The sequence below is a fragment of the Arthrobacter sp. NPDC056886 genome, from assembly GCF_042788715.1.
GTDB lineage: Bacteria > Actinomycetota > Actinomycetes > Actinomycetales > Micrococcaceae > Arthrobacter.
In genome coordinates, this window is the sequence record NZ_JBHUBT010000010.1 from 170590 (window position 1) to 226961 (window position 56372).

Annotated in this window: 49 protein-coding genes, 1 tRNA gene and 2 pseudogenes (2 of these 52 only partly in view); 22 read left to right on the forward strand and 30 right to left on the reverse strand. The window is 68.8% G+C overall.

Annotated features, from left to right (window positions below; translation table 11 throughout):
* The 6 genes and pseudogenes from ACFRJ8_RS17850 to ACFRJ8_RS17875 form a co-directional block, all read right to left on the reverse strand.
* Positions 1-613, reverse strand: partial view of an RNA polymerase sigma factor gene (locus ACFRJ8_RS17850; protein ID WP_377987526.1) — the 5' portion only. It extends 683 nt beyond the left edge of the window; the window shows 613 of its 1296 coding nt (coding positions 1-613); its start codon is at positions 611-613; its stop codon lies beyond the left edge, outside the window.
* A gap of 20 nt (positions 614-633) precedes the next feature.
* Positions 634-975, reverse strand: a complete 342-nt coding sequence (locus ACFRJ8_RS17855; protein WP_277527263.1) for a YciI family protein — start codon at positions 973-975, stop codon at positions 634-636.
* A gap of 124 nt (positions 976-1099) precedes the next feature.
* Positions 1100-2104, reverse strand: coding sequence for a Ppx/GppA phosphatase family protein (locus tag ACFRJ8_RS17860; protein WP_377987529.1), 1005 nt, complete (start codon positions 2102-2104; stop codon positions 1100-1102).
* Positions 2105-2302: 198 nt separating this feature from the next.
* Positions 2303-2716 (reverse strand): annotated as a pseudogene (locus ACFRJ8_RS17865) (SseB family protein); the annotation flags it as partial.
* Positions 2717-2832: 116 nt separating this feature from the next.
* Positions 2833-5571, reverse strand: a complete 2739-nt coding sequence (topA, locus tag ACFRJ8_RS17870) for a type I DNA topoisomerase (protein ID WP_377987530.1) — start codon at positions 5569-5571, stop codon at positions 2833-2835.
* Positions 5572-5765: 194 nt separating this feature from the next.
* Positions 5766-6470, reverse strand: a complete 705-nt coding sequence (locus ACFRJ8_RS17875) for an ArsR/SmtB family transcription factor (protein WP_377987531.1) — start codon at positions 6468-6470, stop codon at positions 5766-5768.
* A gap of 190 nt (positions 6471-6660) precedes the next feature.
* On the opposite strand from ACFRJ8_RS17875, the pseudogene ACFRJ8_RS17880 reads away from it, so the two are divergent.
* A pseudogene (locus ACFRJ8_RS17880) lies at positions 6661-7803 on the forward strand (MFS transporter); the annotation flags it as partial.
* 99 nt (positions 7804-7902) lie between these two features.
* Here ACFRJ8_RS17880 and ACFRJ8_RS17885 read toward each other — a convergent pair.
* Positions 7903-9591 carry a methyltransferase gene (locus ACFRJ8_RS17885; RefSeq protein WP_377987533.1) on the reverse strand — a complete coding sequence of 563 codons (1689 nt, stop codon included), beginning with the start codon at positions 9589-9591 and terminating at the stop codon, positions 7903-7905.
* A 44-nt stretch (positions 9592-9635) separates the two neighbouring features.
* Positions 9636-10442 carry a MerR family transcriptional regulator gene (locus tag ACFRJ8_RS17890; protein ID WP_377987534.1) on the reverse strand — a complete coding sequence of 269 codons (807 nt, stop codon included), beginning with the start codon at positions 10440-10442 and terminating at the stop codon, positions 9636-9638.
* Positions 10443-10667: 225 nt separating this feature from the next.
* Here ACFRJ8_RS17890 and ACFRJ8_RS17895 point away from each other — a divergent pair, with 225 nt between their 5' ends.
* Positions 10668-11126 (forward strand): hypothetical protein, encoded by a 459-nt coding sequence (locus tag ACFRJ8_RS17895; protein ID WP_377987535.1) that lies wholly within the window; start codon positions 10668-10670, stop codon positions 11124-11126.
* A 111-nt stretch (positions 11127-11237) separates the two neighbouring features.
* Positions 11238-11783 (forward strand): DUF6023 family protein, encoded by a 546-nt coding sequence (locus tag ACFRJ8_RS17900; RefSeq protein WP_377987537.1) that lies wholly within the window; start codon positions 11238-11240, stop codon positions 11781-11783.
* A 35-nt stretch (positions 11784-11818) separates the two neighbouring features.
* On the opposite strand, the gene ACFRJ8_RS17905 is transcribed toward ACFRJ8_RS17900, so the two are convergent.
* Positions 11819-12712: a rhodanese-related sulfurtransferase gene (locus ACFRJ8_RS17905; RefSeq protein WP_377987538.1), complete on the reverse strand. Its 894-nt coding sequence runs from the start codon at positions 12710-12712 to the stop codon at positions 11819-11821.
* Between the two features lie 118 nt (positions 12713-12830).
* Between ACFRJ8_RS17905 and ACFRJ8_RS17910 the strand changes: the two genes are divergently transcribed.
* Positions 12831-13523, forward strand: coding sequence for a GNAT family N-acetyltransferase (locus tag ACFRJ8_RS17910; RefSeq protein ID WP_377987540.1), 693 nt, complete (start codon positions 12831-12833; stop codon positions 13521-13523).
* 151 nt (positions 13524-13674) lie between these two features.
* Entirely contained in the window at positions 13675-16101 is a 2427-nt protein-coding gene (locus tag ACFRJ8_RS17915) for a DEAD/DEAH box helicase (RefSeq protein WP_377987542.1), read from the forward strand.
* 137 nt (positions 16102-16238) lie between these two features.
* Here ACFRJ8_RS17915 and ACFRJ8_RS17920 read toward each other — a convergent pair whose 3' ends face one another.
* From ACFRJ8_RS17920 to ssd, 7 genes are all read right to left on the reverse strand, one after another.
* Positions 16239-16679 (reverse strand): Rv3654c family TadE-like protein, encoded by a 441-nt coding sequence (locus tag ACFRJ8_RS17920; protein WP_377987544.1) that lies wholly within the window; start codon positions 16677-16679, stop codon positions 16239-16241.
* Positions 16679-17131 carry a TadE family type IV pilus minor pilin gene (locus ACFRJ8_RS17925; protein ID WP_377987545.1) on the reverse strand — a complete coding sequence of 151 codons (453 nt, stop codon included), beginning with the start codon at positions 17129-17131 and terminating at the stop codon, positions 16679-16681. The genes ACFRJ8_RS17920 and ACFRJ8_RS17925 overlap by 1 nt, the downstream gene beginning before the upstream one ends.
* A complete protein-coding gene (locus ACFRJ8_RS17930; protein WP_377987546.1) occupies positions 17128-17412 on the reverse strand; it encodes a DUF4244 domain-containing protein in 285 nt (94 codons plus the stop codon). Before ACFRJ8_RS17930 ends, ACFRJ8_RS17925 begins: the two co-directional genes overlap by 4 nt.
* Before the next feature lie 141 nt (positions 17413-17553).
* Positions 17554-18183 (reverse strand): type II secretion system F family protein, encoded by a 630-nt coding sequence (locus ACFRJ8_RS17935; RefSeq protein ID WP_377987548.1) that lies wholly within the window; start codon positions 18181-18183, stop codon positions 17554-17556.
* 13 nt (positions 18184-18196) lie between these two features.
* Entirely contained in the window at positions 18197-18880 is a 684-nt protein-coding gene (locus ACFRJ8_RS17940) for a hypothetical protein (protein ID WP_377987644.1), read from the reverse strand.
* Between the two features lie 209 nt (positions 18881-19089).
* A complete protein-coding gene (locus ACFRJ8_RS17945; RefSeq protein ID WP_377987550.1) occupies positions 19090-20427 on the reverse strand; it encodes a TadA family conjugal transfer-associated ATPase in 1338 nt (445 codons plus the stop codon).
* The gene (gene ssd / locus ACFRJ8_RS17950; protein WP_377987552.1) at positions 20424-21533 is read right to left on the reverse strand and encodes a septum site-determining protein Ssd; all 1110 of its coding nucleotides are present in this window, start codon (positions 21531-21533) and stop codon (positions 20424-20426) included. Before ssd ends, ACFRJ8_RS17945 begins: the two co-directional genes overlap by 4 nt.
* A 135-nt stretch (positions 21534-21668) precedes the next feature.
* On the opposite strand from ssd, the gene ACFRJ8_RS17955 reads away from it, so the two are divergent.
* Together ACFRJ8_RS17955 and ACFRJ8_RS17960 are read left to right on the forward strand one after the other, a co-directional pair.
* Positions 21669-23429, forward strand: a complete 1761-nt coding sequence (locus tag ACFRJ8_RS17955) for a bifunctional 3'-5' exonuclease/DNA polymerase (protein ID WP_377987553.1) — start codon at positions 21669-21671, stop codon at positions 23427-23429.
* Positions 23430-23571: 142 nt separating this feature from the next.
* Positions 23572-23832: a YegP family protein gene (locus tag ACFRJ8_RS17960; protein WP_377987555.1), complete on the forward strand. Its 261-nt coding sequence runs from the start codon at positions 23572-23574 to the stop codon at positions 23830-23832.
* Positions 23833-23866: 34 nt separating this feature from the next.
* Here ACFRJ8_RS17960 and ACFRJ8_RS17965 read toward each other — a convergent pair whose 3' ends face one another.
* The 3 genes from ACFRJ8_RS17965 to ACFRJ8_RS17975 form a co-directional block, all read right to left on the reverse strand.
* Entirely contained in the window at positions 23867-24547 is a 681-nt protein-coding gene (locus ACFRJ8_RS17965) for an NUDIX hydrolase (protein WP_377987556.1), read from the reverse strand.
* Positions 24544-25311, reverse strand: a complete 768-nt coding sequence (gene nth, locus ACFRJ8_RS17970; RefSeq protein WP_377987646.1) for an endonuclease III — start codon at positions 25309-25311, stop codon at positions 24544-24546. The genes ACFRJ8_RS17965 and nth overlap by 4 nt, the downstream gene beginning before the upstream one ends.
* Positions 25312-25410: 99 nt before the next feature.
* A complete protein-coding gene (locus tag ACFRJ8_RS17975) occupies positions 25411-26919 on the reverse strand; it encodes a hypothetical protein (RefSeq protein ID WP_377987558.1) in 1509 nt (502 codons plus the stop codon).
* Between the two features lie 433 nt (positions 26920-27352).
* Between ACFRJ8_RS17975 and acs the strand changes: the two genes are divergently transcribed.
* The 3 genes from acs to ACFRJ8_RS17990 all read left to right on the forward strand — a co-directional run bounded on the left by acs (position 27353) and on the right by ACFRJ8_RS17990 (position 31201).
* Positions 27353-29383, forward strand: a complete 2031-nt coding sequence (gene acs, locus ACFRJ8_RS17980) for an acetate--CoA ligase (RefSeq protein ID WP_377987559.1) — start codon at positions 27353-27355, stop codon at positions 29381-29383.
* Between the two features lie 205 nt (positions 29384-29588).
* Positions 29589-30065, forward strand: a complete 477-nt coding sequence (gene aroQ / locus ACFRJ8_RS17985) for a type II 3-dehydroquinate dehydratase (RefSeq protein WP_377987560.1) — start codon at positions 29589-29591, stop codon at positions 30063-30065.
* A 2-nt stretch (positions 30066-30067) separates the two neighbouring features.
* The gene (locus ACFRJ8_RS17990) at positions 30068-31201 is read left to right on the forward strand and encodes a DUF2332 domain-containing protein (RefSeq protein ID WP_377987562.1); all 1134 of its coding nucleotides are present in this window, start codon (positions 30068-30070) and stop codon (positions 31199-31201) included.
* 48 nt (positions 31202-31249) lie between these two features.
* Here ACFRJ8_RS17990 and ACFRJ8_RS17995 read toward each other — a convergent pair whose 3' ends face one another.
* Positions 31250-32434, reverse strand: a complete 1185-nt coding sequence (locus ACFRJ8_RS17995; RefSeq protein WP_377987563.1) for a MarP family serine protease — start codon at positions 32432-32434, stop codon at positions 31250-31252.
* 215 nt (positions 32435-32649) lie between these two features.
* On the opposite strand from ACFRJ8_RS17995, the gene ACFRJ8_RS18000 reads away from it, so the two are divergent.
* The gene (locus ACFRJ8_RS18000; RefSeq protein ID WP_011693220.1) at positions 32650-33327 is read left to right on the forward strand and encodes a Crp/Fnr family transcriptional regulator; all 678 of its coding nucleotides are present in this window, start codon (positions 32650-32652) and stop codon (positions 33325-33327) included.
* A 380-nt stretch (positions 33328-33707) separates the two neighbouring features.
* On the opposite strand, the gene ACFRJ8_RS18005 is transcribed toward ACFRJ8_RS18000, so the two are convergent.
* From ACFRJ8_RS18005 to ACFRJ8_RS18015, 3 genes are read right to left on the reverse strand one after another with little or no spacing between them, the layout of a single operon-like run.
* Positions 33708-34619 (reverse strand): NUDIX hydrolase, encoded by a 912-nt coding sequence (locus ACFRJ8_RS18005; RefSeq protein ID WP_377987565.1) that lies wholly within the window; start codon positions 34617-34619, stop codon positions 33708-33710.
* 16 nt (positions 34620-34635) lie between these two features.
* Positions 34636-35193, reverse strand: coding sequence for a RidA family protein (locus tag ACFRJ8_RS18010; RefSeq protein WP_377987647.1), 558 nt, complete (start codon positions 35191-35193; stop codon positions 34636-34638).
* A 23-nt stretch (positions 35194-35216) separates the two neighbouring features.
* Positions 35217-35372, reverse strand: coding sequence for a DUF4177 domain-containing protein (locus ACFRJ8_RS18015; protein WP_009359196.1), 156 nt, complete (start codon positions 35370-35372; stop codon positions 35217-35219).
* Positions 35373-35409: 37 nt separating this feature from the next.
* On the opposite strand from ACFRJ8_RS18015, the gene ACFRJ8_RS18020 reads away from it, so the two are divergent.
* The 5 genes from ACFRJ8_RS18020 to ACFRJ8_RS18040 all read left to right on the forward strand — a co-directional run bounded on the left by ACFRJ8_RS18020 (position 35410) and on the right by ACFRJ8_RS18040 (position 43055).
* Positions 35410-37686: a transglycosylase domain-containing protein gene (locus tag ACFRJ8_RS18020; RefSeq protein ID WP_377987567.1), complete on the forward strand. Its 2277-nt coding sequence runs from the start codon at positions 35410-35412 to the stop codon at positions 37684-37686.
* A gap of 3 nt (positions 37687-37689) precedes the next feature.
* A complete protein-coding gene (locus tag ACFRJ8_RS18025; protein ID WP_377987569.1) occupies positions 37690-38637 on the forward strand; it encodes a metallophosphoesterase in 948 nt (315 codons plus the stop codon).
* A gap of 448 nt (positions 38638-39085) precedes the next feature.
* Positions 39086-40909, forward strand: a complete 1824-nt coding sequence (locus tag ACFRJ8_RS18030; RefSeq protein ID WP_377987570.1) for an ABC transporter ATP-binding protein — start codon at positions 39086-39088, stop codon at positions 40907-40909.
* Complete coding sequence (locus ACFRJ8_RS18035) at positions 40906-42801, forward strand: ABC transporter ATP-binding protein (RefSeq protein WP_377987571.1); 1896 nt, start codon at positions 40906-40908, stop codon at positions 42799-42801. Before ACFRJ8_RS18030 ends, ACFRJ8_RS18035 begins: the two co-directional genes overlap by 4 nt.
* Before the next feature lie 177 nt (positions 42802-42978).
* Positions 42979-43055: transfer RNA gene (locus tag ACFRJ8_RS18040), tRNA-Pro, on the forward strand.
* Positions 43056-43234: 179 nt separating this feature from the next.
* On the opposite strand, the gene ACFRJ8_RS18045 is transcribed toward ACFRJ8_RS18040, so the two are convergent.
* On the reverse strand, positions 43235-43453 hold the full coding sequence (locus tag ACFRJ8_RS18045) for a hypothetical protein (protein ID WP_229995200.1): 219 nt from the start codon (positions 43451-43453) through the stop codon (positions 43235-43237).
* A 130-nt stretch (positions 43454-43583) separates the two neighbouring features.
* Here ACFRJ8_RS18045 and ACFRJ8_RS18050 point away from each other — a divergent pair, with 130 nt between their 5' ends.
* Positions 43584-44849, forward strand: coding sequence for a helix-turn-helix domain-containing protein (locus ACFRJ8_RS18050; protein ID WP_377987573.1), 1266 nt, complete (start codon positions 43584-43586; stop codon positions 44847-44849).
* Between the two features lie 21 nt (positions 44850-44870).
* On the opposite strand, the gene ACFRJ8_RS18055 is transcribed toward ACFRJ8_RS18050, so the two are convergent.
* Entirely contained in the window at positions 44871-45830 is a 960-nt protein-coding gene (locus ACFRJ8_RS18055; protein ID WP_377987649.1) for a phosphoribosylaminoimidazolesuccinocarboxamide synthase, read from the reverse strand.
* A gap of 23 nt (positions 45831-45853) precedes the next feature.
* Positions 45854-47164: a phosphoribosylamine--glycine ligase gene (gene purD, locus ACFRJ8_RS18060; protein WP_377987575.1), complete on the reverse strand. Its 1311-nt coding sequence runs from the start codon at positions 47162-47164 to the stop codon at positions 45854-45856.
* A 596-nt stretch (positions 47165-47760) separates the two neighbouring features.
* Between purD and ACFRJ8_RS18065 the strand changes: the two genes are divergently transcribed.
* From ACFRJ8_RS18065 to ACFRJ8_RS18075, 3 genes are read left to right on the forward strand one after another with little or no spacing between them, the layout of a single operon-like run.
* A complete protein-coding gene (locus ACFRJ8_RS18065) occupies positions 47761-49335 on the forward strand; it encodes a molybdopterin-dependent oxidoreductase (protein ID WP_377987577.1) in 1575 nt (524 codons plus the stop codon).
* Between the two features lie 36 nt (positions 49336-49371).
* On the forward strand, positions 49372-50388 hold the full coding sequence (locus ACFRJ8_RS18070) for an asparaginase (RefSeq protein WP_277527230.1): 1017 nt from the start codon (positions 49372-49374) through the stop codon (positions 50386-50388).
* 16 nt (positions 50389-50404) lie between these two features.
* Positions 50405-50824, forward strand: a complete 420-nt coding sequence (locus ACFRJ8_RS18075) for a sterol carrier family protein (protein WP_377987578.1) — start codon at positions 50405-50407, stop codon at positions 50822-50824.
* Positions 50825-50872: 48 nt separating this feature from the next.
* On the opposite strand, the gene ACFRJ8_RS18080 is transcribed toward ACFRJ8_RS18075, so the two are convergent.
* The 4 genes from ACFRJ8_RS18080 to ACFRJ8_RS18095 form a co-directional block, all read right to left on the reverse strand.
* Positions 50873-51634: an SDR family oxidoreductase gene (locus tag ACFRJ8_RS18080; protein ID WP_377987579.1), complete on the reverse strand. Its 762-nt coding sequence runs from the start codon at positions 51632-51634 to the stop codon at positions 50873-50875.
* Positions 51635-51775: 141 nt separating this feature from the next.
* Positions 51776-52093 (reverse strand): hypothetical protein, encoded by a 318-nt coding sequence (locus ACFRJ8_RS18085; RefSeq protein ID WP_377987580.1) that lies wholly within the window; start codon positions 52091-52093, stop codon positions 51776-51778.
* A gap of 74 nt (positions 52094-52167) precedes the next feature.
* Positions 52168-52476, reverse strand: coding sequence for a DUF1508 domain-containing protein (locus ACFRJ8_RS18090; protein WP_377987581.1), 309 nt, complete (start codon positions 52474-52476; stop codon positions 52168-52170).
* Positions 52477-52664: 188 nt separating this feature from the next.
* On the reverse strand, positions 52665-54515 hold the full coding sequence (locus ACFRJ8_RS18095) for a glycoside hydrolase family 15 protein (protein ID WP_377987582.1): 1851 nt from the start codon (positions 54513-54515) through the stop codon (positions 52665-52667).
* Between the two features lie 115 nt (positions 54516-54630).
* Between ACFRJ8_RS18095 and ACFRJ8_RS18100 the strand changes: the two genes are divergently transcribed.
* Both ACFRJ8_RS18100 and ACFRJ8_RS18105 read left to right on the forward strand, forming a co-directional pair.
* Positions 54631-55386 carry a DUF72 domain-containing protein gene (locus ACFRJ8_RS18100; RefSeq protein WP_377987583.1) on the forward strand — a complete coding sequence of 252 codons (756 nt, stop codon included), beginning with the start codon at positions 54631-54633 and terminating at the stop codon, positions 55384-55386.
* A gap of 74 nt (positions 55387-55460) precedes the next feature.
* A protein-coding gene (locus ACFRJ8_RS18105) for an App1 family protein (RefSeq protein ID WP_377987584.1) crosses the window boundary here: on the forward strand, positions 55461-56372 show its 5' portion. The gene runs 156 nt beyond the window's last position; the window shows 912 of its 1068 coding nt (coding positions 1-912); it begins with the start codon at positions 55461-55463; its stop codon lies off the right edge, out of view.

A 56372-nucleotide genomic window follows, 5' to 3' on the forward strand; every position in this document is an offset into this window, starting at 1 on the left:
GCACCGATTGCAGCCGCTCGGGCAGTTCGGCGCCTTGCGGGACACGGTACGGGATCTTGGCATCGCGGATCTTCGCCTTCGCCCGGACCAGCCGCTGTGCCATGGTTGCCTCCGGCACCAGGAAGGCCCGGGCGATCTCCGCCGTCGTCAATCCACCCAGCAGCCGCAGGGTGAGGGCCACCTGGGCGGATCTGGCCAGGGCGGGGTGGCAGCAGGTGAATATCAGCCGCAAAGTGTCGTCGTCCACGTCCTCGACTCCTGACTGTTCCGCCAGGAACTGCTCTTCAGCGGCCGGCGCGGATCCGGTCCCGGACCGCGCCGCCGCCAGCCAGGCCGCCTGCGCATGTTTGTCCTCGCGTGATGCCTCCCTCCGCAGCCGGTCGATCGCCCGGTGCCGCGCCGTCGTGATGATCCAGCCGGCCGGGCTGGGCGGGATGCCCGCCGACGGCCAGTGCTGGACGGCCGCACTAAAAGCATCCTGGACGGCGTCCTCGGCAATATCGATGCTCCCGAACGTCCGCGTCAGGACGGCTACGGCGCGGCCGTATTCGCGCCGGAACACGCGGGCAATGTCCGCCTCGGTCGCGCCGTCATGTGCACCATGGTCGCCCACCGGAGTCCCCTCGGCCCCAGCTAGTGCTGGAAGGGACGGACTTCAACGGGAAGAGTGGTGGCGCCGGCCAGCTTCCGCGCCCAGCCAAGGGCCGCGTCCAGGTCTTCGGCCTCGATCACGGTGAATCCGCCGAGGTGCTCTTTGCCTTCGGTGAATGGCCCGTCGGTCACGAGGATCTCGCCGCCGCTGGGCCGGAGGACCGTCGCGGACTCCGCGGGGTGGAGCCCCGCGGCGAACACCCAGGCCCCCGCCGCCTGCATTTCATGGTTCAGGGCCGCCAGGTCACGCATGATCGGCTCGAGGAACTCAGGGTCCGGGGCGGGCCCGTCTGGCTGGTAAATGCTGAGCAGGTACTGCGTCATTTCGGATGCCTCCTTGGCGAATCAGCCGGCGGTGTGCCGGCCTCTCAGCTAATACACGATCGGGGACGCTCCGGATCGACACGGTCTCGGCACGGTCTCGGCACGGTCGCGGGCCCGGGCGGTCTCAGGAGGCTTTTTCCGGCGACTGGAGTCGCGCCGGAGGTTGCTCCGCCACGTGCGGCGCGGCGTCGACGGGCCCCTCAAACACCAACTGGTCCAGGCGGCGGAGGATGAGTCCCTCACGCAGGGCCCACGGGCACGTCACCAGGCTGTCGAACTCGAACATCTCCAGCGCCGCTTCCGCGACGAGGGCGCCGGCGAGGACCTGCGGCGCGCGGGCCTCGGAGACGCCGGGCAGGTGCAGCCTGTCCCCTACCTCCATGGCGGAGATCCGCTGCGCCCAGAGCCCCAGGTCCAAGGCCAGCAGCTCCCGCTTGACGTAGGGCCCGGCGGCGCTGGGGGCGGCGCCGGCGATCCTCGCGAGGGACCGGAACGTCTTGGACGTGCCCGCCACGAGGTTGGGCCGGCCCAGCTTCTCAAATTTGCGCACGGCGGGTTTGAGCGTGGAGCGGATGTAGCGGCGCAGCTCCTTGATGCTCTTGGCCGAGGGCGGGTCCTTGGGCAGCCAGTCGCGCGTCAGCCGGCTGGCGCCGAGCGGAACGGACATCGCCAGCTCGGGCAGCTCGTCCTGTCCGAGGGCCATCTCGAAGGAGCCGCCGCCAATGTCCAGGTTCAAGATGGGCCCGGCGCCCCAGCCGTACCAGCGCCGGACGGCGAAGAACGTCATGGACGCCTCTTCGCTGCCGGAGAGCTCCCGGAGGGTGACGGTGGTTTCATGCTTGACGCGGGCCAGGACGGCCGCGCCGTTGGTGGCCTCGCGGATGGCCGAGGTGCAGAACGCGAGGAGGTCGTCGGCCTTGTGCTTGGCCGCGAATTCCCACGCCTCAAGGACGAACTCGACGAGTTCATGCTGCCCGGTGTCATTGATGTTGCCGTCGTCGTCGAGGAACTGCACGAGCGAGAGCCGCCGCTTGTGCGAGGCGTAGGGGACCGGACGGGCGCCGGGATGGGCGTCGACCAGGAGGAGATGGACAGTATTGGACCCGATGTCGAGGACGCCTAGACGCATGGTGCCATTATTCCCCCCAGGGGACGGCTGGCCTAGCCGCGACGGCGGTATTCGCGAAGAATGGCGCTCTTCGCGAATACCGATGCCGCGGGCTTAGGCCGGGTCGCCGTCCTGCGCCGGTCGGTCCGCTGCCCCAGCGGCGGGCTGGGCGGCGCCGTCGGCGGGCTCCGCAGTGGGCTGGCCGGCGTCGTCGGCGGTCTCGTCCGTGGGCTTGAAGTCGCGGCGGATGTTGGCCACGCCCTCCGGGTCTATTTCGAAGCCGTAGGCGGCCCCGGGGTTGATCACCATGCCGAGCTCTGCGCCGAGGTTGCCGATGATCGCGGCGCCCTGCGTGCCCAGCACGTTCGGGGCGGCGGCGAGATACTGCTCGGTGACGCGGCTCGGGTGCGAGAAAACGGCCAGGACGGGCTTGCCGGAGGAGTTCGCGAGGACCAGCGGCTCCACCTGCGAGTCGGGGCCCTCCAGGGCGTCGGAGCTGACCACGTAGACCTCGTTGTTGAGGAAGGCGAGGATCACGTCCACCGGGTTGGCGTCCGGCTGCTCCCCCCGGGCAAGCTGCTCCTCGAGTTCGTTCAGCGGCTGGTTATCCAGGTGTGCGGGCTGTTCAGTCATATTCCTACTCGATCACGTCCACGGCCGGTCCGCAAACGCGAAATCGCCGGAAACCTGCGAATCCGCCGGTAATTTCCGGCGAATCCGCGCGTTTCCGGCGAATTCGGTAGGCGGGCCTACTTCTTGACGGAGGTCTTCCGGGCGGGTGCCTTGCGGGCCGTCGTCGTGCGCTTGACTGGTCCCTTGGCCCGCTTTTCGGCGAGGAGTTCGACCGCCTGTTCCCGGGTCAGCTCCTCGACCGCGGTGCTGCGCGGGACGGTGATGTTGGTGATGCCGTCGGTGATGTACGGGCCGAACCGGCCTTCCTTCACCACAATGTTCTTCTCCGAGACCGGGTCCGGACCGAATTCGGCCAGTGGCGGCACCGCGGCACGGGCGCCGCGCTGCTTGGGCTGCGAGTAGATCTCCAGCGCCGCCTCGAGCGTGATCGTGAAGATCTCCTCTTCGGAGCCGATCGAGCGGGAGTCCGTGCCCTTCTTCAGGTACGGGCCGAACCGGCCGTTCTGCACCGTGATCGGGTTGCCGTCGGCGTCCTGGCCGAGCACGCGGGGCAGGCTCATGAGCTGCAGGGCCTCATCCAGCGTGATGGTGTCCACGCTCATGGACGCGAACAGGGATCCGGTGCGGGGCTTGGCCTTGACGGGTTTCTTCGCCGGCTTAGGTTTGCCGTTCTTGTAGTACTCAACGGGCTGGTTGGCCAGCTGTTCCTCGGTCATCTCCGGGATGACCTCTGTGACGTAGGCGCCGTAGCGGCCGTTCTTAGCCACGATGGTGTGCCCGGTGTGCGGGTCCGCGCCGAGGACGCGCTCCTCCGGGGCAGCGGTCTCCATGAGTTCAACGGCTTTGGCGGCCGTGAGCTCGTCCGGGGCCAGGTCCTCCGGGACGTTGGCGCGGGCCGCTTCAACCACTTCGCCGGTCTCGGGATCCACGGTGGCGGTGGAGCTTTCCAGGTACGGGCCGAATTTGCCGACCCGGAGAGTGATCGCGTCCGTGATGGGGATGGAGTTGATCTCGCGGGCATCGATCTCGCCGAGGTTGTTCACGATGCTCAACAGGCCGGGCTCGGAGTCTTCACCGAAGTAGAAGTGCTTGAGCCAGGCCGGTCCAGCCGCCTGCCCGTTGGCGATCTTGTCCAGGTCGGCTTCCATGTCGGCGGTGAACTCATAGTCCACGTAGTCGTGGAAATGCTGCTCAAGGAGCCGAATCACGGAGAACGCGATCCAGCTCGGGACCAGCGCGGAGCCCTGCTTCCGGACGTAGCCGCGGTCCTGGATGGTGGAGATGGTGGAGGCGTAGGTCGACGGGCGGCCGATGCCCTTCTTTTCCAGCTCCGCTGTCAGCGAGGCTTCCGTGTAGCGCGGCGGCGGCGAGGTCTCGTGCCCGACGGCGACAATGTCGGTGGCGGTGAGCGCGTCGTCCTTGGCCACATTCGGCAGCCGGCGGGCTTCCTCGGACTCCTCGTCGGCGCGGCTTTCGTCCTTGCCTTCTTCGTAGGCGGCGAGGAAGCCGGGGAAGGTGATGACGGTGCCCGACGCCGAGAATTCGGCGTCGCGCCGATCGGCCGGGTTACCAACAGTCACGGCGCCGAGGCGGATCGTGGCAGTGGAGCCCTTGGCGTCAGCCATCTGCGAGGCGACCGTGCGCTTCCAGATGAGCTCGTAGAGCCGGAATTCGTCGCCGGAGAGCTGCTTGGCCACCTGGGCCGGCGTGCGGAAGGAGTCGCCGGCGGGACGGATGGCCTCGTGGGCTTCCTGCGCGTTCGCTGCCTTGCCGCTGTAGACCCGCGGCGACTGCGGCACGTACTCGGGGCCGTACAGCTCGGAGGCCTGGCGCCGGGCGGCCGTGATGGCCTCGTTGCTCAGCGCGGACGAGTCCGTACGCATATAGGTGATGTAGCCGTTTTCGTAGAGGCGCTGGGCCACCTGCATCGTGCTCTTCGAGGAGAAGCGCAGCTTGCGGCCGGCCTCCTGCTGGAGAGTGGACGTGGTGAACGGCGCTGCCGGGCGGCGGGTGTACGGCTTGGTGTCGACGGAGCGGACCCGGAATTCGGCGTCCTGCAGCCCCACGGCGAGCGAGGCGGCGAGTTCTTCGTTGAGGTGGACTGCGTTGCGCGAGGTGAGCTCGCCGTTGTCGTTGAAGTCCCGGCCGCTGGCGACCTTGGCGCCGTCGACGGCCGCGAGTTTGGCTTTGAAGGAGCCGGAATCGGCGCCGAACTGGCCGGTGAGGTCCCAGTAGGAGGCGGCCCTGAAGGCCATCCGCTCGCGTTCGCGGTCCACCACCATGCGGGTGACAACGGACTGCACGCGGCCGGCGGAGAGGCCCCGTGCCACCTTGCGCCAGAGCACGGGCGAGATCTCATAGCCGTAGAGACGGTCCAGGACGCGCCGGGTTTCCTGGGCGTCCACCAGGTCCTGGTCGACATCGCGCAGGTTGTCCATGGCGCGGTGGATGGCTTCCTTGGTGATCTCGCCGAAGGTCATCCGGTAGACCGGCACCTTGGGCTTGAGCACTTCGAGCAGGTGCCACGCGATGGCCTCGCCTTCGCGGTCCCCATCGGTTGCGAGATAGAGAGCGTCGGCGTCTTTGAGCTGGGCCTTGAGCTCGGCGACCTTTTTCTTCTTGTCCGAGGACACCACGTAGTAGGGCTTGAAGTCGTTGTCAATGTCGACGGCGAACTTGCCCAGCGGCGTCTTCTTCAGTTCCGCGGGGAGCTCCGAGGGCTGCGGAAGGTCGCGGATGTGACCGATGGAGGCCTCCACGATGAAGCCTTCGCCGAGGTACTTGGCGATGGTTTTGCTCTTGGCGGGAGACTCCACGATCACGAGTTTCTTGCCGGTTTTGGCCTTGCTTGGCACGGTGCTCCTACAGAAAAAGGTGGCTCGGGCAGATGCGCCCATACCCGCCTAGTTCACCATATTTTGCAGAATCCCGCGCATCCGGCCGGAAATGACGGCCCCACGGAGGTGGGTTCCGGCTGCGATCAGACCGCGTGTCCGGCGGCCTTTCAGGGCGCGCAGGAGGCAACGTCCTGCGGTGCCGGCGACGGTTTTCAGTCCTTGCCGGGGCGGGCTCTGTCCTTGCCGGTGGCGGCTTTACCGGGGGCCGGCTTGGCGGCGGCCGGTCCGCGGTCGTCCGGAATCATCGACCACATCGTGGCCATGCGTTCGGCGCCGTCGGGCACGTGGTCCGGATCCTCGAGTTCGTAGTCCCGCAGGAGGTCAAAGACCCGCCGGTTCAGTTCGGACCGCTGGTCCGGTGTCAGGTACAGGAGGTTGCTGGCCAGCACCACGGAGGACGGGCCGTCGGCGGTGTCGCCGTTCTCGCGCCGGGCGTTGCGGGCTTTGGCGTACGCAAGGACCCGGCGGCGGTAGGCGTCGAGCTCGAGGTCCAGGACGGCGAGTTCCGGGCTGGCCACTCCCCCCAGCGAGTGGATGGTGAAATCGGTGCCGGCGGCCTTCCAGCGCCGCTCCCGGGCGTCCCCGGCGGTTTCTGCGGGAACCACGATGCCCCACTTCTGTAGTGCCCGCAGGTGGTAGCTCATGGCACTGGGAGTCAGGCCGGTCTGCGCGGCAAGCTCGGTGGCCGTCCGGCTCACCTGGGTGGAATACAGTTCGGAAATGACCTCCAGCCGGGCGGCGTGGGCGAGGGCACGGATCGCCTTCGGGTCAGTGATTTCCACTTGCTTTTCCGGGCGATGCCGGCGCTTGGTGGCTGGCGGAGCCGTGGACTCCGCCGTCGGGGTTTCTGCGTTCACTCCTCCAGTGTATCCAGCCTCTCCAAACTATGAAAGAAATGCTTGACATCTCTTCCGGGCCCGGGCTACTTTCCTATTTATGAAACAAACACTTCATAACGCGTCCACTCCCGCAGCACCGGCGCAGCCCCTGTGGCGCAACCGCGACTTCCTGATCGCCGGCACCGCCCGGTTCGTGGCGACGGCAGGGATGGGCGCCGTCGTCGTCAGCGTCATGCTGCACCTGCAAAACGCTGCCGTCGCCGGCGAAACGCCTGTCGCCGGGCCCTGGCTGGTGGCCGCGTACCTTCTGTGCTCGGCGCTGCCCCTGGTGCTGCTGGCTCCGTGGGCAGGCCGGCTGGCCGACACCATGGACTCCCGCACGCTGGCGACGGCGAGCTCCGCGGTCAGCGCCGCCGCCGTCGCCGGCATGGGGCTAGGCATGCAGTACCTGGAGAACTATCTGCCCGTGCTCTTTGCCATGACATTCGTGCTCGACGCGGCCCAGGCGGTGGCCGGACCCACCTGGCAGGCCCTGCTGCCGCGGATCGTCGGCGAGGACCGCACCCCGCGGGCCATGGGCACCATGCAGGCGACCGTCATGATTGCGGGCATGGCCGGTCCCGCCGCGGGCGGCCTGCTCAGCGGCTGGGGCGGGACCGGACTGGTCTTCGCCGTGGCCAGCGGCTGCTACGTCGCCATGGGGCTGGGCGCCCTGCTGATCCGGACCCGCCGCGGCACAGCGGCCGAACGGGCCGGCCGGGCGAAGCCGGCGCTGCTCGACGGACTGCGCCTGATCCGCCGGGACAGCCTGGTCTGGGCCTTGGTTCTCGGGGCGATGTTCTTCATCGTCGTCGGCGAGGCCACCAACGTGCTCGAGGTGTTCCTAGCGCGCGGCGAACTTGGCGCCACCGAGACGCAGTACGGGCTGCTGGCCGCAGCCTTCGGCCTCGGCATGGCGGCCGGGGCGGCGATGGCCGGCAGCATCAAGACGCCGGCGGTACGGCTGCGCGTGCTGCTGGCCTCCATGACCGGAGCCTCGGCGTTCCTCGTCCTCACGGGGCTGGTCCCCAACGTGGAACTGCTCTTTGTGGCTTACACGGCGACGGGCACGGCCTGCGGCGTCCTGAACGCCTGTTTCGGAGCCATCGCCATCCTGCGGATTCCGGAAAGCGGGCGCGGCCAGGCGATGGCGATCGTTGGCGGGATGACACGCGCCGTCTCCATCGGGGCGCTGGCCCTGGGCGGGTTCCTGGGGGCAGTGGTCCCGGTGCGTTTCAGCTTCGTGCTCACCGGAGCCGTCGGCGCCCTGGTGGCCCTGGCCCTCACCGCGTACGTCCTGCCGCGGTTCGGGCGGGAAGACATAGGCGTCAGCCCGGCGGCGGACGCCGGCGTCAGCCCGGCGGCTGCGGCGGCAATGACAGTCGCCGGGCCTGGGGTGGCGGGCGACGTTTCAGGCGGGCAGCAGGAAGCCGTCGCGCACCAGGTTTCCCACTTCCTCGAGGAGCCCAGTCCGGAATTCGGCACTGTCAAACCCCTCGTAGCCGCCCAGCAGGGCCTCGAGGGCGCCGATGATCTGCCCGGCGGACAGGTCGCCGTCGCACGCTGAGACGAACCCGGCCAGCTCGGTACTGAGCAGGTTGGTGCGGCGCAGCCCGGCACCCTGCCGCAGCAGGATAACGCCGGGGTGCTCCGCCCCCGGGCGCTGGTGCCGCTCTTCGGTGACGTCGTCCGCGACCAGCAGGTGGGCGGCGGCCAGATCATGGGCGGCCAGCCAGTCGGCACGCTCGACGGCGGCGCCCAGGTGTGGTCCCACCGGCTGTTCGATCGGGTAGGTGATCTCCTCGAAGCGGGAAAGCACCCGCCCGGCGCCGTCGGCGGGCCGCCGCAGCCAGATCATGCCAAAGCCGATTCCCGCCACCTTGCGGGAGGCGAAGTCGTCGAGGTAGGCCGCGTACGAGTCCTGGTAAAGCCGGCGGTCGCGGTTTTCCGAGGCGTCTTGCAGCCAGGTCTCGGCATACTGCTCCGGGCCCACCTGCTCGCGCTGGATGAACCAGGCGTCGGCGGCCGGACTGGCCCAGCTCTGCGGCCGTTCGGCCCAGCCGGCACCCGCCGTGATCTCCCAGTTGCCCAAGAGCTGGGCCGTTCCGCCCGGGGCAAGGACTGAGGGCAGCGCGCGGACCAGCGAAGAGACGATCTGGTCCCCCGGCAGGCCGCCGTCGCGATAGGTGAACTGGTCCGTGGTGGTCTCGCCGAGGCTGCGGGGCGTAATGACGAACGGCGGATTGGACACCACCAGCTCGAACTCCTCCCCCGCGACCGGCTCCAGCAGGGACCCGAGCCTGAGGCTGACGCGGGCGTCGAGGTCGGCGGGGTCAAGGTGCAGCTCGTCGGCGTTGAGCAGAAGGTTGAACCGGGTGAAGGCCAGTGCGCGTGCCGAAATGTCCGTGGCGGTCACGTGCTCGGCATGGTGCAGCAGGTGAAAGGTCTGGATGCCGCAGCCGGTGCCGAGATCCAGCGCCCTGGCAACGTGGCGGCGGGCGGTGACCTGGACCAGGGTGGTGGAGGCCTGCCCGATCCCCAGGACGTGGTCGTGGCGGAGGACGCCCGCGCGCTGGTGCGCCGCGAGGTCGCTGGCCACCCAGAGGTCCGCTCCGCCCTCACCGACCCCGTCATCGCCCACGGTCGGGTCCCAGCCGTAGGGCCTCAGGTCCACCTTGGCCTGGACCAGGTCCTGCTCCTGGTCCTGGTCCTGGTCCTGGTCCGACGGCTCCACGAGCCCGAGTTCCAGGAGCCCGGCCGTGCGGATGCCGGGGAGGGCGGCGTCGAGGGTCTGCGCGCGCTGCGGCTCGGAGAGGAGCCAGAGACGCACGACGCCGGCGAGCGCCGCCGTCGCCGGCTCCGCGAGGGAGCGCCCGGTGACGATCAGGGCGGGGATGAGCTGGTCCCGGCCGAGGGCGGAGTGCGCGGCCTCGCCGAGCAGCTCCGCAACCCCGTCCACGGTGTAGCCAACGGCACGCAGGTCCGCGGCCAGGGCCTCGAGGAGGCCGGGAAGGTCGCTCCGCGGAGCGTCCGGAGTGTCGCCTGCTGTGAACTGGGTTGGGGGAGCTGGTGCGGCGGGGCCCTGCGCTGAGGAAGTCACCGGACAAGTTTAGTCCCGGGGTCCGGTCGCGGGCTTGGTCCTGGCTAGAGCTCGGTCTCAGCGTAGATTTTCAGGGCGTCCCGGACGAAGGCCGCGCCGTCGGGACCGCCGTAGTTCGCGGCGAAACGGGGGTCGGCCACATACATCTCCCCGAGTCCCGTCACGTACGCCTTGATGTCCGGACCTGCGTCGTTGTTGCCGGCCGCGGGGCCGGCCGCGGGGCCGCCTGCGGCGGGTGACGCCGCCGGGGTGCCGGGGATACCCCGGAGCCATTCGACGTGGCGCCGGGCCAGGTCCTGCGCCACCGCGCTGCCCGCCGGAACCCCCGACTCCGCAGCGGCCGTCCAGTCGGCGCCGAGCTGCCGGGACTGCTCCGTCCGGGCAGCCTTCTCCTCCGCCCCCATGCCGCGCCACCAGGTGTCCGACTTCGCGTAGGCATCCTTGCCCCACCGCTGCTGGACTTCCTCCTGGTACTTGGTGTGGTCGAAGCCGTCGAACATTTCCTCCGCCATGATCTTTCCTCCCGTTTGCAATGCCTCGATGGTGTGCCGGACCGAAGCAATCTGCCGGCCCAGCCTGTCCTCTTCCTGCAGCAGCCACGCCAAGTGCCGACCCAATGCATACTCCGCGTCCGCCTCGTTGCCGAGCACCTCCGCGATCGCCGGCAGCCCGAGCCCCAGATCGCGCAGGAGCAGGATCCGCTGCAGACGGACCAGCGACTCTTGGCCGTAGTACCGGTAACCGTTGTTGCCGGTGCGGCTGGGCTTGAGCAGGCCGATGTCGTCGTAGTGACGCAACGTCCGGCCGGTGGTGCCGGCCAGTTTCGCGATCTGCTGAACGGACCAGTCCATGCCTCCCCCTTTCTGTACCTTCGGGCCTGTTCCCTAGGGCCTGTTCCCTAGGGCGGCCCGTTCCCGCTGCCTTCGGGGTGTGCTGCTCCCTTACCGGCTGGCCGCTGCCCGCCCGTCCTTCGACTCTAAACTTTGACGCAGCGTCAAAGTCAAGGGTCCGCGGGTGGGGGCACCGGGACGATCCATGCGGCCGGATGGGACCCGGCGAGACGGTAAGTTTGAGGCATGGTTTTCCCTTCCTTCCACGCACCGGCCGCCCGGCTGGTCCGGCGAGCGCTCACAGGCGCGGCCGCCGCCGTCGTCGTACTGGCCGCAACGGCCTGTTCCCCGGCCGGTTCGATTGAGAACGCCGACGTCCCGGCGTGGAAGGCAACCGCCCTGCCCTCGGCCCCCGGGACGGTGCTGGAGGATGCCGGTAAGATCCTGAACCGGGATCCGATCGTCCGGACCGCGTCCGGCGTGCCCGCCGGCAGCTACACCCTGACCATGACTTGCGAAGGCGGCGGCAAGGCGTTCTTCGCCGTCAGCCTGGACGGCAGCCAACTGGCCGAAGCGGGAGCCGCCTGCAACGGCAGCCGCGAAACCGCCCGCATCAAGGTGCCTGTCGCGGGCGACGTCACGCTCAGCACGTCCAGTGTGGATGCCCCGCTCCTCTACGCCTACCACCTGGCAGCGTCGGAGTAAGACCTGCCGGCAACCGGCCACCGCGGTCCGGCCCGGTGCCCTCTGACGGGCCTGTCCGATCCGGTCCTTTCGCCTCTGGCGCTTGATCCCGGGCAACCCTAATCTCAGGGTATGCCAACTGTGCCGGCGAGCAGGGCGCCGCGACAGCGCACCCCGGCCGCCGCCGTGGTGCTCTCAGTTGCGCTATTTCTCGGGACGGTCCTGTCCGGCTGCGAGTATGAATACTCCGCCGACCGCTGGGACGATGAATCGACCTCCGCTGCCGCAGCGCCGACCACTGACGCCGCTCTGCCCCGGGACCCCCACCTCACCGAGCCGGTGTCCGGCAAGGAGCTGGACGCCTGGGTCCACGAGGTACTGCCCGACGCCGCGGGGCAGGTTTTCCATACGGGGTTTGGGACGCTGGAGGCCGACGAGGAGAGGGAAGAGACCACGACTGTGCTGCCCAAGGGTACCTACGCCGTGACCCTGGCTTGCCGGAGCGCCCGCCGGGTCTCCTTTTCCATCGAGAACGGTGAGAGCGAACTCGTGGACCTGAATCTGCGGTGCGGGACGTCCAGGGTGAACGTGGTGCAGCTGGCCGCAAATGCGGTGCTCACGATCAAGGTGGATGCGAACGGGCCGGCGAACTATGCGTACCGGGTGAGCCGCATCTAAGGTTTTCCGGCCGACCAGGAAGTCCGGAGCGCGTCTTAGGCGGCGCATCCCTCGGGGCACCGCAGGGTATCGGGGCTCGCGGCGCACTCGGCGCAGTAGAGCGTGAGCGTCCGGCAGTTCGGATTCGAGCAGTTTTCGAACTTGCTCGTGGGCGCCGCGCAGCGGACGCATTCGCCGATGGTCTTGGCGTCACCGCTGAACTCGAGGTGCATGCGCTTGTCGAACACGTACAGGGAGCCCTCCCACAGGCCTTGGTCCTTGAAGGCCTCGCCATAGCGGACAATGCCGCCGTCGAGCTGGTAGACCTCCTTGAACCCGCGGTTCACCATCAGGCTCGAAAGCACCTCGCAGCGGATGCCTCCGGTGCAGTAGGTGACAACCGGCTTGTCCTTGAGAGCGTCGTACTTGCCCGAGTCAAGTTCCTTAATGAAGTCATGGGTCGTGGCAACGTCGGGGACCACAGCATCTTTGAACTTCCCGATCTGGGCCTCGAAGCCGTTGCGGCCGTCGAAGAACACGACCTCGTCGCCCTGCTGCTTTTTGGCTTCAATGAGTTCGTGGAGCTCCTCGGGTTTGAGATGGGTTCCGCCGCCCACCACTCCGCCGGCGTCGACTTTAAGCTCGCCCGGGGCGCCGAAGGACACGATTTCGTCCCGCACCTTCACGCTGAGCCGTGGGAAGTCTGCCGCGCCGCCGTCGGACCACTTCACGTCGATGTCGTGGAATCCCTTGTACTCCCGGGTGGCCTTGACGTATTGCTTCACGGCGTTCAGTTCCCCGCCGACCGTGGCGTTGATGCCATCCTTGGAGAGGATGATGCGGCCCGTTAGGCCGAGTTTTTCGCACAGGGCTCGCTGCCAGAGCCGGACGGCGTCCGGGTCAGTGAGGGGGGTAAAGCCGTAAAAGAGCACAATCCTGTTCAAAGCCACGTATTTAAGGGTACTTGCTGGGAAAGTGGGCCGGGGCAACAGTCACAATTGGGTACGCAAGCGGCCTTCCCCGATCCGGCCACTGTTGCTTGTGGCACTGCTGGAATACGCTCATCACATGAGTCTTGACGCCATGGTTGAAGACACCACGCACCTGCTGGATGTCTGGGTTGCCGGATGGGCCGGTTGTCGCGGATATGAGACACGCAGGGAGGGGCGGTTCCCTGCGGCTTTTCGCGCGGACACCACCCATGAATGGGAATACTTCGCCTACGATCCCTCCGATTCAGAGTTCGCTGAGCTGGCGGCGAAGACGGCCGAGGCGCCGGCCAGAGTCCTCACGGTTCTCACCAACGACGTTGCCAGGTATTCAGTCCTGGGACCGCGGCACGGCCTCCATGTCACCTCGGCTTCCCAGACCATGATGATTGTGGACATGGAGACCCAGGACTCGGAGGACCCGTGGCTTTCCGACGACGACCTCAAGCTGGAGACATCCCGGACGGACGGCGTCCACCACGCGGTGGTCCACGCCCGCGATGAGGTCGCCGCGAGCGGACGCGTGTTCGTGGTGGGGCACACCGCCATCTTCGACAAGATCGTGACCTCGCCGACCTACCAGCGGCGGGGGCTGGGCAGCTTCATCATGAAGGCCCTGGCGGCCCAGGCATTCGAGCACGACGTGGATTCCGGGTTGCTTCTCGCCTCGCTGGACGGGCAAAAACTGTATTCGCACCTCGGCTGGCGCATGGTGTCCCACGTACTGATGCTGTCGACGTCGGACGAAGGGGCGGACCTGTCCGTCGGTTGAGGCGCTGCGCGCGGTGACCCCGCCCGGGAACGGGCGCGGGCAACCTGCCGACCTCTTGGCGGCCCTGCGCGACAGCCTTTGGCCGTTCGCCGCGCTGGCGCCGCGGTGCCTGCCGGGCGGGCGATTTGAGGCCGGATGAAAGAATATGTGAGTGAACCCGCATGAGTCCCTGATTCCGTTGCTGGGCCGAGGCCCGGACCCGGAACAGCTGCGCCATGTGCGAACGATCCCGGCCCGCGAGGCCGTCAATGCGCCGTGGCCGGAGTGGTCCCATTCGGATGTTGTAGAAGCCTACGGTTCGCTGGGGATCCACGAGCCCTACCTCCACCAGGTCCAGGCCGCCGAACTGGCCCACGCCGGAGAGCATGTGGTCATTGCCACCGGCACGGCGTCCGGGAAGTCGCTGGCGTATCAGCTGCCGGCCCTGGACGCGATCCACCGTTCCGAGCTCAGGGTCCTGTCGGATCCCGGGAAGATCCACGACGACGGCGCCGTGACCCTCTATCTGTCCCCCACGAAGGCACTGGCCGCCGACCAGCTGGCCGCGATCCGGGCCTTGAAGCTCCCCACCGTCCGGGCCGAAACCTATGACGGCGACACCGATCCCGCTTCCCGGCGCTGGATCCGGGACCACGCGAACTTTATACTCGCCAACCCTGACATGCTGCACTTCGGCATCCTCCCGAACCATGCGTGGTGGGCCAGGTTCTTCCGGCGCCTCCGCTATGTGATCGTGGATGAGGCCCACAGCTACCGCGGGGTCTTCGGCTCCCACGTGGCAAACCTCATGCGCCGGCTGCGCCGGATCTGTGCCTACTACAGCCCTGGCGGCTCCCATCCCGGACCTGTGTTCATCGCCGCGTCCGCCACGGCCTCTGACCCCGAGCAGTCCTTCGGCCGGCTGATCGGCGCGCCCGTGCGTGCCGTGTCCGAGGACAGCTCGCCCCACGGGTCCACCACCGTGGCTTTTTGGGAGCCGGCGCTGACGGAGCTCCGGGGCGAAAACGGTGCCAAGGAGCGCCGGACCGCCGTCGCCGAGACCGCCGACCTGCTGGCCAACCTGGTGTCCTCCCGCACCCGGACCATTGCGTTTATCAAGTCCAGGCGGGGGGCAGAGACGATTTCCTCCATCGCCAAGCGCCTCCTCGACGAGGTGGACCCCAGCCTGCCGCAGCGTGTGGCCGCCTACCGCTCGGGCTACCTGCCGGAGGAGCGACGTGCCCTGGAAAAGGCGCTGCGCTCGGGTGAACTGCTGGGCGTCTCGAGCACGTCCGCGCTGGAACTGGGCATCGACATTTCCGGTCTCGACGCCGTGCTGGTCGCCGGCTGGCCGGGCACGCGGGCGTCGTTGTTCCAACAGATCGGCCGGGCGGGCCGCGCCGGCCAGGACGCGATCGCGGCATTCGTGGCCAGCGATGACCCGCTGGACACGTACTTGGTGAACCACCCCGAGGCGATTTTCGACGTCTCGGTGGAGGCCACTGTCTTCGATCCCTCCAATCCCTATGTCCTGGGCCCGCACCTGTGCGCCGCCGCTGCGGAACTTCCCCTCGGGTTCGCCGAACTGGAGCTCTTCGGAGCCACGTCGGAGAAGCTGCTGGACCGGCTGGTTCTGCAGGGCTATCTGCGCAAACGGCCGGCCGGATGGTTTTGGACCCATCCGCAGAGCGCCGCGGCCATGGTGAACCTCCGGGCCGACGGCGGAGGTCCGGTGAGCATCGTGGATGCGGAGACCGGCTCCCTGCTCGGCACCATGGATTCGCCCCAGACCCATTACCAGGCCCACACCGGCGCCATCTATGTCCACCAGGGCGACAGCTATGTGGTGGAGGACCTGAACGAGGACGATCACTGTGTGATGGTGCGCCGGGCGAACCCCGACTACTACACCACCGCCCGGGACGTGACCCAGATCGAGGTCCTCGAAACGGAACGCACCACCCAGTGGGGCGATGTGGCCGTGCATTTCGGTGACGTGAAAGTGACAACCCAGGTGGTCTCCTTCCAGCGCAAGGCGCTGATATCGAACGAGATCCTCGGCGAGGAACCCCTGGAACTGGGCTCCAGGGACCTATTTACCAAGGCGGTCTGGTTTGTCGTGGACAACCGTTCGCTGACCGGAGCCGGGCTGATCGAGGCACAGTTCCCCGGAGCCCTGCACGCTGCCGAACACGCGGCCATTGGCCTCCTGCCGCTCGTGGCTTCCAGCGACCGTTGGGACATCGGCGGAGTGTCCACGGCCATCCACGCCGACACTGGAGTGCCCACCATCTTTGTCTACGACGGCCATCCCGGCGGGGCCGGCTTCGCCGAACGCGGCTACGACAAGGCCAGGTTGTGGCTGACCGCCACGCGCGACGCCATCAAGGCCTGCGAATGCGAGTCCGGCTGCCCTTCCTGCGTCCAGTCACCCAAGTGCGGCAACAAGAACAACCCGCTCGACAAGGACGCTGCCGTCACACTGATCGACGTGCTGCTCAAAGAAGCCAGCGAACTGATGGAGAGCGGCAACTCCGGCACACCGGAGGCCGCGGCACTGACAACGGGAGAGAAGCCCGCCCAGCCGCTCCGAGCCTGAACCGCGTCTCAGCGGCATTTCGGTGGCGCACAGCCGGACGTCGGCGCCAGCCGCGGGACGTCGGAGCGGCCAGCCGCGGCCAGATTCGCGGCTTCCGGGCCTCCGCGCCTGGTCCTCCGCAGGGAAGTCGGCGTCGTTCACGGCGGGGACCGGCCCCCGGGCGCAGGGGGCGGTCCCGCCCGGGCCAGCCCTGTGGCCGCCCCGAGGAACGGTCCGGCGCCGAGCTCGGTGCGGACCTGCACTGTGGCGTCCGGGCCCTCAGAACAGGCAACCATCGCGGCGTCGTTCTTCAGCGCGACCTCCCGGGCCACCGCACAGGGCTCGCCGGACGTGATTCCCCGCGCGGCATCAGCGGCAGCCAGCGCCGCGAGATCGGCAGCCGCCGCAGCCCTCGACGCTGCGACAGCCGATTGGGCCAGAAGCAGCAGCAAAGCCACCGCCATGATGACCACGAGCCCGAGCCCTAGGGCCAAGACGGTCCCGGAGCCCCGCTCCGACGGCCGGCAGCGGTGCGGGGCACGGTCAGGAGCCGGACTTCGGGGCCGCGGCCCCTGGGCCCAGGCACGGGTCGGCGACATCAGGTCCCCTGCCCCGGGGAGCGGGAGGCATTATTCAACCGCGGCTGTTGTGCCGCGCCGGGGGCCTCAGCGCGCGCCCACACACTGGCGCTCAGGACCCACGGAATGAGAGAACCGACCGTCCCGGGGACCCGGCCGGAGACGGTGACCCTGTGCCATTCGCCGTCGAGCGTCACCTCGGCCGTTGCCGTGTCGCCGGCGAGCCGGCGGACAACCTCTCCCACTTCGCTGGCTCCGGCTCCCCTCGCCAGTGCGCGGGCACCGCCGCGGGCCGCTTCCTCGACGCGCAGTTGCGTCACTCCGGCCGCCGAACCTGCCAGCAGCAGGGCGAGCAGGAACACGACCGAGGGCAATGCGACGGCGAACTCTGCAGTGATCGCCCCGCGACACTCCGCGGTGGGCGGCGGCTCTCTTCGGCTGCCACTGTCCCAGCCGCGCCAGCCTGCCTTCATGGCAACGTGAGCGCTGTCCGAATGAGGTTCAGGAGGAAACCGCGGACCTCGTCGCTGCGCATGATGAACACGAGGACCCCGGCGAACCCTACGGCGGCCAGCGTTGCTATGGCATATTCAGCGGTGGCCATTCCAGCTTGCGCGGATGGCGGCCTCCTGCGTCCGTGCGGCTGAACGGGGACAACCGAGCTGGCGCCGGGATAGATTTCGAACACCTCGGCAATGCCGCCCTCCCCTGTGTCCTTCCGACTTGCAGCGGGAGTGTCCTGATTTATTGACATCTGCTCTTCCTTCCAAGGGACACCGGCAGGATCGCCGGCTGGTTCGACTCTCCCGGCTGGGCTGTTGCGCCGTAAGCCCCGAGGTCCGCCAAGTGGAAAACGTGCCCCCCCGTGGCGGGCTGTGGAGGAGAACTGCCGGCATCAGGCCGGGAGCAGCCCCAGGAGCACGGGCACGACGCCGAGGCACACAAACGCCGGCAGGGAGCACAGGCCCAGCGGCACAACGAGCTTCACGCCCAGCGCCGCCGCACGCTGCTCGGCCGCCCTGTTGCGTTCTCGGCGAAGCCGGGCGGCCTGGGCATAGAGCAGTGCTGAGGAGGGGGCGCCGGTGAGCGCTGCGAAGCAAAGCGCATCGCGCAGGGCGAGGAGCTGGGGCGCCCGGGCACCGGAACTGCGCCATGCTGTATCCCAGTCGGCGCCGATGGCGAGTGCTGATACGACCGGCCGAAGCTGCCGCCCGATTTCCGGAGGCACGAGGGCGGCGACGAGTTCGAGGGACCGGCCAAGCCCGGCGCCCGCATCCAGCATGGCGCCGATCAGTTCCAGCATCATGGCGGTATCGCGCAGGCCGGGGAAGCCGTGCCGGCCGTGCCGTCCGGCACCGCGGGACGCCGGACTTCGGGCGGCCTGGTCAGCCGGGGCGGCCGGGTCAGCCGGGGCCGGAAATTGGCGCCGGAGCCGCCGGCGGACGCGGCCCGGGCGTGCGAGGACCAGGACGGCTGCACCGGCAAGGCTCGTTGCCACCACGAATCCGGCCAGTTCGGGCCTCACGGCGGCCGCGGAGTCACGATGGGGCTTCCGCCGCGGCCCGGACGAGCCGTGAGGACCACAATCGGCCGACGGCGGTCAGCGCCGCACCTGCGGCCAACGCCCCGAGGCCCCAGGGGTTCCCCAGCAACGTCGCCACCGGATCCACGCCCAGCAGCAGGCCGAGGGCCAGGCCGGACAGCGGGAGCCAGGTCAGTAGACGGACGGTCGCGCGCGGCCCCGCCAAGGCGGTCTGCCGGGCGGCCTCGGCGTCGTCCTCCGTCTCAAGGTGGGCGGCAAGGCGCGCCAGGACATCGGCCAGCGGGCAACCGCTGGCCTCGGCTGTGTCAAAGCATGCGGCGAGCTCGCCCCACACATGCACGTCCCGGCCCGCCCGGACGCCAACCGCCCCCATGCCTAAGACGACGGTGCCCTCGCTGGCAGACCTGCCGGAGACCTCGCGACGGATGGCCTCGGCCACGGACGACCCGCGCAGAGCGGCGGCACGCGCGGCCGCCAGGATCCTGAGGGACTCCGGGCCGAGGACCGTTCCGGAGCCTTCGCGGGCCTGGTCGCGGCCGAGACCGTGACCCGCCATCCGGCCCGCGGACCGTTCCTGCGAAGCGTCCCCGCCGTACAGGACCCAGAGTTCGTCCCACAGCCGGGCGGGGGTGCGCCCTCCCTTCAGCAGCGCGGCCAACTGTTGGACCACCACCGTCATTGGGACGGGCCCGGCACCTGCGGATCCCCTGCCGTGCAAGCCACCCAATCCCCGGACAGCCCGAAGAGGGCGGGATCGCGGCTGCCCGTCGGCCGCGGAACTTCCCGTGCCGGCGCCTTGCAATGCCCTGCGGGTACGCTGTCCGGCCGCGCGCGGGGAGGGAAATGCCAGCCACACGGCCAGCACCAACGCGATGATCAGGAGGGCCGTCATCGCAGCGTCCATGCCCTCGCTGGTTCGTGTCCGGATCCCGGCGGGCGCTCTGCCAGCCGCGCTTCCTGAAGTTCGGAGGGCGCTCCGGCCAGCCCGGGATCCAGGCCGAGACGGTGCGCCAGCTGCGGCCAGGCCCGGCCGAAGCGGAGCTGCCCCTGTTGGACGTCGAGTGCGACGGTGACTGTCAGGCCAAAGTCGTCGGCCTCCATGATTCCAATGCTCGCGACCTGGCGCCCGGTTTCGGTCCGTTCGACATGCACGACGGCGTCGATCGCGCTGGCGACCTGCAGCCGTACGGCGTCCTGGCCCATGCCGGCGAGCGCGCCGAGGGCCGCAAGCCGCGCGGGCACGGCCGCGGCCTCATTCGCGTGGATGGTCCCGCCGCCTCCGGTGTGTCCAGTGTTCATGGCCGAGAGCAGCTCACGGACTTCCGGGCCGCGGCATTCGCCCACCACCAGCCGGTCCGGCCGCATCCTCAGGGCCTGGCGGACGAGCTCGCCGAGGTCCACGGCGCCGCCGCCTTCCAGGTTTCCATGCCGGGATTCCAGCGAGACGACGTGCGGATGGACCGGATTCAGTTCCGCGGCGTCCTCAATCAGGACGAGTCTCTCCCCGGGGTGGCACAATCCCAGCAGCGTAGCCAGTAGCGTCGTTTTCCCCGAGCCGGTGGCCCCGCTGATGAGGAAGCTCAGCCGGGACGCCACCATGCGTTCGAGCACCGACTGGACCAGGGTCCCGGAAGTCCCGGTCCCGAACATGCCGTCGCGCCTGAGCTCGGGCATGGTGAAGACCGTGGCCCGGCGGATGCGCACGCTCAGGAGGGTTCCGGCCGTGGAAATGGGCGGCAGCACCGCGTGCACCCGGTAGCCGCCGTCGAGCCGGACGTCGACGCACGGCGAGCCGTCATCCAGGCGGCGCCCGCCGGCTGCCACCAGCCTCGCGGCGAGGGCCCGGATCTGCGTTTCCCCGGAAAAGACGACGGGAGCCTTTTCCAGACCGCCGCCGCGGTCCAGCCAGACCGAGTCCGGCCCGTTGACAAAGATGTCCGTCACGGCGGGGTCCCGGGTGAGCGGCTGCAGGGGGCCCAGGCCGTTCAGTTCCGCGCTGATGCTCTCCACCGCAGCCAGGGCGCCCGCCGTTCCGAGCAGCCGTCCGCTGGCCTGGACCGCGGCCGCCACCCGCGACGGGGTGACCGGGGAGGCATCCGCCATGACGGACTCGCGCACGGAATCCAGCAGCGTCTGGTCGACGAATCCCTGCGAGCGCCGGCGGCCCGGCGCCCGCCGGGTGGGCTGTTCCGGTTCGGCGGGTTCCACGGCCGCATGGGCACTCATGAGTCATGTCCTCCGTTCAGGTCAAGGACACCGGCGGAGAACCGGCGGACGGCTCGCTGCCGGCCGGCTTCCAGAAGGCGGCCGAGTTCCGTTGCTCCGGCCAGACCCTTGATGTCTGGCATGATGCCCTGAAGGGCGAGCCCCACGGAGTCGGCAATCAGCGGCGCATCCAATGCGGCGCCGGGACCGGCCCGGACCACGAGCGCGGTGTCCACAAGCGGAAGCTCCTGCAGCAGCCAGGCCGTGGCGACGGCGGCCCGCAGCCGGGCGGGCGCGACGACGATGATCCGGTCGCATTCGCCGGCGAAGGCCCGCAAAGCCCCCCGATCCCGGCCGATATCCAGCACGACCAACTCGCAGCCGCGGCGGGCCGCATCGAGAACCGCGGCCACGGTGATCGCGTCCACAACGGCGGCACGATCCCGGGTTCCCGGCCACGACAGGAAGGCGAATCCGCCGGCGCCGGGCAACGCATCGTGCAGCTGGGCAGGGTCGATGCTGCCGCTCACCCCGGCCAGATCCGGCCAGCGGAGTCCGGGGGCGTCCTCGGCGGCCAACGACAGTTCCAGACCGCCGCCACAGGGGTCGCCGTCGATCAGGAGCACGCGGATCCCGGTTCCGGCAGCGGCCTGAGCGATCCAGATGGCGGCCGTCGTGGCCCCGGCACCGCCGCAGCCGCCGGTGAAACCCAGAACGAGCCCGCCGGCTTCCGGCGCGCGGGACCGGCTCAGGTATTCCGCCAGCCAGGCGGCCGCATCCGGCAGCACCGCGACGCGTTCAGCCCCGACTGCGGCGGCCAGATGCCACAGCCCGTCCCCGTCACCCTTGAGGCCGAGCAGCACCGCAGGAGCCCTCCGCCGTGGCGGCAACTCGCGGATATCGCTGCCCACCAGCACGGCCGCCGCGGCGTCCCAGAACGGCGCAGCCTCGGCAACGTCCTGCACCGTCCGCAACTGCCCGCCGGCCGCGGCGACGATGCGTTCCACTTCGCCGCGCAGCACCTCGACCCCGGTGACGAGCAGGATTTCCGCGGAATCCCCGGGGATCCAGGGCCCCTGCTCCGGCGGGGGCGGCGAGCCCGGACCACGTTGCTGGTGCCTGTTCATGCTGCCACTGTGCCCGGGCGCCAAGCCACGCGTAACCGCCGTCCTGGGCTATGTGGACAAGCATCGCGGCCTTCCTGCCGCCGCGGCCAGGAAATGCGCACGGACCACGCCCCGGAGCAGGGCAGAATTGACCCTATGTACCTGCTGCTCGCTGCCCACGCCGACGGCGCGGCGCTGCAGCAACTCACGGCGGACGGCGCCCCTGAACCGTCCAATCCGGATCCCCGGGTTGTCAGCGCAGGCGACCTCGCCGGAGTTGTGCGCGGGCTTGAGGCGCGGCACCCGCGCTGGATCTGGCACCGGACCCAGGACTGGTATCCGGCGCTGCTGGGCGCCGGGGTGGAACTCGAACGCTGCTACGACCTCACGTTGTGCGGTTCGATCCTGGCCCACTCGGAGTTCACCGCGCACACCGGCTATGCGCAGGCGGCGGAGAAGCTGACGCAGGACGACGAGCTGCACCAGCCACCGCGGGGCCTGCAGCCCCCTGCCCCGCCGCCGGAACAAGGGGCCCTGTTCGATGCCCCGGCCCCCGGCCAGCGTCCCGGCCAGTCCCTTGAGGCTCTCCGCGCCGAGTACGCCGCGCAGCAGGCGGCGCTGAGCCAGGCGGCGCTGAGCCAGGCGGCGCTGAGCCAGGGAGCAACGGACTCCGGCACCGCGATCATCACCGACGCCGGCCGGCGCCAACGGCTGCAGCTGCTGCTCGCGGCGGAATCGGCCGGGGCCATGATCGCCGCCGAAATGCAGCACACCGGCGTCCCGTGGCGGGAGGAACTGCACGAGCAGATTCTCGCGGATCACCTCGGACCCCGCCCGGCGCCGGGCCAGCGTCCGGCCCGACTCGAAACGCTCACGGCCGAACTGAGACTGCTGCTGAAGTCGCCGGCGTTGAACCCGGACTCCCCGCAGGAGCTCATGCGCGCCCTGCACCGCAACGGCATCGAAGTGAAGAGCACCCGCCAATGGGAGCTGAAGGAATCCAGCCACCCCGCGATCGTGCCGCTGCTGGAATACAAGAAGCTGGCCCGTCTGCACGCGGCCAATGGCTGGGCGTGGCTTGATACCTGGGTGAAGGACGGCCGGTTCCAGCCTGAGTACGTGGTGGGCGGCGTGGTGTCGGGCCGGTGGGCGTCCCGGGGCGGCGGGGCGCTGCAAATCCCGCGCCAGATCCGCGGCGCGGTCCACGCCGATCCGGGCCACAAACTGATCGTTGCCGACGCCTCGCAGCTGGAACCGCGTGTGCTCGTGGCGCTGGCGCAGGACGCCAAAATGGCCGAGGCCGCCCGGGACAAGGACCTCTATGCAGGCATTGCCGCACAGGGCTTCGGCGGTGACCGGGCAAAAGCCAAGGTGGCCCTCCTCGGAGCCATCTACGGGGCGACGACGGGCGAGTCCGGGCGCCTGATGCCCCAGCTGGCCCGCACGTATCCCCGCGCCGTGGGCTTCGTCGAGCAGGCTGCCCGCGACGGCGAAGCCGGCAGGACCGTCACGTCACGGCTGGGCCGGAGCAGCCCGCCGCCGTCGGACCGCTGGCTGCAGAGCCAGCACTCCACCACGGCGGAAGAACAGCGCCGGGCGGACTCGATCGCCCGCTCGCGCGGCCGCTTCACCCGGAACTTCGTGGTCCAGGGCTCGGCCGCTGACTGGGCGGCGTGCTGGCTCGCTGAACTCCGACGCCGGCTGCGCGCCATGCGATCGGAGGGCGCCGCCGTCGGCGAACTGGTGTTCTTCCTCCACGACGAAGTAATGGTGCACTGCCCCGACAGTGCCGTCGCGGACTGCATCAAGGCGATCGAGGACTCCGCGACTGCCGCCAAGGAGCTGTTGTTCGGCCGGATTCCGGTGGAATTTCCGGTCAGCGTGGCAGTGGTGGACTCGTACGACAACGCCAAATGAGTGACCCAAGTCACCGCCTGTAACGTACCCGTCGGTAGCGTTGTGTGGGCTCCGTCACCGGGCTACCCTCGGAAAGGCCGGCGAATTTCCCGTACGAACCGCCGGCTATTGCAACGACGCAAGGAATTGGGGAGGCAGCACTTTGGCTGGCATTTTTGAGATCGCGCAGGCTGGCGACAAGGCATATTTCTTTAGGTTGACGGCGGCGGATGGCACGGTAGTGGCCGTGTCACCGCTCTTCAGCTCCATCAAAAGCGCGGCCGCGGGCATCAACGCGGTGCGCGAGAACGCCGCGACCGGCCTGATTGTGGATCGTTCTAGTGCGCATCGGAGGGCGGCCGTCGGCCGGTCGGGCGGCCGGGCGCGCGCTCCCCTGGCGGGCAGCGCCGTGGCGACCGGCTAGCGGACCGGCCGGTACCGCCTATTCTTGAGGCGCCTCACACATCAATCCCGTAGAGCCGGGCGCGGTCCCACGGAACGGCCCAGCCCAGCTGTTCAAAGAGCTGGTTCAGGATCATCCCGGTAAATCCCCACACCACCACGCCGTTGACGGTGAAGGCGGGGCTCTGGAACGTTTGGCCGGCCCGGCTGACCGTTGCCATCACCCGGTTGTCCGGGTCCAGCAGATCCCGGACCGGAACACGGAACACCTGCGCGGATTCGCCGTAGTCCACCACACGGACCGGTGACTGGGCGGCCCACCAGGCCAGGACCGGGGTGACCAGGAAATTGCCCCGGGGCAGCGCCAGTTCAGGCATTACTCCGAGGACGTCCACGCCCGCCGGGTTCAGCCCGGTCTCCTCTTCCGCCTCGCGAACGGCAGCGGCGACCACGGACTCACCCGGATCGATGCCGCCGCCTGGAAACGCCACTTGCCCGGGATGGTCCTCCAGGGTCTGGGCCCGCTGGAGGAGCAGCACGTCCAAATCGGCTGGAGCCAGCAGCTTCTCGGACTCGGCTGGCTCGTTGCCCAGCGCACCAAAGAGCATGAGCACGGCGGCCCTGCGGACCCGCTCGCCGGGTTCGACGGCGAGTTCCCGCCAGCGCGGATCCGGGGCCGGCGCGGTGCCCGCCTCCACCGCGGCAACGAGGTCGACGAGGTCCTGGCGCGCGGTCACGGCTGCTTCCTCTGCGATTCCATCCGGATTTCCGCGGCGCGGTGCGTCTCGGCCAGCAACCGGGCCAGCAGTGCCTCCTGCCCCGGGGCGAGTTCGTACTTCAGCAGTTTCTTTGCCTTCTCCGGATCGGTTTCCCCCATCCCGTAGCTGGGGCACCAGTTGGCGACGGCGCAGGCGCCGCAGGCCGGCTTGCGGGAGTGGCAGACGCGGCGGCCGTGAAAGACGACGCGGTGCGAGAGCATGGTCCAGTCCTTCGGCTCGAACAGCGCAGCGACGTCGGATTCGATCCGGACCGGGTCATCCGACTCCGTCCAGCCAAGACGCCGCGCCAGACGGCCGAAGTGGGTGTCCACGGTGATGCCCGGAATGCCGAAGGCATTGCCCAGCACGACGTTCGCCGTTTTCCGCCCGACGCCGGGCAGCGTCACCAGGTCCTCCAGCCGGCCCGGCACCTCGCCGTCGTACTCGTCCACAAGCCGGGTGCACAGCGCCAGGAGATTTCTGGCCTTGGCGCGAAAGAAGCCGGTGGGCTTGATGATGGCCTCCAGCTCGGCCGGATCCGCCTCCGCCATCCGCCGCGCATCCGGGTAGCGGGCGAACAGCAGGGGCGTGATCTGGTTGACGAGCACGTCCGTGGTCTGCGCGGACAGCACGGTAGCGATCACGAGCTCGAACGGGCTGCGGAAGTCCAGCTCCGCGTGGGCATAGGGGTACTGTTCCGCGAGTTCCCGGTTGATCCGGCGCGCTCGGCGCTTGAGCGCCAGGACAGACTCCCCGGACGCCGGCGCCGCACCGGGCCTGGCGCTTCCGGGGTCCGGGGTGCCGGATACCGTGTTGCCGGAGTCCGTCGTCACGGGGGCCGGCTAACCGCGTTCGATGTTGCTGAGGTCCCGCAAAACGCCCAACCGGCCGTCGGTGTGCTGGACCAGGAACTCGTTGCCGCGGTCCTCAATGGCAAGGACCCAGCCGCCGGGTTCAATGACGAACGCCGGGGCTCCGGTGCGCGGGTCGACGGCGGTGCGGGGCTGTGCGACGGCGAACCAGAACGCCTCGTGTACAGGGTGGACATCGTCCTCTGCGGGCCGGCTGGCGGGATCCACCGTGGCGCCGATTGGCTCCTGCGGGCGGACCTGCTCATTTTGCCGGACCTGGGGGTTGACGGTAGTGGGGGCACTGCCGCCGGGGGTTGCCGGAACGCCGGCAGCCTGGGTCTGTTCAGCCGCGGGCGGGGTCTGCGCAGCGGCGGCAGTGGGCGCACCGGCCCCGGCAGCTGCACCTACGGCGGTGGCACCGGCGGCTGCGGCACCGGCAGCCGCCGCCGGGACGGCGGCCGCCCGGGTCTTTTCCGCACCGGACGCGGCCGGCTCAGCGGACCGTGCCGACTCAGCCGACGGAACCGACGGCGTCGAAGAGGCGGACGGCGTCGAAGTTGGCGACGGCGCTGGGGCAGCCGCGCTGGCTGCGGGTACAACGCCCGAGATCTGGGTCTCCGGTGCGCTGGGTGCCGCTGCGGCCGGGGCCGCGACGGGGGCCGCACCCGTCGAAGGCGCCCCGGCTGACGGTGCCCCGGCCGCCGTTGGGGTTGCCGCCGGCGCAGCGGCCTGGTCGCCGGTTACCGGGCCGCTTGCGGCCGGGCGCTTGCCCCAGCCCGCTGCCGCGCCGGATGCTGCCGCGCCGGACGTTACGGCGCCGGATGTTGCTCCTCCGGCTGCTGCCGCCTTGGTCGCGCCTGTTCCCGCGGAGCCCTTGGCTGTTTTGGGCTGCTTCGGCGTCTTGGGCGCCCGGGGCTTTTGCACCGGGGCAACAGCTTCGCGCGCCACGATGTGGGCAGGCGTTTCTTCCCGGCCCAGGAAGTCGCCAGCAAAGAACGGAATCCAGCGGGCCAGAACGGTGGCCGCGAAGAGCCCCAAGGCGCCAAGGAGCGCGATCAGCATGCTCGGCACGAACGCCCCGGCGACGGCCAGGAAGAAGAAGGCCAGCGTGAAAGACGCCACCACCGACGCGAACTGGTCGACCGACAGGGACCCGATCCGGATCTTGGTCGTCGGGCTGAGGCGGCGGGCCACGAACAACGCGGTGACAATGAGCGGAAGCACGATGCCCAGGCCCAGGAAGAATAGACTGCCCAGATTCCACAGGTTGTATGCGAAAGCAAACATCGGAATCAACGAGGCGATGAAGAGAAGCAGGGTGGAGCCGAAGACTGTGAGGTCCCGGATGGTGAAGGGGCCGAGGACAGCCTCGTTCTTCTTCGCGGTCTTCTTGTCCACCGTGAAGCGTGGCGCATCCCCGAACCCGGCAGGCCCCGGCTGCGCCGTTCCGCCTTGGCTCTGGGCGGGCGCCCGGAGCTGCCCGTTGTCTTGCTCGTTCATTCCGTATCTCCTTAGCATGGCGGCACCCTGGACAGCGCCGCCTAACGGCAGGCGAGGACAGTACCGCAAGCGGTTCCGGTCGCCTCCATCGGATGTCACAACTTCATCTCAGCCTAGCCAAGTGGATGGCCGATCACTAGCTGACAAGCCGAGGGCGGCCACAGCAGAATTCTCCGGCTTTCCGAATTGCGGAGGCTTGGCTCCCGGCCGCAGTCCGGCGCCGCCAACGAACCATTCGGCGCTTAACAAACACCGCTCACGGCGCTGTTTGTGACAGGGCGCACGTTTGGTCGGACCCGCGTATTAGTGTTTATTCCAGACAGCTCCAGCGGCACTGCCGCGCTCTGCCGCCGCCCGACGCCGCGCATGCGGCCCGGCGTGGAGGCGACGCGCATGGCCGCGCAGCCCGGATCGATGAATGATGAGGTTCACCATGTCCCAGCAGACACCCGGCTCCATGACCACGCAGACGCCCCACGGCGACGCCTTCGAAAACCTGTCTCAGGAGAACCGCCGCTTCGCGCCCTCGGCCGAGTTCGCGGCGAATGCGGTTGTCTCCGCCGGCGAGTACGCCGAGGCCGACGCCGACCGCCCCGCGTTCTGGGCGAAGCAGGCCCGCGAACTACTGAGCTGGAGCAAAGACTTCACCCAGGCGCTGGACTGGTCCAACCCGCCGTTCGCGAAGTGGTTTGTCGGCGGGGAGGTCAACGCCGCCTACAACGCCCTGGACCGCCACGTCGAGGCCGGCCAGGGGGACCGGGTGGCGATCTACTTCGAGGGCGAGCCGGGAGATACCCGCACGTATACCTACGCACAGCTCACCGAGGAAGTGAAGAAGGCTGCGAATGCCTTCGAGTCCCTGGGCGTGGCCAAGGGCGACCGCGTCGCGGTCTACCTGCCCATGATTCCCGAGGCCGTCATCACCATGCTGGCCTGCGCTAGGATCGGCGCGATCCATTCCGTGGTCTTCGGCGGCTTCTCCGCCGATGCCCTGCGGTCCCGGATCGACGACGCCGAGGCCAAGCTCGTGGTCACGGCCGACGGCACCTACCGCCGCGGCAAGCCCAGCGCCCTGAAGGCCGCCGTCGACGACGCCCTGGCCCGCGAGGGAGACGGGAACGGCCACACCGTGCAGAACGTAGTGGTAGTCAAGCGCAACGGGGCGGACGTGGACTGGCACGAGGGCCGGGACCACTGGTGGGCGGACACCGTCGGCGCCGCGTCCGCCGAGCACACCGCCGTCGGGCACGACGCCGAGCACCCGCTCTTCATCCTCTACACCTCCGGCACCACCGGAAAGCCCAAGGGCATCCTGCACACCACCGGCGGCTACCTCACCCAGACCGCCTACACGCACAAGGCGGTCTTCGACCTGCACCCGGAGACCGACGTCTACTGGTGCACCGCCGACATCGGCTGGGTCACCGGGCACTCCTACGTCGCCTACGCCCCGCTCATCAACGGCGCCACCCAGGTCATCTACGAAGGCACGCCGGACTCCCCGCACCAGGGTCGCTGGTGGGAGATCGTGGAGAAGTACAAGGTCTCCATCCTCTACACCGCCCCCACCGCGATCCGCACGTTCATGAAGTGGGGCAAGGACATCCCGGCCCGGTCCGACCTCTCCTCGATCCGCGTCCTCGGCTCGGTCGGGGAACCCATCAACCCGGAAGCCTGGATGTGGTACCGCGAGGTCATCGGCTCCAATGCCGGCAAGAACGGCGAACGCAAGGAGAATCCCGCACCGATCGTGGACACCTGGTGGCAGACCGAGACCGGGGCGCAAATGATCGCCCCGCTGCCCGGCGTCACGGCGACCAAGCCCGGTTCGGCCCAGGTCCCGCTGCCCGGGATCGCCGTGGACGTCGTGGACGAGGCCGGCGAGTCGGTGCCCAACGGGCACGGCGGCTTCCTGGTGATCCGCGAGCCCTGGCCGGCTATGCTGCGCGGGATCTGGGGTGACCCGGAACGGTTCAAGGACACCTACTGGTCCCGCTTCGAGACCATGTACTTCGCCGGCGACGGCGCCAAGAAGGACGAGGACGGCGACCTCTGGCTGCTGGGCCGGGTGGATGACGTGATGAACATTTCCGGGCACCGGCTCTCCACCGCCGAAATCGAGTCCGCATTGGTCTCCCACCCCGCCGTCGCGGAAGCCGCCGTCGTCGGTGCCGCCGACGAGACCACCGGCCAGGCCGTCGTCGCCTTCGTGATCCTGCGCGGGGATGCCGTGGACTCCGGCGAGGACACCGTCCAGGAACTCCGCAACCACGTGGGCAAGGAAATCGGTCCGATCGCCAAGCCCAAAACCATCCTCGTGGTCCCCGAACTGCCCAAGACCCGGTCCGGCAAGATCATGCGCCGCCTGCTCAAGGACGTCGCGGAAGGCCGCGAGGTCGGCGACGCCACCACGTTGGCCGACAACACCGTCATGGCCCAGATTGCGCAATCGCTGAAGAAATAACCGGCGCCCCGCTCGCCAGGTTTTGCCGGTGGCGTTCGGCCGGCGGCGGCGCCGCCCACTCTGGTGGGCCGCGCCGCCGCCGTCGTCGGTCCAGCAGGTCGATGCCGCAGCGCGCAGCCTTCCGCCTAGCGAACAGTGCCCCGATAACGAGGTTTTCCGGTAACGAACAGCGGGTGGGGGGCGGCGGCGCGATAGATTTGCAGACATGACTGAAGCCACACCGGCCAGCGGCGCAGGCCGCGGCACAATTCTGGTACTCAACGGACCCAATTTGAACCTGCTCGGAACCCGCGAGCCGGAGAAATACGGGACGGCGACCTTGGCCGACGTCGAACAGCTCGCCAAAGACGCCGGCGCGGCACACGGCCTGGACGTCGAGTGCTTTCAGTCCAACCACGAGGGTGCCCTGGTGGACGCCATCCACGCCGCACGCGGGAAGGCGGTCGGAATCGTGATCAACGCCGGCGCCTACACGCACACGTCAGTGGCCATCCGGGACGCCATTTCCGCTGTTGCCCTGCCCGCGGTCGAGGTGCACATCACCAATGTTCACGCCCGCGAGGCTTTCCGGCACCATTCCTACCTTTCGGACATCAGCAAGGCCGTGATCGCCGGCGCCGGGATCCTGGGCTACCGCTTCGCGGTGGAATACCTCGCCGGACTGCACGCGGACAAGGACTGAGCATGTCCCCCGCCGGACCCTCGTCCGGGGACTCGGGCGGGGACGCGGTTACTGAATCTGCCACAGCGCAGTGGTACCGGCACTTCGGCATGGTCGATGCCCCCGGTTCCTCCCCGTGCTATGCCGCGTGGGCCGTGGGGATCGCCGGTGACGCCGAGCTGATCCGGCGGATCGATCAGTGGCCGCACAACAAGCGGCAGCCGCTGCTGATCCTCGCGGCAGCCCGGTTTCTCGGCGCGCAGGTCAGCCCCTACAGAGACTTCCGGGTCTTCCTGGACCATCACTGGGCCGAAGTCTCGGAAATTGTTCTGTCCCGGTCCACGCAGACGAACGAAGCCGGACGCTGCGCCACGCTGTTGCCGTCACTCGCTCAGATTTCGGCCGTGGAGGGCCGGCCGCTGGCCCTCCTCGAGGTGGGCGCCTCGGCCGGGCTGGCTTTGTTCCCTGACCGTTACGGCTACGAGTTTGTCGGTTCAGGGGGCGACGGCGGCGCGGCGGAACCGGGCGCCGACCCTGCGGACGACGCGGATCCGGCGGAGGCCCCGGAAGCACGGACGACGCGGCTGGTTCCGGGCGGCGCCACGCCCGGCACGTTTCCGGTCCTGCGCTGCGTCACCTCGGGCCCGGTGCCGCTGCCGGCGGAAATTCCCCGGGTGGTCTGGCGTGCCGGGATCGACCTCAATCCCCTGGACGTCCGCAACCCGGACGACGTCGCCTGGCTCGAAGCCCTCGTCTGGCCGGAGCAGGAGTTCCGGCTCGATCGGCTCCGCCAGGCGATCGCAATCGCCCAGGAACGCCCGCCGCTGCTGGTGGCAGGCGATCTCAATGAACGGCTCGTGGAACTCGTCGGCCGCGCCCCGGCCGATGCCGCTCTGGTGGTGTTCCACAGCGCCGTGATGGGGTACCTGGATGCCGGCGGCCGCGCCCGGTTCCGGCGCACCATGGCGGAACTTGCGGCGGAGCGGGGCTGCCACTGGCTCTCGAACGAAGGCCACACGGTGATTGCGCAGGCGGACGGGTCCACTGTGGTCCCGGAAATGGACGACGCCCGGCTCCGCGGCCGGTTCCTTTTACTGCAGGACGGCCTGCCAGCGGCCATCACCGGCCCGCACGGGCAGAGCTTGGAGTGGCTTTAGCCGTGGCTCTGGCCGGCGCGGGCCCTGGCCTGCGCGGTGCCCCTTCGGCTATTTCTTGATGCACTGTCCGGACGAGACGGGACTGCCGAGACCCGGTGCCTGGGCCGCCACCGGGCCGAGGTCAGCCATGGTGATCGCAAATCCGAGTGAGGACTCCGAGGTGGCCTTGGCAAAGACCACGCCCGCCACCTGCCCGTCCATGGTCAGGAGCGGGCCGCCGGAGTTACCCGGCTGCACGTCACCGGCCAGACGGTACACGTCCTCGGGTGACGCATTTTTGCCATAGATGTCGGGGACCAGCACGGTGGCGATGTCCTGCACCGTGGCCGGTTTGGACTGGAAGGGCCCGCCGTGCGGATAACCGGCGAAGGCCGCGGCGCTGCCGGACGGCAGGTCAGCGGCCAGCGCGAGGGGTTCCGAGCGCAGGCCATCCACCGCCACAACGGCGAGGTCGTGCTGGGAGTCAAAGTAAACGACGCGCCCGGGCAACGCGCGGCCGCCGGGCGTTTCCACCACCGGCTCGTCGACTCCCGCGACCACGTGGGCGTTGGTCACCACCCGCCCGGGGGCGACCACAAAGCCGGTTCCGGTCTGATTCTGGCCGCACTGGTAGGCGGTTCCGGCGATCTTGAGTACGGACGCGGCGGCCTTGTTCAGCGCCGGCGTGTCCGTGCTGGTGTTCGGTATGGCAACGGGCTGGCTCTGGCCGAAGCCGTCCAGCAGGGTGGGGATGCCGTCGCCGATCACTGCAGAGCGCAGCTGCGCCATCGATGCCTTGACCGGCGTGGGCGTCACGCCGTCGATGAACCTGATGACTTTGGACTCCGCGAGCTGCTCGGACACGAACGGCACGCCCAGGGCCCCGATGCTGAACGCCAGCATCGACATCACGAGGGCGGACACCACCACGTTCACGCCCCCGCCCACAAGGCGGTCCACCGCGCGCAGGGGGCTGAAAGGGACCACGCTGCGGACTTGCCGCCCGATCATGGTGCCGAGGCCGTTCCCCACGATCATGAGCAGGACGGCGGTGGCGACGATTGCCGTCAGGCGCCAGCCGCTGTCCTCCACCAGGCCGCTGACGATGGGAACGGAGACGAAGGCCGCGACGGCGCCGGCAGCGAATCCCGCGATGCCGCCGAGCGTCACAAGGAAGCCGTTGCGAAGACCGTGGATCAGGTAGGACAAGAGCGCCACAACCAACGCCACGTCCAAAATGGTCAAGCCAAACACCGGGGCTCCTTACAGACAGTTCAGCGACGATTGTACCGGTGTAAGCTGAACGTTTGCCGACCGGCCGTTAGCCTGCACAGGGATCTGCGCGGGCTTCCCGAGCCGTGCGCATTCGGCCCCTTCGGGCGTTTCAGTGCCAACTACGTCACAGAAGCTCCAAAATTCTGAAAGAATGGCTGAAGCGCCCCAGCCGACACAGCTAGTCAGGAGATTTCATGGATATCGAGGTATTGCGCCGCGCCCCCCTTTTCGCCACGCTCGACGACGAGGCGTTCCGTCTGCTGACGGACGAACTTACCGAGGTGGACCTTTCACGCGGTGCCTCGGTATTCCGGGAAGGCGATCAGGGTGACCAGCTTTACTTCATCGTCTCCGGCAAGGTAAAGCTCGGCCGCACGTCGCCGGACGGCCGCGAGTCCCTGCTGGCCATCCTTGGCCCGGGCGAACTTTTCGGCGAAATGGCGCTGTTTGACCCCAGCCCGCGAACGGCCACGGCAACTGCCGTTTCCGAGACGCGCCTCGCCGGCCTGAAGAACGAGAGCCTCAACGCGCTGCTGCGCACCCGCCCGGAGGTTTCGGCCCAACTGCTGCAGGCCTTGGCACGCCGCCTGCGCCGCACCAACGATTCGCTGTCCGACCTCGTCTTCTCCGATGTGCCGGGCCGTGTCGCCAAGGCACTGCTGGATCTGGCCGACCGCTTCGGCCGCCCGGCGACCGACGGCGTCCTGGTCGCCCACGAACTGACGCAGGAAGAGCTGGCCCAGCTGGTCGGCGCCTCCCGCGAAACGGTCAACAAGGCCCTCGCTGAATTCGTGCAGCGCGGCTGGCTGCGCCTGGAAGCCCGCGCGGTCGTCATTCTCGACATGCAGCGTCTGCGCCAGCGTTCCCGCTAGGGATCCCCAGCAGCAACCACGAAGGCCGGCCCCGGGAACGGGACCGGCCTTGTGTCGTTTCCTCAGCAATCTCGGCCTGTTGGTCCGAGGGACATGCTCAGCTCGGGCAGCCAGGACCGGACATAATGCCACTATGTCCAATGGCCAGGGCCAACGGAGGGCATGTCCAGGGCCGACACGTCCCGACGAGGGACATGCTCAACGGCCAGTGCCAGCGAAGGGCATGTTCCGGGCCGACACGACCCAACGAGGGACATGCCCAGCTCGGGCAGCCAGGACTGGACATAATGCCACTATGTCCGATGGCCAGGGCCGACGGAGGGCATGTCCCTGGGCCGGCTCACGCCAGCGAGGGACATGCCCAGCCGTGCAGAAAAGACCTAGCGTTCCCGCTGGGGTTCGCCGGCAATCGTCTTGGCCGCTTCGACTTCGAGCATGAGCCGGCCGTCTTCCTCGACGAGCTTCGGCTGGTAGACGTGGGCCTTGCGCTTGTAGCTGAGGTAGGCGATGCAGCCGTTGGCCTTGGCCATCTTCTCGAGCATGATCTCCGAGCCGGGCACCAGGAGTTCGCCCAGGGTCCGGCCGACGGTGTTCTCCTGGCCCACCTCGTCTCCAAGCACCGTGGTGTCCCGCTCGTCCACGACTTTCCGGCAGCACACCCAGCGGCCCCACATGCCCTTGCTGGCCAGCAGCGAGGGCTGCTGGTTCACGGGCACGGTGGCGGCGAAGTACCGGGTGTTGAACCGGCGGTGCGCAAAATCGGGGCTGAGCCAGTTCACCAGGGGCTTGAGCAGGTCCGTGCGCAGCGAGAGCCCGCGCTTGGCGAGCAGGTCGGTGAAGGATTTCTCCTGCTCCGCCACGGCTTCGCGGGCGCGCATCCAGTCGGCGCTGGAGGTCAGCTCCACCGTGGTGGACAGGTCGGGGCCGGCCAGCAGGATGCCGGTTTCCTCAAACAGTTCCCGGATGGCGCCGACGACGTGGCGGCGCGCCAGCCCGACGTCGGACGTTCCAATCTGCTCGGCCCAGTGCTGGGGCGAGGGGCCAAGCCAGCCGACGGCGTCGTCGTCGGTCGCTTCCAGCGATCCGCCGGGGAAGGCGAGGACACCGAGCGGGGAGGACCCCGTCCGGTAACCGAGCCAGGTTTCCAGGCCTGTGGGCGAGTCCCGCAGGAGGATCACCGAGGAGGCCAGGCGGGGGGCACGGGGCGTCCGCTCACCGTGTTCAATCCAGCTCCGGGCTGCTCCCTCGAGATCGGGGGGCAGAACAAACAGGCGACGCGCTAACTGAGGCAACGAAGTGACCGGCCTTCTAGGCGAATTCGGCGATCAGTTCGACTTCAACAGGCGAGTCGAGCGGCAGGACGGATACCCCGACGGCGGAACGTGCGTGCTGGCCGGCGTCACCGAGGACCTGGCCCAGCAGCTCCGATGCGCCGTTGATGACGCCGGGCTGGCCGGTAAAGGAGGGGTCGGAGGAGACAAACCCGACAACCTTGACGATCCGTGTGATGCGGTCGAGGTCGCCGATCACGCTTTTGACGGCGGCCAAGGCGTTCACGGCGCAGACGGCAGCGTAAGCCTTTGCGTCTTCCGGCGACACGGTGGACTCATCGGCGGCGCCTGCTGCACCGGCGGACACCTTGCCGGTGGCCTCGAGCTTGCCGTTGATGAACGGCAGCTGCCCGGACGTGTAGACGTGGTTGCCGGAAATGACGGCCGGAACATACGCCGCGACCGGGGCCGCTACGTCAGGGAGCGTCAGGCCCAGCTCCGCCAGGCGCTGTTCGACGGCGGACGACGCGCCGGTGGCCGTCGCGGCAGCGGTGTTTTCGGAGACGTTTTCCGTACCCGCCGGCGTGGCCGGCATGGCTTCTGAGGGGGTGCTCATGGCTACTGCTTCTCCCGCTTCAGGTAGGCAACCAGGCCGTTTCCGTCAGGGCCGGGAACAACCTGGACGAGCTCCCAGCCGTCCTCACCCCACTGGTCCAGGATCTGCTTTGTGGCGTGGATAATGAGCGGAATCGTGGCGTACTCCCATTTGGTCATGACATAAAGCCTAGTCGTTGCCGGTAAAGTGGAAAACATGGCGACTGGCAAGAACCCTTTATTTGACACGGCCACCACCCTCGGAAAGATCTTTCTTTTCCTGGGCGTGAGCGCTATTTGTGGCGTCCTGGTGGCGGGCCTCCTGGTCCCCGCGGCGGCTGTTTCAGGCAGCGCGGCGAGCGGTTCGATCCAGTTCTTCGACACGCTTCCCGCAGAGCTGAAGGTCGACCCGCCGAGCCAGTCGACCACGATCCTGGCCTCCGACGGCAGCGTGATCGCCAACCTGTACGCGGAGAACCGCACCCGGGTGTCGCTGGACCAGATGTCCCCGCACATCAAGGACGCGATCATCGCCATCGAGGACAGCCGCTTCTACGAGCACGGCGGCGTGGACACCACCGGCATCCTGCGTGCCCTCGTGAGCACGGCCCGCGGCAACAAGCAGGGTGCGTCCACCATTACGCAGCAGTACGTGAACAACGTCATCAACTCCTCGCTGGAGGCCGAAGGCAAGGGCGACGAGGTCCTCCTCAACGGCGTCAACAAGGGCGTCGGGGACAAGCTCCGTGAAATGAAACTGGCCATCGCGCTGGAGAAGAAGTTCACCAAGGAGCAGATCCTCGAGGGCTACCTGAACATCGTGTTCTTCAACCGGGACGCCTACGGCATCGAAGCCGCGTCCAAGTTCTTCTTCAGCACCACGGCCAAGAACCTGACCATTCCGCAGGCTGCGCTGCTGGCCGGCGTCGTGAACAGCCCTTCCTACTACGACCCGATCACTAATCCGGAGAACGCCAAGGTCCGCCGCGACCTCGTGCTCCATGCGATGCTGACCCAGGGCAAGATCAAGCAGGCCGAGTACGACGCGGCGGTCGCGACGCCGGTGACGACCAAGGTCACCCAGCCCCGGCAGGGCTGTGCCTATTCGAAGACGGCGCCGTATTTCTGTGACTACGTCCTCCACCTGCTCCTGAACAACCCGGCCTACGGGGCCGACGCCGCCGAGCGTGAACGGAAGATCTTCCGCGGCGGACTGACCATCAAGACCACGCTGGATCCCAAGGCCCAGGCCGTGGCCCAGGCCCAGGTGGACGGGTCAGCCGGGGCTAATCCGGACAAGTGGGGCGCCTCGCTGGTGTCCGTGCAGCCCGCCTCCGGCAAGATCGTCTCCATGGCCCAGAACACCGTGTGGTTCCCGGCGGCCGGCAAGTTCGACCAGACGCAGAACTTCAACGTGGACGTCCAGGACGCCAAGGGCAATGACCTCAACGGCCTCGGCGGCTTCCAGCCCGGCTCCACGATGAAGCCTTTCACGTTCGCGGAGTGGCTCAACGAGGGCAAGTCGATGAGCACGCGGCTCAACGGCGCCGTGCGCCGATACTCTCCCGGCTTCCCGTGGCAGAACACCTGCCCAACACCGACCGACGGAATTTACGACAACAACGTCCCCGGCAGCTTTGACCTGCAGAACGCTGATGAGACACATTACAAGTACATGTCGGTCCTTGACGGTCTGGCGAACTCCATCAACACCATCACGTTCGCCTCCGCGGCCCAGCTGGACCTGTGCGGGATCCAGAAGGTCGTCGACGCTGTCGGGATCCATGGCGGCAACCCCAGCGGGGATGATCCGCACCCCCAGATACCGATGACCCGACTTTCCAACCTCATCGGTGCCACCCAGACGTCGCCGCTGACCATGGCCAGCGCGTTCGCCACCTTCGCTAACGACGGCAAATACTGCGAGCCGATGGCCATCGATTCGGTGACGGACGCGACCGGCGCCCAGCTGCCGGCCCAGACGCCCAACTGCCGGGACGCGATCAAGCCCGAGGTGGCCCACGGCGTCGCGTATGCCATGCAGGAAGTACTTAACCGCGGCTCGGGTTCGCTGATCCAGCCCCGGATTTCGACCCGGACCTCTTTCCCGATTGCGGCCAAGACCGGAACGAACGACAACAACAGCTCCACCTGGGTGACCGGCTACACCAAGGGCCTGGCGACGGCGACGTGGTTTGGCGATCCCCTGGGCGACCAGCAGCGCGCCGGACAGAATGTGACGATCAACGGCAACTTCTACAAGGGCATCGACGGTTACATGATCGCCGGTCCGCAGTTCTCGAACTACATGGCCCAGGTTGCGCCGGCCTACGGCACCGATCCGTTCCCGGCTCCCCCGTCGGACATGCTGTACGCCCCGGCGCCGGTAGCACCGCCTCAGGCCACCATCCCGTCGGAGCGGAGCAAGGCTCCGTCCGAGGAACCGTCGGCCGAGCCGAAGCCGGAACCCACGAAGTCGTCCGGCAAGAAGTAGCCGATGAGCTTGGGGAACCAACTGGCAAGCCGCGTTCGAAGCATCGGACGCGGCTTTGCCGTGACCGCCGCGATCGGGACGGCGGCTGGGACCGCCGCCGCCGGCTATGGGCTGTGGGAGAAGAACCAGTTCGTGCTCAGGGAGGAGACCCTTCCCATCCTGCCGGCCGGGTTCGGCCCGTTCCGGGTCCTACACCTCTCCGACATCCACTTCGTGCCGGGCCAGCACCGGAAGGCCCGGTGGCTGTCGTCGCTGGCGGAGTTGAGGCCGGACCTGGTGGTGAATACGGGCGATAACCTCAGCCATGCCAAGGGCGTTGACCCCCTCGTGGCGGCCCTGCGCCCCCTGCTGGAATTCCCGGGCGTGTTTGTCCCCGGCTCGAACGACTACTTCGGCCCGAGTTTCAGGAACCCCACCTCATATTTGCGCGGCCCCTCCTCCCAGCGCCCAGAGCCGGAGAAACTCGACTGGCCCCGGCTGAGGTCCGAGTTCGGCATGTCAGGCTGGGTGGAACTGACCAACCGCTGTCAGTCCCTGGTGCTGAAGGGCATTCGCTTTGATTTCTCCGGCGTCGACGATCCCCACCTGCGCCTGGAACGGTACGCGGGCTGGCCGCGCGGCACCAAGGGCCGGGACGCCGACCCGCATGTGCGCATCGCCGTGGCGCACGCTCCCTACCAGCGCGTCCTCGACCACTTCACCGAAGCCGGCGCCGACCTCCTCCTGGCCGGCCACACCCACGGCGGACAGATCTGCGTCCCGGGCTACGGGGCCCTTGTCACCAACTGCGACCTTCCCGCCTGGCGGGCCCGGGGCCTGCACACGTGGGAAAGCAACGGCAGCACGACGCCGGTGAACGTCTCGGGAGGCATCGGCACCTCCCGCTTCGCCCCAGTCCGCATCGCCTGCCGGCCCGAGGCCGTCCTGCTCACGCTGACCTCCCGCGCCTAGCCCGCCCCGCATCTCAGCTTGCCCGCCGGCCGGCCTAACGGGTGGACATGCCCTCCCTCGCGCCCCCGCCCACTGGCCATGCCCTTCCGAGGGTTGGCGCCACGACTGAACATGTCCCACAGGGGTGGCAGCACGACCTGATATGTCCGCCCAGGGGTGGCGACTCGACGGGACATGCCCTCTCATCACCCCGAGCGATGGGCATAAACCCACAATGCCCACCCGCCGCGGCCAAGATTGGACATGTCCTCCCAGACTTGGCACCACGACCGGACATGTCCCGCAGGCACCCCCGCCGCCCGGACCCCATTGCGGATCGTAATGACTGGGCGAGATGCTGGGAGCGGTGGGCAACGTGTGAATCCGGTCACTCGATGGCCTAGGGTAGTTGCTACAGGAAACTACATTCAACGGTGCTATCTATGCACGGGCGTCTTAAGAAGCAGGCATGGCCAAGCAGAGTTCATTTTTCACCTCCATCAGCCGTCTCTATCCGCACGTCAGGCCAATCCTGCCCCGGCTGGTCATGGGCCTGCTTTGCGCACTGCTGGCCAGTGTCATGGCGCTGGCCATCCCCCAGGTGCTGCGCGTGCTGGTCAATGAATCCCTGGAGCCCGGTGGCAGCGCGGAAGCCGTCTGGGGCGCCTCGGCCCTCATCCTCCTCCTCGGTATCGCCGAGGCAGGACTCGTGGCCCTGCGCCGGCAGTTCGTCATCAATCCGGCCACCACGGTCGAGACCCGGATGCGGGTCTCCCTCTACGGGCACCTTCAGGACCTCACGGTCTCTTTCCATGACCGCTGGGGCTCCGGGCAGCTGCTCTCCCGGGCCATGACCGACCTGAACTTCCTGCGCCGCTGGATGGCCTTCGGCGCCATCATGCTGGTGGTCACCACGCTCACCGTGGTGATCGGTGTCGCGGTGATGTTCTCCATGAGCTGGCAGCTGGCCCTGATCTTCCTGGCCGCCGCCGTGCCGATCATGATCTACGGATTCCGCTTCCGCACCCGGTTCAGCAAGGTGGCCCGCCGCAGCCAGGACCAGGCCGGGGACCTCGCCACGACGGTCGAGGAATCCGTCCACGGCATCCGCGTCCTGAAGGCCTTCGGCCGCAGCCGCGAGGCGCTGGAGAGCTTCAACGAACAGGCCGAGGAACTCCGGCAGACGGAGATCGCCAAGGCCAAACACCTGGCCACCTTCAGCCTGGTGGTGACGCTCCTGCCAGAACTCGCGCTCGGCGCCGGCCTCGTCGTCGGCATCCTGCTGGCCTCCACGGATCAGCTCTCCATCGGGTCCCTCGTGGCCTTCTTCGCCACCGCGGCCGTGGTTGCCGCGCCGGTCGAGTTCTGCGGCATGCTGCTGGCGATGGCCCTCACCGCGAAGTCCGCGGTGGACCGGCACTTCGAGGTCATGGACGCACAGAACACGATCACCAGCCCGGACCAGCCCCGCCGGCCGGCCGGGCTCAAGGGCGCCCTCAGCTTCCGCAGTGCCTCGTTCGCGTACGAGGACTCCCCGGACAAGCCGATCCTCAAGGACATCACGCTGGACATCCGGCCCGGTGAAACCATGGCCCTTGTGGGCATCACGGGCGGCGGCAAGAGCGCGCTGCTGCAGCTGGTCCCCCGCCTCTACGACGTCACCGGCGGCTCCATCACCATCGACGGCGTGGACCTGCGTGAGTTCGGCGTGGAGGAGCTGCGCACCGTGGTCGCCGTGGCGTTCGAAGACACCACGCTGTTCTCCAGCTCCGTCCGGGACAACGTCCTGCTCGGCGCGCCCGACGCCGGTTCGGCGGACGGCCGCGACGCGGCCCTGGAGGAAGCCCTCGACGTCGCCCAGGCCCACTTCGCCTACTCCCTGCCGCACGGCGTGGACACCCTGATCGGCGAGGAGGGCCTCAGCCTCTCCGGCGGCCAGCGCCAGCGCATCGCCCTGGCCCGCGCCATCGCCGCGAAACCGGCGGTGCTGGTCCTGGACGACCCGCTCTCGGCGCTGGATGTGAACACCGAAGTACTCGTCGAGGCCAGGCTGCGCCACGTCCTCGCGGACACCACCACGCTGATCGTGGCGCACCGGCCCTCCACCGTGGCCCTGGCCGACCGGGTGGCCCTGCTCGAGGACGGCCGGATTGCCGCCGTCGGAACGCACGCGGAACTGCTCGCCCAGAACAGCCACTACCGCTACGTGATCGCCAGCCTGGACGCGGAACCGCGGGACCTGGATTCAGAATTGTCCGCCCTCGAGGACCACTCCGAGGAGATTTCCCGATGAGCAGCGCAACGTTCGGCACCGCCAACGAGGACAACGCCCACCTCAGCAGGAACGAGAGCAAGGCCGTCCGGCGGCGCTCCCTGGCCCTTCTGAGCTCCCTGATCCGCCCCGTCCGGGCCCGTTTCTGGCTCACAATCGGCGCCGTCGTCCTGTCCCAGGCCGCCCGCGTGGCCGGGCCTGCGCTGATAGCCTTCGGGATCGACCGCGCCCTGCCCGCCGTGCGCGCCGGCGACAACCTTCCCCTGGTGTTCGCCGGCGTCGCCTACCTTGCCGCGGCCGTCGTGGCGGCCGGCCTGACGGCCCTGTACGTGACCTCGACGGCGCGGCTCAGCCAGGCGATGCTGCTGGACCTCCGTGTCCGGGTCTTCCGCCACACGCAGCGGCTGAGCCTGGAATTCCACGAGAAATACACCTCCGGGCGCATCATCGCCCGGCAGACCTCGGACCTGGAGGCCTTGCGCGAACTCCTCGATTCCGGCGTGAGCTCGCTGGCCTCGGGAATGCTGTTCATGGCGTTTACGGCCGTGACGGTGTTCGCCCTGGACTGGCGCAGCGGGGTGCTGGTACTGGCCGCCGGTGTGCCGATGTATTTCCTGGCCCGCTGGTACCAGAAGCACTCACAGATCGCCTTCCGCGAATCCCGGGTGGTCTCGGCCCGGCTGATCGTGCACTTCGTGGAAACCATGACCGGCATCCGGGCCGTGAAGGCGTTCCGGAAGGAACGCGAGAACGCCGCCCGCTACGCCGACCTGTCGGAGGACTACCGGCGCGCGACCGTCCGCTCCATCAACCTCAACGGCATCTTCCAGCCCGGGCTGGTGCTGATCGGGAACGTGTGCGTGGCCCTCGTGCTGCTCACGGGCGGTTTCCGGGTCCTCAGCGGCGACCTCGAGGTCGGTGTGCTCCTGGCCCTGATCCTGTCCACCAAGCGCTTCTTCCAGCCGGTGGACCAGATGGCGATGTTCTATAACTCCTTCCAAAGTGCCCAGGCGGCGCTGGAAAAGGTCTCGGGACTGCTCGAGGAGGTTCCCACCGTGCGGCCGCCGAAGACACCGGTGGCCCTGCCCCACGCGCGGGGCGGCATCGACTTCAACGGCGTCGAATTCCGCTACGGCGACGGCCCGGTGGTCATCCCGCGCCTGGACCTCCACATTCCTGCGGGCCAGACGGTCGCGCTCGTCGGGCAGACCGGCGCCGGCAAGTCCACCCTCGCGAAGCTGATCGCCCGCTTCTACGACGTCTCCGCCGGGTCCCTGACCCTCGACGGCGTGGACTTGCGCCAGCTCACCACCGAGGACCTGCGCCGGAACGTTGTCATGGTCACCCAGGAGGCCTTCCTGTTCAGCGGTTCCGTGGCGGACAACATCGCCCTGGGCCGGCCCGAAGCCACGCGCGAGGAGATCGAGGACGCGGCCCGGGCAGTGGGGGCGCACGCCTTCATCACGGAACTCCCGGACGGCTACGACACCGACGTCAACAAACGCGGCGGCCGCGTCTCCGCCGGCCAGCGCCAGCTGATCAGCTTCGCCCGGGCCTTCCTGGCCCGCCCGGCCGTCCTGATCCTGGACGAGGCAACGTCCTCGCTGGACATCCCGTCCGAGCGCATGGTCCAGCAGGGCCTCGCGGGGCTTCTGGGCGGCACGCGGGACGCGGCCACCCGGGACGCGGCCACGCGGGAGGCCGCGGCAGACGCGGCCTCCGGGCCGGGCGCCCCCGGCGCCGGGCGGACAGCGCTGATCATCGCCCACCGGCTCTCCACCGTGGAGACGGCGGACCGGGTCCTGGTGGTGCACGACGGACGCGTCGTCGAGGACGGCACCCCGGCGCAGCTGATCGGCGACGGCGGCGCGTTCGCCCGGCTCCACGGCGCCTGGAAGGACTCGCTGGTCTGAACAGCTCCGGCTGAGACCGGCCGGCGTCCGGGCCGGGACGGCGCGGACGCTGGCGTCGCGCGCCCCGCCGTCGTCACCCCGCCGTCGCCCCGGCGGCGTCCCGCCGTCGTCAGGCCCGATTTCACATCCGGGGCCTTGATCGGATACTCTTGTGAAGTTGCTTTTGAAGCAGCGGATCGGGATGTGGCGCAGCTTGGTAGCGCGCGTCGTTCGGGACGACGAGGTCGCAGGTTCAAATCCTGTCATCCCGACCACAGATAAAAGAGGGCCCTCCACGCGGAGGGTCCTCTTTTGCGTTTCCTGCACTAATTAGTGCTGTGCAGCGTCTTAATGTTTTGCCACGCCCTGCGCTCCTCCGGCCGGAGGACGCTGCCCCGGACACAGTGCGGCCCCGGGAGAAATCTCCCGGGGCCGCACTGTTACATCCGGGTTGTTACATCGGGTCGGGCCAGTTGCCGACGTTCAGCGAGTGGGTCATCGGGTCGGGCCAGTTGCCCACAGCCTGGGCAGCTCGCATGGGGTCGGGCCAGTTGCCGACGGCGGCAACGTCTGAGACATCGGTCAGTGAAGCAGCGGACAGCACGGCCGGGGCCGCGGCGGAGAATGCCAGTGCGCCCGCCAGCACGGCGCCGGCTGCAATCTTCTTCAACATAGAGTTCCTCAATATGGGTTGGGGTCCTTAACCAAGTCAGCACTACCCTTGTTGACACACATTGTAAAATGGTTTCCACAGAGACTGTCAAGCATTTAGTACAAAGAATGTCCGGAATTAGGAGGTATCCGTGGGGAACGGATTTGGGGAGAAGCTCCGCGCGGAACGGCTCGAACGGGGCCTGACGCAGGCGGAGCTGGGCCGTGACCTGTACTCCCCCAGCTACATCTCTTTGCTGGAAACCGGACGGCGCGAGCCGACGGCCGATGTCATCGAAGAGCTCGCCCGCCGGCTTGAACTTGCCCCCAAGGCGCTCGAGGCCTGGAGCCAGCCGGTGTCCGTCAGCGACGCCGAATACGTGCTCGCGGGGCTGTATGCCCGGCAGGCCTGGGACCTCCGGGACTACCCCGTGGCCGCCACCCATGCCGCCGCCGCCGCCAAGATCGCCCTGGAGGCCAAAAACACCAGCGCGTGGTGGAACATGACCTACATGCAGGCCGAGTGCCTGATCAAGCAGGGCCTCTGGCAGGAGTGCAAGGACGTGGTCCAGAACCTTCTGGACCACCCCATGGCCGCGGAGTCGGCCGGGCTCGGTGTCCGGGCCGAACAGATGCTCGCCGCAGCCTCGCAGGGGCAGGGCCAGCTGACCGCCGCCGTCGAGCATGCGCAGGAAGCGGTCCGGCTCTGCGCCGAGCTGCCCAAGGGCTCCACCATGATCATCGGCGCCCTCCGCGCCCTCATCGGTGCACTGGCCGAGAGCGGCCGCCTCGACGAGGCCTGGGAGTACTGCCAGGCCATGAATGAGCAGATGGACGACCACTCCATGTCCCAGCTCGCCGGCGAGGTGGCCTGGGTGATCGGCAACGTGGCCTTCATGCGCCATGACTACCCCGAGGGAATCAAATACCACGAGCGGGCCGGCCGGCTGCTCTCCCCGGCCAACGACATCGACCTGTGGGCCCGGTTCAACAAGGCCTCCGCCGCCGTCCGGCTCTCCTCGGGAATCGTCGAACCCGAGACCCTGTCGTCGATCGAGCGCGCCGAACTGGCCCTCTCTATCGTCGGCGGCAACAAGACGGACCAGCTCGAAGTGGCGTTCATCCGGGCCCGCTGGCTCTACCTCACCGGCGACATCGTGGCCGCCGTCCAGAAGCTGCGCGAGATCCATGCCGAGCGGGAGGCGCTGGCCCGGCACACGGCAGGCGAGGTCTCCCTGCTGCTGGGCAAGGCCCTCAAGGCCGCCGGGGAGTCCGCGGAGGCGCTGGTGTACCTCGAGGAAGCCCAGAAGGAATTCAGCGCGGCCGGCGCCTCGGACCGGGTCCAGCAGGCGCTGGACGCCGTGCTCGAGATCAAGCTGGCCCAGCGGCGGGCCGAGGCCGCCTCCGCGGAAGCGTAGCCCCGGCCCGGCCCGGCCGGACTAGGCGAACGTCCGGCCGGTGAGCTTCTCGTAGGCCTCCACATAGCGGCTGCGGGTGCGCGCCACGACGTCGGCCGGAAGGGCGGGCGGGGGCGTGTCGGAAGCCTTGTCCCAGCCCGATTCGGGCGAGGTCAGCCAGTCGCGGACATACTGTTTGTCGTAGGACGGCTGGGCCTGGCCGGGCTGGTACGTGGCCGCATCCCAAAAGCGTGACGAGTCCGGGGTCAGCACCTCATCGCCCAGGGTGATGGCGCCGGTGGCGGCGTCCCGGCCGAATTCCACCTTGGTGTCGGCCAGGATGATGCCGCGTCCACGCGCGATTTCCTCGGCCTTGGTGTAGATCTCCAGGGTCAGCCGGCTCAGCTCCGCCGCGACCTCCGCGCCGACGAGGCCCACGACGGCGTCATAGGTGATGTTCTCGTCGTGCTCGCCCACTTCGGCCTTCGCCGAGGGCGTGAAGATGGCCTCCTGCAGCCGCGATCCGTCAACCAGGCCGGCGGGCAGCGGGATGCTGCACACGGTGCCCGCCGCGCGGTACTCCAGGAGCCCCGAGCCGGTGAGGTAGCCGCGCGCGATGCATTCGACCGGGAACATATCCAGTTTCTTGCAGATCATCGCCCGGCCTTCGACGGCGGCGGGGACACCGCCGTCGACCGTGGACGCGAGGACGTGGTGCGCGACGCCGAGCTGTTCGAACCACCACAGACTGAGCTGGGTCAGGATGCGGCCCTTGTCCGGGATCTCGCTGGCCAGGACGTGGTCGTAGGCGCTGATGCGGTCGCTGGCCACCACCAGGACGCAGTCCTGGCCGAACCGTTCGGTGAACGCCGGGTCCGCGGGGACGTAGAGGTCGCGGACCTTGCCGGAGTAGACGTGCCGCCACCCGGGCAGGTCCAGGGTCGCGGTGTCCAGACCGCCCTTGGGCACGGTCTCGGGCTGGGTCTCAGGGGTGCCGGGCATCGGGGCTGCGGGTTCCGTCACGTTCACGCCTTCGCTTTCGACGCGGCCGGGGTTCCCGGCGCCGCTACGCGGATTTGCCCGCGGGCGGCCTTGCCGCCGATGTCGGTGCGGAACTGGCTGCCGTCCAGCTGGACGAGCTCGACGCCGTCGTACGCCCGTTCCCGGGCCTCCACGAGGTCGGTGCCCAGGGCCACGACGGCCAGGACGCGGCCGCCGGCGGACACCACCTTGCCTTCGCCGTCGAGCTTGGTGCCGGCGTGGATCACGTGGACGCCGTCCAGGGCGTCGACCTTTTTCAGGCCCCGGATGCGGTCGCCGGTGCGCGGCGTGCCGGGGTAGTTTTCTGCGGCGACGACGACGGCGACCGCGGTGTCCTTGGACCAGCGCAGCGGCTGCACCTTGTCCAGTTCGCCCTTGGCGCCGGCCATGAGCAGCCCGCCGAGGGGCGTCTTGAGCCGGGCGAGGACGGCCTGGGTTTCGGGGTCGCCGAACCGGACGTTGAATTCGATGACCCGCGTGCCGCGCGAGGTCAGGGCGAGGCCGACGAAGAGGACGCCGACGAACGGGGTGCCGCGGTGGGCCATCTGGTTGACCGTGGGCTGGGCGACGCGGTCGATCACTTCCTGGACGAGGCCTTCGGGGGCCCATTCCAGGGGCGTGTAGGCGCCCATGCCGCCGGTGTTGGGGCCTTCGTCGTTGTCGAAGATGCGCTTGAAGTCCTGCGCCGGGGACAGGGCCACGGTGTTGCTGCCGTCGCAGAGGACGAAGACCGAGACCTCGGGCCCGTCGAGGAATTCCTCGATCACCACGGTGCCCCCGGCGTCGAAGCAGCTCTGGGCGTGCGCGAGGGCCTCGTCCCGGTTGTTGGTGACGACGACGCCCTTGCCGGCGGCGAGTCCGTCGTCCTTGACGACATAGGGGGCGCCGAAGGTGTCGAGCGCGTCCGCAGCTTCCTCGGCGGTGCCGGCCACCCGGGCCATTGCCGTGGGGACGCCGGCCTCGGCCATGACTTCCTTGGCGAAGGCCTTGGACGCTTCCAGCTGGGCTGCGTCCCTGCTGGGGCCGAAGACCGGAATGCCGGCGTCGCGGACGGCGTCGGACACACCGGCGGCGAGGGGCGCCTCCGGGCCGACCACCACCAGGTCCACGGAGAGCTTGACGGCCAGCGCGGCGACGGCGTCGGGATCGTTCGCGTCGATCGCATATGTGGGGACCAGCGCGCTGATCCCGGCGTTGCCCGGGGCCGCGTGGACCTCGGAAACGTTGGGGTCGGCGAGCAAGGATCGGACAATGGCGTGTTCGCGGCCGCCGGGGCCGATGACAAGTACCTTCACAGTCTCCAAGGGTACGGGGTGCACCCCGCAGGCTCCTAAGCTGTGTCGGCCGCCGGACATGCTCAACCTTCGCGGCGGCGCAGGCTGGGTTCAGGGCACGGCGCCGGGGAAACCGTGGGACATGCCCAGTCCCCAGCCCGGCCACTGGACATGATGGCACCTTGTCCATGCTTGGGCACCAACACTGGACATGTCCCCCTGAGACCCCTGAGCATGTCCGTTTTTGGGGTCCCAGGGCTGGGCATGTCCCCCGGCCAGATGGTCGCTGAACATGCCCAAGCACCAGCCACGAGATCGTCTCTGGGTTCAAGGCACGGCGCCGGGGAAACCGTGGGACATGCCCAGTCCCGGGCCCGGCCACTGGACATAATGCCACTATGTCCATGCCTGGGCGCCAACACTGGACATATCCCCCAGCACCCATGACCATGTCCATGCTTGGGCACCAACACTGGACATGTCCCCCAGCACCCATGAGCATGTCCGTTCTTTGGCACCAGCACTGGGCATGTCCCGTGGGGACCCGTGAGCATGTCCACTCACCAGACAATCCGCCGGCCGCGCGGCTACGAATGGCATGTATGAACAAACCCAGCATGAAGCCCAGCAAGCGGTCCCGCGGCACCACAGCCCTGGCCGCGGTGGCCGGAGTGGCAGCCGCCGCCGTCGTCCTGTCCGTCGCGGAACTGATCGGGGCGTTCTTCACCGCGCGGGCCACGCCCCTGATTGCGCTGGGCTCCACGTTCATCGACTTCACGCCGCCGTGGATGAAGGACTTTGCGATCGCCACGTTTGGCACCAACGACAAGGCCGCGCTGTTCGTCGGGATGGCTGTCACGATCCTGCTGCTCGCATGCGTGCTCGGCATCGTGGCGTACCGGAAATGGGTCCTGGGCGTGGCCGGGGTGGTGCTGATGGGCGCCGTGATCGTCGGCAGTGTGGTGACCCGGGCCAGCGTCAAACCGGTCGACGCCATTCCCTCCCTGATCGGCACCGTGGCCGGTCTGGTGGTGCTGCGGCTCCTGATCACCAGGCTGTGGCGGATGCAGGAATGGCCGGACCTGGAGGCCGATCTCGCCGCGAAGGACCCCGACCGCCCGGCGACCACCCGGCGCGCATTCTTTGCCGCCGCCGGCATCACCGCGGCTGCCTCGGGTATTGCCGCCACCGGCGGGCGCCTGCTGAGCGCCGCCCGCAGCAACGTGGCTGCGGCCCGCGAATCGCTGAAGCTGCCGGCACCCGCCAAGGCCGCCGCCGCTGTCCCGGCCGGTGTCCAGTCCAAGGCGCCTGGCGTCACGCCGTGGCTGACCCCGAACAAGGACTTTTACCGGATCGACACGGCCCTGAGTGTGCCGGAGATCAACGTCCAGGACTGGGAGCTGCGCATCCACGGCCTGGTGGAACAGGAGGTCCGGCTGACCTTCCAGGATCTGCTCGACGCCCAGCTCATCGAGTCCCATGTGTCCCTGACCTGTGTGTCCAACCCGGTGGGCGGCAACCTGGCCGGCAACGCCAAATGGTTGGGCATGCCCATCCGCGACGCGCTGAAGCTGGCCCGTCCCAAGCAGGGCGCGGACATGGTGCTGTCCACCTCGATTGACGGCTTCAGCGCCTCCACCCCATTGGATGTCCTCCAGGACGACCGCGACGCCATGCTGGCGATCGGCATGAACGGCGAGGCCCTCCCGCTCGAACACGGCTACCCGGTGCGGATGGTGGTTCCCGGGCTGTACGGCTTCGTCTCCGCCACCAAGTGGGTGGTGGACCTCGAGGTGACCCGGTTCGCCGACAGCAAGGCGTACTGGACCCAGCGCGGCTGGTCCGAACGCGGCCCGATCAAGACCATGGCCCGGGTGGAGGTGCCCAAGTCTTTCGCCAAGGTCCCCGCCGGAAAGGTCGCAATCGGCGGCACCGCGTGGGCCCAGACCCGCGGGATCACCAAGGTGGAGGTGCAGATCGACAGCGGCCCGTGGACCGAGGCAGTGCTCTCCGATGAGGCATCCCTCATCACCTGGCGGCAGTGGTCCCTCGACTGGCAGGCCACGCCGGGGCCGCACTACATCAAGGTCCGCGCCACAGACGGCACCGGCGAGGTCCAGACGGACAAGCGGGCGGATCCGGTCCCGGACGGCGCCTCCGGCTGGCAGTCAGTCATGGTGACCGTGGAATAACCGGGGTATCAGCACCGGGCACCATAGACTTGCTGCATGGCTTTGAACCCGCATGCAACCTTCACAGTCGACTCCGCCGTCGAACTGGCAGTCATCGAACGCAGCGGCTTCGTGGAGTCCCGCCATATCGGCTCGGCTGTTGTGCTGGCCGCGGATGGAACCGTGGTGGTCGAGCTCGGCGACATTAACGCGCCCATCCTGGCCCGGTCCACGCTCAAACCGTTGCAGGCCCTCGCATCGATGCAGTCCGGAGTGCCCCTGCGGGGCGCCCAGGTGGCCATCGCGTGCGGCAGCCACGTCGGATCCCTGGACCACATGGATGTGGTGGAGGGCATGCTCAAGGCGGCCGGAGCCAAGGAAGACCAGCTGCAGTGCCCGGCCGACTGGCCCCAAGATGAGACCGCCCGGAACTGGCTGGTCCAGACTGAGCGCGGCAAGTCCCGGCTTGCATTCAACTGCTCGGGCAAGCACGCCGCGTTCCTGTGGGCGTGCACAGAGAACGGCTGGGACAAGAACAGCTACCTCGAGCCCAACCACCCGCTGCAGCAGCGGATCCGCTCCGTGATCGAGGAGTACTGCGGCGAACACATCGCCCACCTGGGCATCGACGGCTGCGGCGCGCCGGTTGCTGCCGTGTCCCTGACGGGGCTGGCCCGGGCCTACTCGAAGCTGGCCAAGGCTCCGGGGGACAAGAATTCGAACGCACGGGCTGCCACGATTGCCACGTCCATGCTGGACTACCCGTGGGCCGTGCAGGGGCGCGGACAGGCCAACACGATCGTCATGGACGAACTCGGCATCCTGGCCAAGATCGGGGCCGAGGGCGTGCTGGTCATGGCCACCCGCCAGGGCGTCTCGGTTGCCATCAAGATGCTCGACGGCAACATCCGGGCCACCACCCTGGTCGGGCTGACGCTGTTGGCGGCCTCCGGCGCCGTCGAAATCCCTGAGGTGTCCAGCGTCCTGGACAAGGTGGTGGACCCCGTCCTGGGCGGGGGACGCCCGGTGGGCAAGATCCGGCTCGGGCGGGCCGTCGCGGCTCTGCTGGACTAGGGCCGGAGGCAGGAAATTGGCTGTATCGCGCCGTCGAATCGCCGTCGACGAGGGCCGCGCGGCGCTCGCCGCATGGCAGGCCGCCAACCCGGCCGCGCCGGGAGCCAAAGTAACCAGCGCCGGCGGAACCGGCGCTGAGGCAACCGGCACCGTCCCGCGCACCACGATCGCGACGGCGGTGCGCTACTCGCTGGAGGAAGTCAGCGCGCGGGCACCCGGCAACTCCGTGGAAGTGCGCGTCCCGCCGTTCGGCGTCACGCAGTGCGTGGAGGGCCCGCGGCACACGCGCGGCACCCCGCCTAATGTCATCGAGTGCGACGCCGCCACCTGGCTGGCGATGGTCAGCGGGCGTTTGAGCTGGGCAGACGCCGTCGCGGCCGGCCAGGTTGCGGCCTCGGGACTGCGCGCGGACCTGTCCGCCCTCCTGCCCCTCTAACCGCTCATCGGGCCCCGCAGCCGGGGCCCCACAAGCCGGTCCGGGCCCTCAGCCGCGCCCGATGTACGGCATGCCCGCGGCCGTGACCACGAGGGAACCCACGTTGGCCGACGCCGGCATCCCGGCCATCAGCAGCACGGCCCGGGCGGCGTCCTGCACCGCAAATGTCGGCTCGGTCCGCAGGCTGCCGTCCGCCTGGGGTGCCCCGGAGCCGACGCCGATCTCCTCCATCAGATCCGTGGCGGCGTTGCCGATGTCGATTTGTCCGCAGGTGATGCCGTACCCCCGCCCGTCCAGGTCAATGCTTTTGGTCAGCCCCGTGATCGCGTGCTTGGTCACCGTGTAGGCCACCGTCCGCGGCCGGGGCGAATACGCCGCGATCGAACCGTTGTTGATGATTCTTCCGCCCTGGGGCGACTGGGCCTTCATGGCCCGGACGGCGGCCGCGGCGCAAAGGAGGGAGCCTGTGAGGTTCACGGCTACGGTCGCGTCCCAGTCCTCCATGGTGATCTCGTCCACCGAGGCGGCGGGGCCGAACACACCGGCGTTGTTGAAGAGCACGTCCACCCGTTCCCACTGGCCCAAGGCCGCGGCGAAGAGCCGCTCGACGTCGTCGGGGACGGTGACATCGCACTGGACCGCGAGCGCCTGGCGGTGGCCGGCCGCGGTCTCGCGGAGCAGCTCTTCCCGCCGTCCCGCCAGGACCACCCGGTAGCCCTCGGACAGCATGAGGCGGGCCACCGCACGGCCGATCCCGGAACCGGCTCCGGTGACGACGGCGACCCTTCCGGGCGTATGGTGCTGGCTCATGGGGTCCTCCTCGACGGTTACGCGGCTGCCCGGCCAGCGTACCGCCGAGACGGCACATCACGGCAGTGTTTCGCACCCGGACCGCCGCGAACTGTCTTCTCGGGAGGCGGTCGGGGCGGACATTTTTAGTGGCGTGCCGCCCTAGCGGGAGTCGCCGCTGCGGTCCCGGGCCTGCCGGCCCGTGCGGTAGCCGGACCAGAACGCCAGCACCAGCAGCCCGACGCCGATCAGCGCGGACCCGGCCCAGGCGCTGGCACCCATGAACATGAGCCCCTGCGGTAGGACTGCCTCCGTGGCCAGCGGAGCGTACGCGAACCAGCCAAAGTCCTCCTGTTGCACCGGCTGGGCGAGAAAAACCAGACCTGCGAGCAGCATGGCCGCGGCAACAAGCGGCACTGCCACGCTGCCGAGCAGATTCTTCCGGGCACGGCCGGAACTCCGATTCCCCTGCGGATCCATGGCCATACTGTACCGCTCGGCCCGCGGATTCTCGGCTGGGGCAACGGCCGTGCGCCAGGATCAATGGGCGGAGGTCAGTGGCGGGCCCGTGCCCTCTTTCCCGCTGCCAGTGAGCCCCCGGTTGGGGACGTTGGGCGTCCGGCACCGCCGAGCCGCCCCCGGATCACCCGGGCGGACGAGCCGGGCATGGCGGACCGGCCGTCGGCGCTGCGGTCCCTGATCAGGCCGGTTCCGGCGATCTCCCTCGCCTGGGCCACCCCGGCCACTGCCGCTTTCTTGGTGGGAAACGTCACTGAAACTGCCATCAGTTGCCCTGCCCCGTCCATCATCCGAATGCGGTAGCCGCCGTCGGGCGCGTCCACGAGCTCAAAATACCCCGCCATTGCACACTCCTCGTTCCCTCGTATCCCCCGCCGGGATGTTAGTAAGTGTACTTACTTAACGGTAGAGGGAAAGTGCTGAAGGTCCCGCCGACCGCCCGGGGTGGCCGAAGGCGGGCCAGAACGGCGGCGAGAACCGCGGCAGCGGGCGCAGGCCACGGGGACTCCTCACGCGGCCTGGCTGGCGCGGATTACCGGCGCGGCGCGGGGCGGGGACGGGGCGATCGGCCGGGCCGCGGAGGCGTCCGGCCCGCGCCGTGCTGCGGGCTGTCGCTGCGTCGGATGCCATCTTCGTGCAGTTCCAGCGCGCTCATCACCAGGGCGAAGTGACTGAAGGCCTGCGGCGTGTTGCCCAGCTGCCGGCCGGCGTCGACGCCCCACTCCTCGCTGAGAAGTCCGACGTCGTTGCGCAGCGCCAGCAGGCGCTCGAACAGCTCCCCGGCCTCGTGGCGCCGGCCCGCCCCGATCAGGGCCTCCACCAGCCAGAAGGAGCAGGCCAGGAACACCCCTTCCTCACCGGGAAGCCCGTCATCACTCTGCGCCGGCAGGTAGCGGCGCAGGAAACCGTCATGCGTCAACTCGCGCTGGACGGCGTCGATGGTTCCGATGATGCGCGGATCATCGGGCGCCAGGAACCCCACCCGGGGCAGCAGCAGGAGGCTCGCGTCCAGCTCGGGCCGTCCGTAGGACTGCACGAACGTGTTGCGTTCGGCGTCGAACCCGTTGGCCATGACCTCGGCGTGGATGGTGTCACGCAGCTCCTCCCAACGGTCCGCCGGACCAATCAGGCCGTAGTCCCGGACCCCCTTGACCATGCGGTCCGCGGCCACCCACGCCATCACCTTGGAGTGCGTGAAATGGCGTTGCGGGCCCCGCATTTCCCACAGCCCGTTATCCGGCTGGCTCCAGGCTGTCTCGAGATGTTCCATGAGGGCCACTTGGACGTCCCAGGCCTCGTCGGAGTGTTTGAGGAGCGAGTTCCGCGTCAGGGACAGACAATCGAGCACCTCGCCCCAGACGTCGAGCTGCAGCTGGCCGGCCGCGCCGTTCCCGGTACGCACCGGCGCTGAGTTTTCATAGCCCTTCAGCCACGGCAGTTCGAGTTCCGGCAGCCGGCGTTCACCGTGGAGCCCGTACATGATCTGCAGATCCGCCGGGTCCCCGGCGACGGCGCGGAGCAGCCAGTCGCGCCACGCGCCGGCCTCCTCCGTGTAGCCCGCGGCCAGCAGCGCCTGCAAGGTCAGGGTGGCGTCGCGCAGCCAGCAGAAGCGGTAGTCCCAGTTCCGGGTGCCGCCGATCTCCTCCGGCAGGGAGGTGGTGACGGCGGCAACGATGCCGCCAGTGGGGGCGAAGGTCAAGGCTTTGAGCGTGATCAGCGAGCGCTGGACCGCGCCCCGGTGCGGCCCAGTGATCTTGCACTTCGCCGACCAGTCGAGCCAGAACTCCTCGGTGGACGCCAGGACCGCCTCCGGGTTCACGGAGCGCGGCCGGCGGAGATGGCTGGGGCTCCAGGTCAGCACGAAGGGCACGCGGTCCCCGGCCGTGACCGTGAAGTCGCTGACGGTGTGCATCCGCTCGCCGCGCAGGGGCGCCTTCGTCACCAGATAGGCGGCGTCGGGCCCGGCGATGGCGTGGATTCCGCGCTCGTCGTGGCGGACCCACGGCACAATATGGCCGTAGTCGAACCGGAGGGCCAGTTCGCCGCGCATTCGCACCGAGCCGCGGACACCGACCACGATCCGCACGATGTCCGCCACTTCATCGCGGGGCGGCATGAAGTCAATGATCCGGACCTTGCCCTCGGGCAGGTCCCACTCGGTTTCCAGGATCAGCGTGCCTTTGCGGTAGCGGCGGCGCGTGCATTCGCCGCCGGCTGCCGGCGCCAGCAGCCACCGGCCGGCCGCGGGGGTATCGAGGAGCGCGCTGAAACAGGCTGGTGAGTCGAAGCGCGGCAGGCACAGCCAGTCGATGGAACCTTCAGTGCTGATCAGGGCCGCGGTATGCAGATCCCCGACCATTGCGTAATCCTCGATGCGTACCATGACTCTTACAGTGCCACACCGCCGTCGCACCCGGCACGGTGACGGCGCACCGGAGGCGGCGCATGCGGCACTGGCCGGAGAACGAGGATCCATCGTTTGGGGAAAGGGGACTGGCATGGCAGAGCACGGGGGCGCTGTGCGGATCGGCACGTCCGGCTGGAGCTATGACCACTGGGACGGGGTCCTCTACCCGCCAGGCCTGCCGGCCCGGGACAGGCTGGCACACTACGCGGCCCGCTTCGACACCGTGGAATTGAATGCCAGCTTCTACCGCTGGCCGAAAGAGGGATCGTTCGCCAGCTGGCGCCGCCGCCTGCCCGACGGTTTCGCCCTCTCCGTCAAGGCTCCCCGCGGCCTGACGCACGCCAAGAAGCTTTACGCCCCGGAGGTCTGGGCGGACCGGATCACCCGGTGCTGGCACGAACTCGGCGACAAGCGGGCCGTGCTGCTCGTCCAGCTCCCCCCGGGCCTAGCACGGGATGATGCCCGGCTGGACTACTTCCTGGCGGCGCTCCCGGGGTGGATCCGCGTCTGTGTGGAATTCCGCCACCCCAGCTGGGACGACGACGCCGTGTACGCCCTGCTGGAACGTCACGGCGCGGCCTACTGCATCATGAGCGGCGCCGGGCTCCCGTGCGTCCTGCGCGCCACCGCGCCGTTTGTCTACATCCGGCTGCACGGCCCGGACCACGACTTCCTGTACGGCGGATCCTATTCCGATGACGACCTGCGCTGGTGGGCGGACCGGATCCGCGAGTGGCAGGCCGGCGGGAAAGACGTCTACGCGTATTTCAACAACGACGGCGGCGGCAACGCCGTCCGCAACGCCGCCACACTGTGCGGGCTGCTGGGTGACCCGCCACGCTGGTAACCCGGCGTCACTGGGGCGCCCACGCCGGACCCCGCCGGCACTGCCCGAGCCCGGCACTGTGGGAGAGTGGAGGCATGGAATTGGCGTCGCAACCAGCGCAACAGCTGCCCGTATCCGGCAACAGGGCCTTCCGGCTCGCCCATTGGGTGTCCGACGCCGTGAACGGGGTTCGCCTCAAGACGGCCCGGAGCTGGAAGTTCACCCCGCAGACCGTCGCCTATCAAGGCTACGGCTCGACAGAGTGGGTCAGGCTGCTTGGCCGCGTGGTCCTCACCAGCAGGCCCGCCCCCGGCAGCAAGGCGGAGCGGCTGGCCCTCAACGGCAACCAGAACGTCCGCGGCTGGCGCGCCTTCACGAGTGTGCCGGTCCAGTTCACCGAAGTGGAGATCCAGATCGGCGGCGTCACCACGCGCGTGCACACCGACCGCGGCGGCCTGGTGGACACCCTGGTGCACGTGGCGCTGACCCCGGGCTGGCATACAGCCGTGCTGCGGGCCGAAGGAACGGAACCGGTCGAGGCCAGGATTTTCGTGATCTCCCCGGATACCAAGCTGGGCATTGTCTCGGATATTGACGACACCATCATGGTCACGGCCCTCCCCCGGCCGTTCCTGGCGCTGTGGAACACCTTCGTCCTGAACGAACGCGCCCGGATGGCGACGCCTGGCATGGCCGTCCTGATGGATCGGCTCAAGGTGGAGCACCCGGAGGCGCCCGTGATCTACCTGTCCACCGGGCCGTGGAACGCGGCACCCACCCTGGCTCGCTTCATCGCCCGGAACCTCTATCCCTCGGGCGCCCTGCTGCTCACGGACTGGGGGCTGACCCACGACCGCTGGTTCCGCAGCGGCCAGGACCACAAACGGCGGAACCTTGAGTTGCTGGCCCAGGAGTTCCCGAACATGCGCTGGCTGCTGTTCGGCGACAACGGCCAGCACGATGAAGAGATTTACTCCGGCTTCGCGCAGGAGCACCCGGAGCAGGTC

Bases quoted from the DNA above. Each gene is read 5' to 3' on its own strand.
- ACFRJ8_RS18010 (WP_377987647.1), bottom strand. From the start codon at position 35,193: ATGCCGGCCACGCCGGCGGGTACGGAAAACGTCTCCGAAAACACCGCT.
- ACFRJ8_RS18080 (WP_377987579.1), bottom strand. From the start codon at position 51,634: ATGAGCCAGCACCATACGCCCGGAAGGGTCGCCGTCGTCACCGGAGCC.
- ACFRJ8_RS17900 (WP_377987537.1), top strand. From the start codon at position 11,238: ATGCCAACTGTGCCGGCGAGCAGGGCGCCGCGACAGCGCACCCCGGCC.
- ACFRJ8_RS17955 (WP_377987553.1), top strand. From the start codon at position 21,669: ATGTACCTGCTGCTCGCTGCCCACGCCGACGGCGCGGCGCTGCAGCAA.
- ACFRJ8_RS18090 (WP_377987581.1), bottom strand. From the start codon at position 52,476: ATGGCGGGGTATTTTGAGCTCGTGGACGCGCCCGACGGCGGCTACCGC.
- ACFRJ8_RS18070 (WP_277527230.1), top strand. From the start codon at position 49,372: ATGGCTTTGAACCCGCATGCAACCTTCACAGTCGACTCCGCCGTCGAA.
- ACFRJ8_RS17930 (WP_377987546.1), bottom strand. From the start codon at position 17,412: ATGTCAATAAATCAGGACACTCCCGCTGCAAGTCGGAAGGACACAGGG.
- ACFRJ8_RS18045 (WP_229995200.1), bottom strand. From the start codon at position 43,453: ATGTTGAAGAAGATTGCAGCCGGCGCCGTGCTGGCGGGCGCACTGGCA.
- ACFRJ8_RS17920 (WP_377987544.1), bottom strand. From the start codon at position 16,679: ATGTCGCCGACCCGTGCCTGGGCCCAGGGGCCGCGGCCCCGAAGTCCG.
- ACFRJ8_RS18095 (WP_377987582.1), bottom strand. From the start codon at position 54,515: ATGGTACGCATCGAGGATTACGCAATGGTCGGGGATCTGCATACCGCG.
- ACFRJ8_RS17910 (WP_377987540.1), top strand. From the start codon at position 12,831: ATGAGTCTTGACGCCATGGTTGAAGACACCACGCACCTGCTGGATGTC.
- ACFRJ8_RS18055 (WP_377987649.1), bottom strand. From the start codon at position 45,830: ATGCCCGGCACCCCTGAGACCCAGCCCGAGACCGTGCCCAAGGGCGGT.
- ACFRJ8_RS18065 (WP_377987577.1), top strand. From the start codon at position 47,761: ATGAAGCCCAGCAAGCGGTCCCGCGGCACCACAGCCCTGGCCGCGGTG.
- ACFRJ8_RS18035 (WP_377987571.1), top strand. From the start codon at position 40,906: ATGAGCAGCGCAACGTTCGGCACCGCCAACGAGGACAACGCCCACCTC.
- ACFRJ8_RS18085 (WP_377987580.1), bottom strand. From the start codon at position 52,093: ATGGATCCGCAGGGGAATCGGAGTTCCGGCCGTGCCCGGAAGAATCTG.
- ssd (WP_377987552.1), bottom strand. From the start codon at position 21,533: ATGAACAGGCACCAGCAACGTGGTCCGGGCTCGCCGCCCCCGCCGGAG.
- ACFRJ8_RS17945 (WP_377987550.1), bottom strand. From the start codon at position 20,427: ATGAGTGCCCATGCGGCCGTGGAACCCGCCGAACCGGAACAGCCCACC.
- ACFRJ8_RS18025 (WP_377987569.1), top strand. From the start codon at position 37,690: ATGAGCTTGGGGAACCAACTGGCAAGCCGCGTTCGAAGCATCGGACGC.
- ACFRJ8_RS18030 (WP_377987570.1), top strand. From the start codon at position 39,086: ATGGCCAAGCAGAGTTCATTTTTCACCTCCATCAGCCGTCTCTATCCG.
- acs (WP_377987559.1), top strand. From the start codon at position 27,353: ATGTCCCAGCAGACACCCGGCTCCATGACCACGCAGACGCCCCACGGC.
- ACFRJ8_RS18000 (WP_011693220.1), top strand. From the start codon at position 32,650: ATGGATATCGAGGTATTGCGCCGCGCCCCCCTTTTCGCCACGCTCGAC.
- ACFRJ8_RS17925 (WP_377987545.1), bottom strand. From the start codon at position 17,131: ATGAAGGCAGGCTGGCGCGGCTGGGACAGTGGCAGCCGAAGAGAGCCG.
- ACFRJ8_RS18020 (WP_377987567.1), top strand. From the start codon at position 35,410: ATGGCGACTGGCAAGAACCCTTTATTTGACACGGCCACCACCCTCGGA.
- ACFRJ8_RS17975 (WP_377987558.1), bottom strand. From the start codon at position 26,919: ATGAACGAGCAAGACAACGGGCAGCTCCGGGCGCCCGCCCAGAGCCAA.
- ACFRJ8_RS18015 (WP_009359196.1), bottom strand. From the start codon at position 35,372: ATGACCAAATGGGAGTACGCCACGATTCCGCTCATTATCCACGCCACA.
- ACFRJ8_RS17860 (WP_377987529.1), bottom strand. From the start codon at position 2,104: ATGCGTCTAGGCGTCCTCGACATCGGGTCCAATACTGTCCATCTCCTC.
- ACFRJ8_RS18100 (WP_377987583.1), top strand. From the start codon at position 54,631: ATGGCAGAGCACGGGGGCGCTGTGCGGATCGGCACGTCCGGCTGGAGC.
- ACFRJ8_RS17940 (WP_377987644.1), bottom strand. From the start codon at position 18,880: ATGACGGTGGTGGTCCAACAGTTGGCCGCGCTGCTGAAGGGAGGGCGC.
- ACFRJ8_RS17890 (WP_377987534.1), bottom strand. From the start codon at position 10,442: ATGGACTGGTCCGTTCAGCAGATCGCGAAACTGGCCGGCACCACCGGC.
- aroQ (WP_377987560.1), top strand. From the start codon at position 29,589: ATGACTGAAGCCACACCGGCCAGCGGCGCAGGCCGCGGCACAATTCTG.
- ACFRJ8_RS17895 (WP_377987535.1), top strand. From the start codon at position 10,668: ATGGTTTTCCCTTCCTTCCACGCACCGGCCGCCCGGCTGGTCCGGCGA.
- ACFRJ8_RS17855 (WP_277527263.1), bottom strand. From the start codon at position 975: ATGACGCAGTACCTGCTCAGCATTTACCAGCCAGACGGGCCCGCCCCG.
- ACFRJ8_RS17990 (WP_377987562.1), top strand. From the start codon at position 30,068: ATGTCCCCCGCCGGACCCTCGTCCGGGGACTCGGGCGGGGACGCGGTT.